Raw genomic sequence first — 57,671 nt, 5'->3', positions numbered from 1 at the left:
CCTTGTCGCCGATTTCGTGATAAGCAACAGCAAGATCAAGCTTGGTTGCCATTTCAGCATTATAAGCCTGCGACTCTTGGCGATCCAGATTGACTACCTCGGATTTACTAGCCTCCTGCTCAAGGTCCAGATCAATGCCGGACAAATCAAATTCAAAAGCAGCAGGTGCATCAGGAACAATCGCTTGCGACACTAAATGCTCAGCAACCTCAGATACGGGCATATGCAGTTCTGGCTGTGCCGAAGATTCAAAAGCAATGCCACTTAGATCATCTGAAACGCTCTCAGGTGGATTCAAATCTAAAGACAAATGATCGATATTGAATTGATTATCAGAATGCTCGACATGAACTGCAACAGGAGTATCGACAACTGCAGGCTCAGCAACGTGCGCATCTCCACCCATGTCAAAATCAATTGACGCAAAATCAACGATTTCTTCAGCAACTGGCTCTACATGTTTCGCGGCATGAGAACTTGCGGACGTGTCAGGTATTTTCGGCACTTCCAACTCAGCCAACGCCGGAGCAGTATCGGCTCCTGGTATTTCCAAATCAAAATCCAATGCACCCAAACCCGCATTTGTATCAACAGCGGTAAAACTCATGTCTTCCTGATGCAATTCAGGCGCTTTTTCATCACCTAAACCATGAGCAGTATCAATGATACTGATAGATTCCAACATATCATGAGTCAAAGAATTTGCTAGCAATGCATCAGGATCCAGATCCTCCAATGGCTGAGTTCCTGCCCCCATCACGCCAGTCGCATCCGCGGGCGCCTTACCACCAGCATACAACGGATTCGTTGGATCCAATGAAATACCCATAGAAGCAGCTTGAGCCCAATCATCGCCCTCACCGCTGGTCATACCATACAATTCACCTGCCAGACGCTCGAATGATTTAGCATCTTTACGAGTGAAATAAATTTCCAGCAACTTCACTCTGACTGCATGTCTGTCCGGTTGAGTACGTAAAGCCTCCTTCAGAATTTCTTCTGCTTGAGAATCACGTCCGTAGGCAATATACACATCCGCCTCAGCAACCGGATCAACCTCATTCGCATCCAACTGACTTGCCGATGGTGCGAAATTTGAGTTAAAGACACTATTGTTGGTGTCTACACTCTGACCACCAGTAGAGCCAAACATTGAGTTGGCTTTCATACTGGAACCAGTCAGGATGCTATCCTCAAACTGTTGTAATTTTTTCTTACGCTGGCTTGCGAAAATACCGTAACCACCAAGTAAAGCCAATAACACTCCAGCGCCAGGTAACAGGAACCCACTATCCATCAAGCTGTCAAAAAATCCTGGCTCAGGAGGTGGTGGAGGCGGCAATATTTTTTTCTTGACCGGTGTTTTTACAGGTGGCGCAGATGCGGCACCATCTGCACTGGCCACGCTAGCAATTACAGGCGCCGGACTGGACGCGATAGCAGGTGCTACAGCCTGAGCTGGAGTAGAAGCTGATGCTGGCACCGATGCCGCTGGCAACGGGGAAGACGCAGAAGCAGCTTTCGTTGATGCTGATGCTGATGCCAATTTTGCAGCAGCTTGTTTGTCACTTAGATCCTTGTTTTTAACTTCAAGAATTTTTTGTAAACTTTCAACGTTCTTCTCTAACTCTTTTACTCTGGCATTTGCATCTGCTATTGCTTTGTCTTTTGCAATTTTATCTTCATCGATTGCCTTGCCTGTCGCCGATTTCGCTGAAGCACTAGGAGCCGCCTTTGATAATTTCAGCTTATCCAGTGACTCATTCGTTGCTGTAGGAACTTCTTTGACTTTGGCGGTAATAACACCGCTGGCAGTTTGCTTAGTGGCGGCTACCTTCTCCGCTGGTGCAGTCGCGACTTGTCCTGCAAGTTTGTTTCTGTACGAGCTAAAATCGTTGGCATGTGCCATGACGACTGAATGCGCCTCTGAAGTATTGATTGAAGAACGACTAGTCTCACCATCAGGCACAGTTAAAATCTGCCCACTCTTCAAGCGATTCATGTTGTTGCCAGCAAATGCTTGCGGATTAGCTTTATATAAGCTGACCAGCATCTGGTCCAGAGAAACGCCTTCTGCCTTATAGCTACCGGCGATTTTGCTTAAGGTATCACCAGGCTTTACCTGATAGTCACCGGCTGGCTTGGATTGTGCTGCCGTTTCGTTTTTTGGTGTTGATGTCTTACGTTCTGAGGGTGCAGCCTGTTGAGCCGGTTGCAGAGCCGAATTCGTGGCAGGACGTGTCAGCACAGCATTGGGTGCCGTTGACTGTGTCGAACCAGCAACAGTCACAGGATTCGCCACCTGTGCTGACTGACTATTCCTTAACTCAGCGGGGTCGAGCAAGAACGTATATTCACGCAACAATTTACCATTACTTGAATTCAGTTCCAGCAACATATCGACAAAAGGCTCGTTCATCGCCTGATTTGAACTGATACGTATCACATACCCAGCCCCACGTTGCTCCACACTAAAGCGCAAAGACAATAAGGCAGGATTAAAATCAATACTTGCCTGACGGAAAGACTCTGACGATGCCAGTTTTGGCACGAGTGAACCAATCTCATCCTTATTGGGAGATGTCAGCTCAATCTCTGCACGCAGAGGCTGCCCCAAAGAGGACAGAACAGTTAATTTCCCCAGGCCTGTTGCATAGGCACTGGACAACATGAACAAAGATGAGGCTACCGCTGCACCCAGCATTTTGCCTCCCAGAGAAATGACTGGTGAGCGTTTATAGTTATGCATTTTATAGGACATATTTGGGTAATTTGGTCAATCCAGTTGGCGATAGCAATCACATCAAATAAGAGATGGATGCATCATATTGTCGCAAGATAACATTACAAACTTAGCCGTGCAAGCTTAACTCGATTTGTCAGTATGGTAAATACATTAAGAGGTCAAACTATTTGCGTTTAGTATAAATCGTTGTTGCAGTTTGACAATCCGGAGAGAAGAACGGTAAAAAACCCTCAAAAAATTAAAAAGGAGTGAATTCACTCCTTTTTATCCTACTGGCTTAAAGCATTCAGAATGACATATCGTATTTATTCTGCAACCAAGAGACGTAACATACGACGCAAGGGCTCTGCAGCACCCCACAATAATTGATCGCCCACCGTGAAAGCAGATAAGTATTCGCCGCCCATCTGCATTTTACGCAGACGTCCGACAGGAATAGTTAGGCTGCCAGTCACTGCAGCAGGAGTCAAGTCACGCATAGAGGCTTCACGCTCGTTGGGTACAACTTTAACCCATTGATTATTTTGCGCAATGATGTCGTTGATTTCATCTAAAGGCACGTCTTTTTTGAGCTTGATGGTCAATGCCTGAGAATGACAACGCATCGCACCGATACGAATGCACAAACCATCAACCGGGATTGCCTCAGAACCAAAAGCAGCGCCTTTACCTAAGATTTTGTTAGTTTCAGCACCAGCTTTCCACTCTTCTTTAGAGACGCCATTTCCCAGATCTTTATCAATCCAAGGAATCAGGTTACCTGCTAATGGAACACCAAACTGCTTCGTTTCGTCGCCAGTAAATGCATGTTGCTTAGCCAGTACTTTGCGATCAATTTCCAGAATTGCCGCTGCCGGGTTATCCAGCAAAGCCTTAACTTCGGCGTTGATACTGCCAAATTGCGTTAACAGCTCGCGCATGTGTTGCGCCCCACCACCCGAAGCAGCCTGATATGTCATGGAGGACATCCAGTCAACCAGGTTATGCTGGAACAGACCGCCCAAGCCCATCAACATGCAGGAGACCGTGCAATTACCGCCGATATAATTCTTCACACCACGACTTAATGCGGTCTTGATCACATCGAGATTAACCGGATCAAGAACGATCACTGCATTGTAGTCCATACGCAGAGTGGATGCCGCGTCAATCCAGTAGCCGTCCCAGCCCGATGCACGTAATTTAGGGAAAATTTCCGTCGTGTAGTCACCGCCCTGGCAGGTAATAATAATGTCGCACTTCTTCAGCGCATCAATATCATTTGCGTCTTTCAATGTTTTTTCATTTTTTGCCATCGCAGGGGCTGTGCCACCTGTATTGGATGTCGAAAAAAACACGGGTTCGATATGAGCAAAATCGCCCTCTTCCTGCATGCGCTGCATCAGGACTGAACCCACCATTCCACGCCAACCTACCAGACCAACTAGTTTCATCATCTTTCCCTAAAATTTGCAGGCAATCCCTGCTGATTTACATACCAACCACTTTCTAAGTCAACGCACTTACTACCGCATTACCCATTTCAACGGTACCAACTTTCGTTGTACCTGCCTCAAAAATATCCGGTGTACGCAAGCCTTGTGACAATACCTTCTTGACGGCATTCTCAATACGGTCAGCCTGCTCAGCTTTACCCAAAGAAAAACGCAGCATCATGGCCGCAGAGAGTATCGTTGCCAAAGGATTTGCCACGCCCTTGCCGGCGATATCCGGTGCAGAACCATGCGAAGGCTCGTACAGGCCCTTATTATTTGCATCCAGAGACGCGGATGGCAGCATGCCGATAGAACCGGTCAGCATTGCCGCCGCGTCCGACAAAATATCACCAAACATATTGCCAGTCACAATCACATCGAATTTTTTCGGCGCACGTACCAGTTGCATCGCGGCGTTATCAACATACATATGATCCAGAGCCACATCAGGATATTCTTTATGTACGTCGGTCACGATATCTTTCCAGAACTGAAAAGTCTCCAGTACGTTCGCTTTGTCCACACTGGTCAGACGTTTTGAGCGTTTTTGCGCTGCCTGAAAAGCGACATGAGCGATGCGACGGATTTCTCCCTCGGCGTACCGCATAGTATCGAAACCTTCGCGTTGACCTTTAAACGGACCATCCGGGCACTCTCTTACGCCACGCGGCTGCCCAAAATAAATGTCACCGGTCAATTCACGGATAATCAATATATCCAGACCAGAAACTACTTCAGGTTTTAAAGTCGAAGCGCCCGCAAGCTCAGGATATAAAATTGCTGGCCGGAGATTCGCGAACAGATTCAAGTTTTTACGCAAGCCGAGAATCGCCTGCTCCGGGCGCAACGCACGCTCCAGTGTGTCGTACTTCCAGTCACCGACCGAGCCAAACAGCACCGCATCCGCATCCAGCGCCAACTTCAGCGTTGCTTCTGGCAGAGGATGCCCGCTCGCTTCGTAGCCCGCGCCACCAACTGGCGCTGTTTCCATTTCAAATGACTCACCCAGCACATTCAAAACTTTTACCGCTTGTTCGATAATCTCAGGGCCAATGCCGTCGCCCGGCAAAATTGCTATTTTCATGTTTTGTCAAATTCAATTAAATCGTATTAGCCAACCAGGGTTGCATTGCGATATGACGCTCTTCAAATGCGCGGATCTTGTCGGCCTGACGCAAGGTCAAACCGATGTCATCAAGGCCATTGAGCAAACAATATTTGCGGAAGGTATCCACGTCAAACGGATAACTTACACTCCCGCTCGATGTCGTCACGACTTGTTTTTCCAGATCCACGATAAGGCGAAAACCAGGAAAAGCCTTGACCTCGTTAAATAACTGATCAATTTGCGTCTCGCTCAAAACAATCGGCAGCAAGCCATTTTTAAAACAGTTATTAAAGAAAATATCCGCAAAACTAGGCGCAATCACAGCACGAAAGCCATACTGATCCAACGCCCAAGGTGCATGTTCACGAGAAGAACCACAACCAAAATTTTTACGCGTCAGCAGAATCGAAGCACCTTGATAGCGCGCCTGATTCAACACAAAATCAGGATTTAACGGGCGCTTAGAATTATCCATTCCGGGCTCACCGTGATCCAGATAACGCCACTCATCAAAAAGGTTAGGTCCAAAACCACTACGCTGTATTGATTTTAAAAACTGCTTAGGAATGATGGCATCAGTGTCGACATTGGCTCTATCCATAGGCGCAACGAGACCATCAAGAACGGTAAATTTTTCCATGATTATTTTTTACCAGCGCCTTCAACCACTTCGCCTGCTTTTTTGACGTCTTTACCAATGCCTTGCACTGTATTGCAAGCAGCCAGAACAAACACGCAGACAGCCAAAGTAAATAATTTTTTCATGTTAATTCCTTCAAATAAAAATTAGCGCAAAGCGCGGACATCAACAAAATGACCGGCAATACCTGCCGCAGCAGCCATCGCAGGAGAAACCAGATGAGTACGGCCGCCCTGCCCCTGACGACCTTCAAAATTGCGATTGGATGTAGAGGCGCAACGCTCACCTGGCTCCAGGCGATCTGCATTCATCGCCAGGCACATTGAGCAACCCGGCTCACGCCATTCAAAACCTGCATCACGGAAAATTTTATCCAAACCTTCGCGCTCAGCCTGATCTTTGACCAGACCAGAGCCTGGCACCACCATGGCCAGCTTGACGTTCGACGCACGGAATTTGCCGCGCACCACAGCCGCAGCGGCACGCAAATCTTCTATACGGGAATTAGTGCACGAGCCGATAAACACTTTGTCGATGCGGATATCTTCAATTGCTGTGTTCGGCTTCAATGCCATGTAAACCAAGGCTTTTTCCATTGCATCACGTTTAACAGCATCTTTTTCCTGATCTGGATCTGGTACGCGAGCATCGATACTGACCACCATCTCTGGGGATGTACCCCAAGTAACTTGTGGCTTGATCTCGGCAGCATTCAGTGTCACAACCATGTCAAATTTTGCGCCGGCATCAGTGTGCAAGGTGTTCCAATAAGCGACAGCAGTATCCCAGTGCGGGCCGACCGGCGAAAACGGACGGCCTTTTACATACTCAATCGTGGTCTGATCAACCGCGATCATTCCTGCACGGGCACCTGCCTCGATAGCCATATTGCATACGGTCATACGACCTTCCATCGACAGACTTCGTATTGTTGAGCCAGCAAACTCAATCGCATAACCGGTACCACCGGCCGTGCCAATTTTGCCGATGACAGCCAGCACAATATCCTTTGCGGTAACGCCTGCTGGCATTGCACCGTCCACCTGTATCAGCATGGCTTTGGACTTTTTAGCAATCAGTGTTTGCGTGGCCAACACATGCTCGACTTCGGACGTACCAATGCCATGCGCCAGGCAGGCAAACGCGCCATGAGTCGAGGTATGTGAATCACCACAGACAACCGTCATACCGGGCAAAGTGGCACCCTGCTCCGGTCCGATGACGTGCACAATACCCTGACGCTTATCGTTCATACCGAAATAAGTCAGTCCGTATTGCTTTGCATTGGCATCCAGCGTCTCTACTTGCAAACGAGAGGTAGGATCGTCAATACCGTTAATACGATTCGTCGTTGGCACATTGTGATCTGCGACGACTAAATTCGCGGACAAACGCCAAGGCTGGCGCCCCGCCAGTTTGAGCCCCTCAAAAGCCTGCGGGCTGGTAACTTCATGCAGTAAATGACGGTCTATATACAAGATGGCCGTACCATCGTCGTCGGCATGAACTACGTGGGACTCCCACAGTTTGTCGTAAAGCGTTTTAAGCATGATCTGAAGCCTGCACGATGATTTAAAAAGCGGTAAATAATGAAAAACTAAATCGTATGCTGCGCAAACAAAATAAACAAACGGCAGGAATAGGCCAAGAATTGATCAGCAGGCACAACACATGCACAGAGGAATGCCGGACATCGATTCGCTTAGTCTGGCTTGAGCAACAACTAAACGAACACAAAGAATCGAGCGTGATGGATGAGCGAATTTACACAGCGCTGTCGGATGACTATGCAGCAAAACCGATCAATCGTGCACCACGCAAGTGATTTTGTGGCCTTTAAGACCGAGTCCGGGAGACTCTTATGCAAGATTTGAGTTTGATTATGCCACAATTGTGCATTGCAGAACCGTGTCACGCATCAATTTAAGGCATCCAGGTTTCAATATAAAAAACCTGAATAGCGACTTAAAGCAAAATTTTTGTTGGAAAAATCAAGGGAATCAGAAAAATTCCCCTATTTTATTTGGCGAAGCAAGCGCACCGAGATAAAACAATGCGTCCAGGATAAACCTGCGGAAAACTAAACATACTCCGGGCAAGTATATATTTCAGCACCAATAAAGAACAGCGCGATTGAAGGTGTTTTTAAACATACTCACCTTATTTCATATTTTTCTATTTAAAAGCGGTGACTTGCACATCACCGCATTGCGCCCTGTGCCTCAAGGCGTGATCCATCAGCACCAATGCCAGCATGGCCTCAGCGATCGGCGTGGCGCGAATACCAACACATGGATCGTGACGACCAAAAGTTTCCACCATCACAGGATTGCCGTCCTTGTCGATTGATCGGCGCGAGGTCCTAATAGAGGAAGTAGGCTTGATCGCGATGGACACAGTAATGTCCTGTCCTGTTGAAATCCCACCTAAGACGCCACCGGCATTATTACCAACAAAACCTTCCGGCGTTAACTCATCACCATGTTCGGAACCGCGCTGGGTGACGCATTGAAATCCAGCACCGATTTCCACACCTTTGACCGCATTAATCCCCATCATAGCGTAGGCAATCTCGGCATCCAACTTGTCATAGATAGGCTCCCCAAAGCCAACCGGCACGCCACTCGCAACCACATCAATACGCGCGCCGATGGAGTCGCCATCTTTGCGCAGCGCATCCATATAATCTTCAAGCTGCGCAATTAACGTCACATCATTGTTTGGTGCAAAAAATGGATTTTCAGGTACATGATCCCAGGACTGAAAGGGAATTGCGATATCGCCTAACTGACTCATGCCGCCCTTAAAGGTGGTGCCGTATTGCTGCTGCAACCATTTTTTGGCAATCGCAGCGGCACCAACAACAGGTGCAGTCAAACGTGCAGAGGAACGACCACCGCCGCGCGGATCACGGATGCCGTATTTGTTCCAATAGGTAAAATCAGCATGTCCCGGGCGAAAGGTTTCGGTGATATTGCCATAGTCCTTACTACGCTGATCCTGGTTACGGATCAGCAAAGCAATCGGCGTCCCCGTTGTTTTGCCTTGATATACACCCGACAAGATTTCTACGGTATCTGGCTCCTGTCTTTGCGTGACATGACGCGAGGTACCAGGTTTGCGCCGATCCAGTTCCGGCTGAATATCCAGCTCAGACAACTCCAGACCCGGAGGGCAACCATCAATGACACAACCAATCGCTGGTCCATGAGACTCGCCAAATGTGGTTACAGTAAATAAAGTTCCAAAAGTATTACCAGACATAGTGTTCTGCAAAATTTTATTCAGGATTGACGCAATTCTAACAGCGATCCCCATTAACCGGACAAAAACCCTGAAACAGACACATCCAAAACATCAAAAAACAGCCACAAAACATCTACCGCCCCTACAAATTCCGTTTTTATAGAGACAAACTACGATTTATTAAGTTTTCTTGTTTTATACTGGGTACACAGAGCATTTGTGACTTGGCTGTTTGTAAATTTAATGCGATAGTTCCATACAAACATAACCTTTAAGATTTGTAGTCAAAATATAAATCCATTCTTGGAGTCGCTTCTCAGATGAATGCAATGATCCACTCTTCCGAAGATGATCTGGTCTTTCTGGATGAACCAGAGGAAAGTGACGCTTCGACAGTGACCAAGCTTCACCCAACGTGGCGAATCATGATCATCGACGATGATCCGGATGTACATTCAGCGACAACGTTTGCCTTAGGCAGTCTGGAGATCCAGCATCGTCCGCTAAGTTTCCTACATGCGTATTCAGCTGCCGAAGCACGCGACATACTGCAACACGAAACAGATATAGCGATCATTCTGCTAGACGTCGTGATGGAGCAAGAAGATGCGGGACTCCAGCTCGTCAGCCACATACGCAAGACACTGGGACTCGCCGATGTACGTATTATCCTGCGCACAGGCCAGCCAGGCTACGCGCCAGAGATAGACGCTATTCGTGATTACGACATCAACGACTACAAAACCAAATCTGAACTAACCCGCACCAAACTCTACACTGCAGTCACATCCGCGATTCGCTCCTACGAACAAATTTGCGCGATCAGCGCCAGCCGTCGCGGACTTGAACTGATTATCAACGCTAGCACTGAGCTGATGGCATTACGTGGTTTACAGAATTTTGCATCAGGCGTGCTCACCCAAATCTCAGGTCTGCTTGGCAATCAGGCAGAAGGCTTTGTCTGTTCACAGCAAGGTGCAGACGGAGAAAAAGAACTTAAAATCATCGCCGCGACGCACTCGTTCCAACACCTGATCGATCATCCGGTCAGCGATGTCGTCGATGAGAAGGCGAATGCGATCGTACAAAGGTCAATGCAGGAGCGCTGTAATTTATACGAGCCTGAATCAACAACACTGTACTTCAGCAATGTTGCAGATCGCGACCTGACTGTTTACCTGAATATTGGACTGAACCTGAGCGAGATGGACAAACGTCTGCTCGAAGTCTTTTGCAATAATGTCTCTGTTGGTCTGGATAACGTCATGTTGACCTCACGGTTACACAGCTATGCGTTTTATGACCCGCTCACCAGCCTGGCAAACCGGCTCAAATTATTGCAGACGTTAAATGAAACTCTGCAATCGCCGCTCAAAAAACATAGTGCCCTATCATTGATTGACATCGATCATTTCGCCGAAACCAACGACGCTCTAGGCCATCAGTTCGGTGACATGCTGCTGTGTGCTGTCGCCCAGCGTCTGGTCAAGCATTTTGGCGAAGATTGTCAGCTTGCCCGCGTGGGAAGTGATACTTTTGCGCTACTGGGTGACGAAGAAATGGTGTGTCCACAAGCGATCCTGACCTTGTTTACGCCGCCATTTCAGGTCGATCGACAGGATGTGCAATTATCTGCAACGATCGGCTTAGTTGAACTATCTGACTACGATGGTGACGGGTCTGAAGCCCTCAAAGACACTAACATTGCGCTCAAGCGTGCAAAAACGCATCAACGTGGTAGCTTTGTCTACTTCACACGAGACATGGGTGTGGAAATACGTGAACGTGTGCGCCTGATGCACGCTTTGCGCGCAGCATTTGAAAATGAAAAATTGTTTCTGGTGTTCCAACCACAAATTGACATGTCAAATGGACAGGTAGTCGGAGCAGAAGCCCTGCTCCGCTGGAAAACCGAGGAAGGCAAATTTGTTCCGCCCGATTTATTTATTCCTATCGCCGAATATTCTGGCCTGATCGTTGACATCGGGGAGTGGGTACTGCGCACAGCATGCCGTGAATTGGTTCATTTGCGTAGCTTAGGGTATAAAGACTTTCAGATGGCGATTAACGTCTCGCAGGCACAATTCTCTCATCCGCTGTTTATGCAATCCCTTAACAGCGCCTTGCAAGATACTCAGGCACCGCCAGAATCGATTGAGTTGGAAATCACCGAATCGATGGCAATGAAGGACCCGGAACTGCTGATTAAAACTCTGCATCAGATTAAACAACTAGGTATTAAGATTTCGATTGATGATTTTGGTACAGGGTTCTCGTCACTGAGTCATTTACAAAAACTCGATATCGACAAACTAAAAATTGACCGTGCTTTTGTCAATGAAATCAGACAAGACTCAGGCGAAGGTAGCATTGCCAAAATGGTAGTTCAACTAGGCAAAAGTTTAGGCATCGCCATCATCGCAGAAGGAGTAGAGAGCGAGATGCAAGCGCAGACGCTGCTCTCATTCGGCTGCCATTTAGCGCAAGGCTATTTGTATGCCAAACCAATGACAAGAGAAGATTTGCACCCTTGGTTAGAAAATAAGCGGCAACTCAAGAGTAATTAATTTCCCGGATTTAAAAATGGCATATGTGATGGCTGAAGCCAGTACATGTGCCATTTTTATCATATTGCACACAAATGAATTGTGTCGCCATAAAATTGCTTATTTCACCACATCTCACCGCCATAAAAAAGTTTAAGGACGAAGAACCTATTTTATCTGCGCCTTCATCTGTGTATTCGCCTGTATTTTCATCTGCATACCAGAATGGAATTTTCTATTTCTATTCCCCCGATTTTGCAGACTGTCGCATGCTGATGGTAATCGTCACTCTATTTCTTTAGAGTGACAACATGCCGCAAAACAGTATGCAATGCCTGATCTCAACTTGATTGGCAAAGCAAAAAAAGTAAATCATTATCAGAAAGCCTCATCATGAATCCCAACGCGATCCAAACCATCAAAGAACTTATCAATGCATTCTTGCATTGGTTAAGTAAAGCGTTTGACAAGACTGCTGCCTGGGTGACAACCTTATCCTGGTGGAAATTTTTTCTATTCGCGTTAATCATGATGATTGCCGGCTCCATCTTCCAGGACAATATTCTGAACTCAGACGATGGCGTCATTGTCCCCAATAAAAAAGCTGCGAAAAAAGCAAGCAAAACAAAAAGTATCAACGATGGCGATACGAATATCGAGATCGACGGCACCGGGATTCACATCCGCAAAAATAAGACTGATGGTGGTGGCAAGCAAATCGAAATTGATGAAAATGGCATCCGTGTTCTGAAAGAGGGCAGCTCCTCCACACCACCTGCTCCGTCAGCAGTACCGGCACAACCTGAGCCACCCAATGCATCTAATCCGACCTCACCGCCAAGCCCTCCGGCAATGCCAGACATGCCCAAAGCAGGCCAGGATGACATCCATATCAAATTACCTCCAGACATTGCCCAGGAAATCAGTAATGACATTGAAGATGCTGTTGCCGACGCCGCTGATGAAGAAGTAAAAAGCTACCAGAAGAAATCATCTAAATGGTTTATGAACTTTGTCATGCTTTTGATCTTCGGCCTTCTCGGGATGAAGGCATTAATGGGCGGCAAAGTTCGCGCTGAAGAGAAAGCCAAAGAAGCTAATCTGTCCGCTGAAAGGGAGTCTTTATTGCGTCAGGTCAGTGAGGCACAGATGCAAATGATGCAGGCACAAGTCGAGCCGCATTTCCTCTTCAACACGCTGGCATCCGTCGAATATTTAATCGAGACAGATCCGCCAAGAGCTGCAGCAATGCAACGCAGCCTGATTTCCTACCTGCGTGCCGTATTGCCACAAATGCGTGAGAATGCTGCCAAAACGAATCTCGGGCGTGAAGCCGATATGGTGAAGTCTTATCTCGAGCTCTTAAAGATGCGGATGGAGGAACGCCTGGAAGTCGACTTTAATATGCCAGAAGGATTACGCAGCGCCTCATTCCCACCAATGATGTTGCAATCACTGGTTGAGAACGCGATCAAACATGGATTAGAAGTCAAAGCGGAAGGTGGCACCGTACACTTTCATGCCGAGGTCGCGCACAATAAATTACGCGTCTCTGTCAGTGACAATGGTCTCGGTTTCGGCGCAATGCCTAGCAACGGCACCGGTCTGGGCTTGCAAAATATTCGCGAACGCTTGAAGCTCATTTACAAAGAAAAGGCACAAATGATCATTACACCCAATCAACCGACAGGAGTTTGCGTTACTATAGAAATACCTTATGAGTTAGCCAACTAATTAACCAGAATTTTTACTATGCCTACAGCGATACTAGCCGATGATGAAAGACTGATGCGTGACCAGTTAAGGTCACGCCTGGAGCAGGTCTGGCCAGAATTGCACATTCTTGATGAAGCAAAAAATGGTGAAGAAGCCATACAACTAGTCGATAGCCTGACACCGGACTTCGTATTCCTAGACATTCGCATGCCAGTCAAAACCGGTCTAGAAGCAGCAAAAGAAATCGGGGGCAAGGCACATATCGTTTTCATTACAGCGTACGACCAGTACGCAATTGAAGCATTCGATCACGGCGCCGTCGATTATGTATTGAAGCCTGCAGACATAGACCGTCTGACCAAAACAGTCGAGAGATTAAAGGCACGGCTGAGTAGTAAAGATGAACCAAATGACATGAGCAATATGCTGGCCCAGCTTGCCAAGCAGATGGGTATCGGCACCAAGGTCAATTATTTACAATGGATACAGGCATCGATTGGGCAAGAACTACGTTTGATTCCGGTAGAGGAAATTTTATTTTTTCAGTCGGACGAAAAATATACCCGTGTACAGACAGCAAGCTATGAGGCATTAATCAGAAAACCGGTTCGCGATCTCGCCGAGGAGCTTGATCCAGCTTTATTCTGGCAAATCCACCGCGCTACATTAGTGAACGCAAAAGCAATATCAGGTGTTGTCCGTGATTTAAGAGGCCGCCACTTGGTACAGATAAAAGGACTGACAGAGAAACTCGAAGTTAGCCGCAGCTTTGTGCATTTGTTTAAGCAGATGTAATTAGAATTTCGAGATCACTGGTGATTTTGTTCCTGCAAATACAAAAGCCGCCACCATATTATATGGTAACGGCTTTAGTGAAGAAATATACTCCCCTACTGTATTCTTTAAAGAGCCTTATCAATAAAGCGGAACAGCTCTGTTTGCATTTATTTTGTGGGGAGTATTATAGAATATGTCGCCCTATCCACCATGCGATCGCCGCAACAAATGCACTGGCCGGAATAGTCAAAATCCAGGCCCACACAATATTACCGGCAACACCCCAGCGGACGGCAGACATTTTCTGAGCTGAACCAACACCGACAATGGCACCCGTGATGGTGTGTGTTGTTGATACCGGTATTCCGAAATGAGAGGCAACAAATAAAGTGATAGCGCCACCGGTCTCAGCACAAAAACCACCGACAGGTTTTAGTTTAGTGATTTTCTGACCCATGGTTTTCACGATCCGCCAGCCACCGAACAGAGTGCCAAGTCCGATGGAAGCGTAGCAGGAAATGACGACCCACATTGGCGGCAAGGCATCGCTATTTGACACATAGCCAGCAGACACTAGCAACATCCAGATAATGCCGATGGTTTTTTGTGCATCATTGCCCCCGTGACCAAGGCTGAACATTGAGGCGGAAACCAATTGCAAACGCCGGAACCATTTATCAACCTTCAATGGCGTCGATTTCACAAACAACCATGAGACAATCAGCATCATGACCGATCCCAATACAAACCCCAGCAAAGGTGATACGACGATAAAAATAATTGTGGTCCACAAACCTTTTGAGACTAAAGCACCCGTTCCAGCCTTTGCCACAGCGGCGCCAACAAGACCACCGATCAGCGCATGAGATGACGAAGATGGAATACCAAAATACCAGGTAACCAAGTTCCAAAAAATAGCACCAACCAACGCGCCAAAAATCACATAATGATCAACAACGGACGGATCGATCGTACCCTTGCCAATTGTTGCAGCAACTTTCAGCTGAAAAAACAAAACAGCAATGACATTAAAAAACGCTGCCATCGCGACCGCTTGCTGCGGTTTTAAAACTCCTGTCGATACCACTGTCGCAATCGCGTTAGCAGCATCATGGAAGCCATTCATAAAATCAAATAACAAAGCCAAGATCACCAATAAGGCGATGACGTACAGGCTCATGTGGACGGTTTGCATGGAGTTCACTTCTCTATTAAGTTCTCATGTCAATTCTCTAAATTCTGAATAGTAGAGAACGAGTACTTGTTAAATCTAAATCTATTAGCTTAACTGCCCAATCGATCGTATAGGGGCAGATAAAAACCAAGGCAGCCTAGGGTGACTCAATCAGCCTCACTGTTTGGACTCAAGCGTTTTCGACAATAATACCTTCAATGATATTGGCGACATCTTCGCAACGATCAGTGACGGTTTCGAGAATCTCGTAAATCGCTTTCAGCTTGATCAGATTACGCACATCCGGCTCATCACGGAACAGCTTGGACATCGCAGCGCGCATCACGTGATCTGCATCAGACTCCAGACGATCGATCTCTTCGCAGATCGATAGCATCTGACGTGAATTCGCCATATTAGGCAACAGCGCTACAGCATCTTTCACCTTTTCAGCGCAAGCCAGGCAGAGCTCGGCAAGACGCTTCGCCTCAGGCGTGATCTCGCGGATATCATACAAAGAGATAGTCTGACCAGCGTCCTCCAGCAAATCCAGAATGTCGTCCATACTAGTAATCAGCTTATGGATATCATCTCTATCCAGCGGCGTAATAAATGTCTTATGCAGCAGTTCAATTGTATTGTAGGTGACGGTATCTGCCTGTTTTTCAATCGCTTCGATCGCATGAACCCTGATCTCCAGATCATCGAAGTTAGTCATCAGAGCGACCATTTCTTTCGATCCTTTTACGCACAACTCAGCATGCTGATTAAAGAGTTCAAAAAACTTTCCCTCTGTGGGCATCAATCGTCCAAACATTTTTTTCTCACTAAAGTAGTAACGCTAAAATTGTGCCGAAGCTACAGGAACGTGTCCTACAACTCCAGACGCTGCTTCATATTGAATAAATTTACTAAAACCAACTGCGAAAATTTGATTATTCGTTATCGCCATACACAGATAATGATCCGGTGTAATTATCAAATTTGGTGTACTCACCCAGAAATGTCAGGCGTACGCTGCCAATAGGGCCATTACGCTGTTTGCCGATGATAATTTCTGCGGTACCCTTATCGGGCGAGTCAGGGTTATAGACCTGATCACGATAAATAAACAAGATAACGTCTGCATCCTGCTCAATCGCACCAGATTCGCGCAAATCCGACATAACGGGACGCTTATTAGGCCGTTGCTCAAGCGAGCGATTCAACTGGGATAATGCGATAACAGGACACTGCAATTCTTTCGCCAGACCTTTTAAGCTACGAGATATTTCAGAAATTTCTGTCGCCCGATTTTCACCGCCAGAGTTACCTGACATCAGTTGCAAGTAATCGATAATGATCAATCCCAATTTGCCACATTGACGTGACAAACGACGTGAGCGGGCACGCAACTCAATAGAACTAAGTGCCGGCGTTTCATCAATGTACAACTGTGCATCGTTCATTTTTTGAATCGCATGCGTTAAGCGCGGCCAATCCTCATCAACCAAGCGTCCGGTACGTAACCGGTGCTGATCCAGGCGACCAACGGAACCCAGCATACGCATTGCTAATTGCGCGCCGCCCATTTCCATCGAAAACACGGCGACTGGCAAACCACTTTCAATAGCAACGTTTTCACCAATGTTAATAGAAAATGCCGTTTTACCCATCGATGGACGACCTGCAACAATAATTAAATCACCAGGTTGCAATCCTGATGTCATACGATCCAAATCAGCAAAGCCAGTAGGAACACCAGTAATATCACTGGTGTGATCACGGTTATATAACTCATCAATCCGCTCAACAACTTGCGTCAACAAAGGCTGAATCGCCGTAAAGCCTTGAGCCCCGCGCGCGCCCTCTTCCGCAATCGCAAAAATCTTCGACTCAGCTTCGTCAAGCATTTGCTTAACTTCTTTGCCTTGCGGATTAAACGCATTCCCGGCAATTTCGTCAGAGACCGATATCAATTTACGCAAGACACCACGGTCGCGCACAATCTCTGCATAACGACGAATATTGGCTGCAGACGGCGTATTTTGTGCTAGCGCGTTCAGATAGGTCAGGCCACCTGCATCATCAGCCTTATTGATTCCAGTTAGGGCCTCATATACCGTAATGACGTCAGCGGGCTTTGTCGCATTAATCAGCTTAACAATCGCCTGAAAAATAATACGGTGGTCATATCGGTAGAAATCATCCTCACGGATAAAGTCAGCGATCCGGTCCCAGGCAGCATTATCAAGCAACAGCCCACCAAGCACAGACTGCTCTGCCTCGATGGAATGTGGGGGAACGCGAATGGAATCTAATTGCGGATCGGAAGGTGCTTTCATGGCGCGCATTATACCTTTTTATTCCGCTTCAAAAACAAAGAAAGCAAAGCAAATGCCTTACCCAAACCGCAAGTACTTGACGCATCAAAGATGGAACAAACATGCAAAACACCATCAGAAAAAATCACCAAACATATATCAAACTGTTATTAACGTAAAAAAGCCGGGCAAGCCCGGCTTTTTCTACGACTAAAATGAGCGTATTAAGCGTGCTCGCCCAATACAGCAACAGTCACGTCAACAACGACGTCTGTGTGCAATGCAACAGCAACAGAATGATCGCCAACAATTTTCAACGGACCTTGTGGCATACGAATCTGCGCTTTTTCAACCGCGAAACCTTGTTTTACCAGAGCTTCAGCGATGTCAAAGTTAGTCACAGAACCGAACAAACGGCCATCAACACCAGATTTCTGCGAAATCTGGACTGTCAAACCTGACAGTTTTTCACCAGCAGCTTGCGCTACAGCTAAGCGTTCAGCAGCAGCTTTTTCTAAGTCTGCACGTTTCGCTTCGAATTCAGCGATTGCAGCGGCTGTTGCACGACGAGCCATACGTTGTGGGATCAAGAAGTTACGTGCGTAACCATCTTTAACTTTAACTACATCGCCCAGATTGCCGAGATTAACGACTTTATCAATCAGAATAACTTGCATATTTTTCTCCTAGTACCTTGTCGTCAATTACGCTGTGTGCAGATCAGTGTACGGCAGCAACGCGAGGTAACGTGCGCGTTTGATCGCTGTGTCAACTTGACGTTGGTACAGTGCTTTAGTACCAGTCAAACGTGCTGGCATAATTTTGCCGTTTTCTTGCACGAAATCTTTTAATGTGTCGACGTCTTTGTAGTCAACTTGTGCCACATGAGCTGCTGTGAAGCGGCAGAATTTTTTGCGTTTGAACAAAGGATTTTGTTGCTGACGCTTTTGTTTCAATTTGCTTTTGTCAAATTTTTTACCGAATGCCATTTTTGGCTCCTAATCTAGTAAAGTCGCCTCGAAATCAGTGATGTGAAATACGAGACTTTTGCTGTTACGGTTCTTGCGCGACAAAAAACCTGTGAATTGCATAACCACTCCCAGCTCTATCTCTAAAAATCGTTTTGAAATATTACCTGCTGCAATGGCATTAATTTCAAACTCGACTACACGCTGAGTATTCGCTTGCTCTTGCTTTGAAGTATGCGTCAGTACCGCAGAAGCTATCGGAATTCCTGCTGGCGTATAGCGCAGCGCCGATTTCTCTAAAATACTGGCAACAACTTTAAGCTGATTCACTGATTTATGTTGCGTCCTCTAAAGCTCAATTATGCCGCTGGCGCTTCTACGCGTTGCGTTTTAGCAGCATCTTCTTTCTGTACAGCTTTCATCATTGGAGATGGTGCTGTTTCAGCTTTTTTCATTTTGACTGTGAGGTGGCGCAGAACTGCATCATTGAATTTGAATGCGGTTTCCAACTCGAGCAGAGTCTCAGCATCGCACTCAATGTTCATGCAAACATAATGTGCTTTAGCCAGTTTTTGAATCATGTAAGCCAATTGACGACGGCCCCAGTCTTCGACGCGGTGTACTTGGCCGCTGCGTGCTACTACAGAAGCTTTGTAACGCTCGATCATTGCAGGCACTTGCTCGCTTTGATCAGGATGTACGATAAATACGATTTCATAATGACGCATATATTCTCCTTGTGGACAATAAAATAGCCCGCCTCGGCGTCAAGACGAGTGCGGGAAGAGGAAAAGCCCACGATTATACTGCATTTTTTGAATTTACTCAATAGTTTCAAGCACTTATTGCGTACACAGAAAAAACTACTGATCCAATACACTTTTCCGATTCAGGCTCAGGTTCTAAATGAAAAAATTTTGGCTATTCAGAAATTTATGTTTATACTGTACAAAAATACAGGCTGCATATAAACCCAGCCAAACTTTACCCAATTGGAATTCTGACATGCTAAAACTTACTGCCCGCCAAGAACAGATTCTGAATTTGATTAAAGATGCCATTCAAAATACCGGCTTTCCGCCGACGAGAGCAGAAATTGCCAACGAACTAGGATTTCGCTCAACCAATGCAGCCGAGGAACACCTGCAAGCACTAGCCCGCAAGGGAGTTATAGAAATAGCTCCGGGAACATCGCGTGGCATACGCCTGCTTGACTCTGCTTTGAGCAATCTCAAAGGGAAATTTAGCGCTGGAACACAAATGGCATTGCCCCACCCTGCTTTGATGCAACTCAGTCTGCCTTTAGTTGGCAGAGTGGCTGCCGGCTCACCTATTTTGGCTCAAGAACATGTAGACACAAATTACCAGGTTGACCCCGCATTATTTTCTGCAATACCTGACTACTTACTAAAAGTCCGCGGCATGTCTATGCGTGACGCAGGTATTTTTGATGGCGATTTACTCGCGGTAAAAAAATCGAGTGAAGCAAAAAATGGACAGATCGTTATTGCTCGCATGGGCGACGATGTGACTGTCAAACGATACAAAAAAACTGGCAGTATCATTGAATTACTCGCTGAAAATCCCGACTATCCCAACATTAAAATTGCTGAACAAGATGAAGATTTTTCTCTGGAAGGCTTAGCCGTTGGCTTGCTCCGTGCCTGGACTTAACCAAACTTAGCAAGACTCTAAACATGCACAAGTAAGCAACTGATTTGTGCATGCTGATCAGAATAGTGACTTTATCCTTCAACTATATCCGATACCTGCAGCACCTCATAATCCGCAAGAAATTCAGCCATTGATTGATAGGTAACACCCCGCTCAGAATGAGCATGCCACACGTTACCCTCAAAATATATGCCAACGTGGTGGATACCTCTCCCGCCTTTTCTTGTGCAAAAAATCAGGTCGTGATTGACCACTTCAGCGAGTTTTTTTGAACGACCAAGGCGACGTTGATCGTAAGAATTTTTAGGAATACTCTTAGCTAAAACATCATAATAATAGCGTTGAGAAAAACCAGAACAGTCAATACCAGCACGAGTTATACCGCCCCATATATAAGGCGTTGCAAACCAATATTGAAAAAATACATCAGAACTTAGATCTATAGATTCAACAGGAATGTAGGCATGAATATCTGCATCAATATTAACTGCAGCAGCATGAACCCAGCCTATCACTCCATCCCACTTCATGACTAAAGCAAAATCAAGGTGTGTACCAAGAATGCGAACAACCTCCTCAACATCACACTGGGTTTGACGGAACCGGTCTTTTTCATCGGAGTTCATCGATGAGTAAGTCGGCTCAGGATGCCTCAATACATCCATTAAATATAGAGCCCTTCCATACACACCACTGAACCATTGGTCTTTTTCAATATGAACCATTATTTGATTTCTCGATTAAATCCAAAATAATTTCATGGCATCGTGATTTAAATTACGATGCAAATAAAAATAGCCGCTGATTTAAACAGCGGCTATTTTGAGGTAAACCCTAGGAGATTAAACAATCAATGTTTTACGACGCCAGTGTCACTAACAGTTTCTGTTTTGGCTGCGGCAGCAACCAAAACTTCTTCATCAGTTAACGCAACCGGCATGCGCTCAAGTGCAATTTCCAAAACCTTGTCAATCCAGCGCACAGGAATAATTTCCAATTTATTTTTTACGTTATCAGGAATATCGGCTAAATCTTTGGCATTTTCCTCTGGTATCAATACAGTCTTAATACCACCGCGATGAGCTGCCAATAATTTCTCTTTCAATCCTCCAATAGGCAGAACTTCGCCACGCAAAGTAATTTCGCCAGTCATCGCAACATCAGCGCGGACAGGGATGCCTGTAAAAACAGATACCAGTGCAGTCGTCATCGCAATGCCGGCAGAAGGACCATCCTTAGGAGTCGCTCCCTCTGGCACATGAATGTGAATATCACTTTTTTCAAAAACATCATTCTTGATACCTAGGCGCTTAGCCCGGCTACGAACTACTGTACGAGCAGCTTCAATTGACTCCTTCATGACATCGCCTAAAGTGCCTGTACGTATTACTCCGCCTTTTCCGGGCATTGCAACGGCCTCAATCGTCAACAGATCTCCGCCGACCTCTGTCCATGCAAGACCAACGACTTGTCCAACTTGATTTTCTTTCACTGCGACGCCAAAATCATAGCGACGAACACCAAGGAACTTATCAAGATTCTTAGAGGTGATCGTTGCTTTTTTCTCGCTCTTTTTCAATAAAAGCATCTTCACTACTTTACGGCAAATCTTGGAAACTTCACGTTCCAGGGAGCGCACGCCCGCTTCTCTGGTGTAGTAACGAATGATGTCGCGAATCGCACTTTCGGATATATTAATCTCGCCGTCTTTTAAGCCATTATTCTTAATCTGTTTTGGCAACAAGTAGCGTTGAGCAATGCTAGTCTTTTCATCTTCGGTATAACCTGACAGACGTATAACCTCCATCCGATCTAACAAAGCGGGCGGAATATTGTACGAATTAGAAGTCGCCACAAACATTACGTCGGACAAATCGAAGTCAACCTCAATGTAATGATCTGAAAAAGTATGATTTTGCTCAGGATCTAAAACCTCCAGCAATGCAGACGACGGATCACCGCGGAAATCAGCCCCCATTTTATCAACCTCATCCAGCAGGAATAAAGGGTTGCGTACGCCAACCTTAGACAAACTCTGCAAAATTTTACCTGGCATAGAACCGATGTAAGTACGACGATGGCCGCGGATTTCAGCTTCATCGCGCACTCCACCTAAAGCCATACGCACAAACTTACGATTTGTTGCACGGGCAATCGACTGTCCTAGCGAAGTCTTACCAACACCTGGAGGACCGACCAGGCACAAGATCGGAGCTTTTAACTTATCGACGCGCTGCTGAACGGCAAGATATTCCAAGATCCGTTCTTTGACCTTATCTAAGCCGTAGTGATCATCTTCCAACACTTTTTCTGCATTGGTCAGATCATTATTAACTTTGGATTTTTTCTTCCACGGTAAATTAACGATGGTATCGATGTAATTTCTTACAACGGTCGCCTCTGCCGACATAGGAGACATCATCTTGAGTTTTTTCAACTCAGCCATGGCCTTATCGCGCGCCTCTTTGGGCATTTTAGCGGCAACAATTTTCTTTTCCAGCTCGTCGATGTCTGCGCCCTCGTCGCCCTCGCCCAACTCTTTCTGAATCGCTTTAACCTGCTCATTCAAATAATATTCGCGCTGAGACTTTTCCATCTGACGCTTTACTCGTCCACGGATACGCTTCTCTACCTGCAGAATATCGAGTTCACCTTCCAATTGTCCAAGCAAATGCTCGAGCCGCTTGGATACACTGAAGATTTCCAAAATAACCTGCTTCTGTTCAAGTTTTAATGGCAGATGAGCGGCAATCGTATCGGCAAGGCGACCAGCGTCGTCAATACCAGATAAAGAAGCCAAGATTTCAGGAGGAATTTTTTTATTCAATTTGACGTATTGGTCAAATTGTTGGACGATTGCGCGGCGCATCGCTTCAACTTCGGAGTCATCACCCTCTTCTGGAGGTACGGGCGTGAGATCCGCCGTAAAATGCGATTCAGTTTCGGTAATCTTGTGGATGCGTGCACGCTGCGCGCCCTCGACCAATACCTTGACGGTGCCGTCAGGTAATTTCAACATTTGCAAAATGTTAGCGATACAACCGATCTCGTAAATATCGTCAGCGGATGGTTCGTCCTTGGCAGCAGCTTTTTGGGCTGCGAGCATGATGCTCTTTCCCTGCTCCATTGCCGCCTCTAAAGCCTTGATAGACTTTGGCCGGCCAACAAATAAGGGGATAACCATATGTGGGAAAACCACCACATCGCGCAAAGGCAATAACGGCAATTCTGTTTGTTCAGTGATTATGGAAGTTGTCATGGCGCACCTTATTCAAAATTTCTAGTAGATAGATTGGCGCACTAGGCTAAAACTCAAGCCCGTCATCCGAAAAACAATAAAAAAAGCCACTCAGAGGAACCTCCGGGTAGCTTTTCGATTGAAGCTCAATTTTATTGTGTAATTAATTGTACTGCGTATTCCTGATATTCGCGGATCAATTATGACATTCACCCACACTTTTTAGGAATTAAGACTTCACGCCCGAAACTTTCGGTTGCTCGTCATAAATCAGCAAAGGCTTAGCGCCATTATTGATCGTATTTTCATCAATCACGACTTTTGATACATTTTGCTCACTTGGTAAATCATACATAATGTCAAGCAGAGCATGCTCAAGAATCGAACGTAATCCGCGCGCACCAGTTTTCCGAGCAATCGCTTTCTTCGCAATCGCTTGCAATGCTGCAGGACGAATCTCTAGTTCAGACCCTTCCATTTCCAACAATTTTGAATACTGTTTGATCAACGCATTTTTTGGCTCTACCAAAATCTGAATTAAGGCGGCCTCATCCAATTCATTCAGTGTGGCAATAACCGGCAAACGACCAACCAATTCAGGGATAAGACCAAACCGGATCAAATCTTGTGGTTCGGCATCCTGCATAACCTGACTGGCACTTTTTTCGGACTGACTCTTTACGCTGGCACCGAAACCGATACCGCTGCGCTCAGAGCGGTCAGAAATGATCTTGGCAAGGCCATCAAAAGCGCCGCCACAGATGAACATGATGTTAGTTGTATCAATCTGAATAAAGTCCTGATTGGGGTGCTTACGACCACCTTGTGGTGGCACGGAAGCCATAGTTCCCTCAACCAATTTCAACAGAGCTTGCTGAACCCCCTCACCAGATACATCACGTGTAATCGATGGATTATCTGATTTACGCGAAATCTTATCAATTTCATCAATGTAGACAATCCCTTTTTGGGCACGCTCAACTTCATAATTGCAATTTTGCAATAATTTTTGAATAATGTTTTCAACGTCCTCACCAACATAACCTGCCTCGGTTAATGTCGTTGCGTCGGCAATGACGAACGGAACATTCAGCATACGGGCCAGTGTTTGCGCCAGTAAAGTCTTACCCGAACCGGTTGGACCTACTAGCAAAATATTACTTTTAGCCAGTTCAACATCATCTTTTTTACCGAGATGCTTAAGACGTTTGTAATGGTTATAAACAGCAACAGCCAAGATACGCTTAGCCGTTACCTGACCAATCACATATTGATCTAGTAAGGCCGTTATTTCTGACGGAGTTGGCAAATCAGTTTTGGCACTGGAAATGGATTCCAGATTACTAACTTCGTCACGAATAATGTCATTACATAAGTCGATACATTCGTCGCAGATGAAAACAGAAGGCCCGGCAATCAGTTTTTTAACCTCATGCTGACTCTTGCCACAAAAAGAACAATAGAGCAGTTTTTCGCCAGTGGAGGATTTTTTATCGGGCATAGTACTTAGGTTCTTAACGAAAATTTAGCGGATTTGTATTTGATATTACCTGCAAATTCGACATAAGTCATCGAACATGTTTAGGTTATAAATGATTTAAAAAATCTTGCCACAATTATTTTGTAGCGTTCAATAAAAAACGCCCGGACTTGTAAGTGCGGGCGCTTTCTCTATTTTCAATATTCTTTTAGTACATCAAGCGCGATGTGTAAGAACTTTATCAATCAAACCATATTCTACGGCCGCATCTGCTGACATAAAATTATCACGGTCAGTATCTTTACCGATCTGCTCAATAGTTTGACCTGTCTTATCGGCCAAAATACCGTTCAGGCGTTCACGCAAATACAAGATCTCGCGAGCCTGAATTTCGATATCTGATGCCTGTCCTTGCGCACCGCCCAAGGGCTGGTGAATCATAATCCGTGAGTTCGGCAAAGAGAAACGTTTACCTTTCGCACCTGCAGCCAGTAAGAAGGCCCCCATTGATGCCGCTAAGCCTGTACACAAGGTTGAGACATCTGGCTTAATAAACTGCATCGTATCGTAGATCGCCATACCAGCAGACACTGAACCACCGGGAGAGTTAATGTAAAGTGAAATATCCTTATCTGGATTTTCACTTTCCAAGAACAACAATTGCGCTACGATCAGATTAGCTGCCTGATCGTTCACAGGACCAACCAGAAAAATCACACGTTCTTTCAGCAAACGGGAATAGATATCGTAAGCACGCTCTCCACGACCACTTTGCTCTATGACCATCGGCACCATGCCTAGCATGTTGGTATCTAATGCTGAATTCTGAATGATGCCTGTCATGTGATTTCCTTTAATTATTGCGCGTTGTTACCCATTAATTCGTCGAATGGCAGCACTTTATCTGTAACCTTCGACTTACCTAATACGTAGTTAACGACGTTTTCTTCTAATACAAGGGCTTCGACTTCCGCCAAACGATTACGATCACTGTAGTAGTACTTTACGACTTGCTGCGGATCTTCGTAACTCTGTGCAAAATCTTCTACTTGCGCTTTGATCTGCTCTGCAGTTGCCTGCAAATTGTTGGCCTTGACTAACTCAGCCAAGATCAAACCCAGGCGAACACGACGCTCAGCTTGCGCTGTAAACAGCTCTGGCGGAAACGGAACATCTTTGACGTTCATACCGCGTTGCGCCATATCCTGGCGTGTCATTTCAGCTAAGCGCTGACCATCTTGCTCTACGAGAGCTTTAGGCACATCAAACTCAACCGCTTTCACTAAAGCATCCATCACACTATCTTTAGTTTTTGCTTTTACACGACCGTTAACTTCACGCTCTAAATTTTCTTTGATGTCCGCACGCATTTTAGCCAGGTCGCCGTCTTCCACGCCTAAACTCTTAGCAAATTCTGCATCAACCTCTGGCAAATGTGCCCACTCCAATTTTTTCAGAGTAATAGTGAACTCAGCAGTTTTTCCTGCTACATCCTTACCGTGATAGTCCTCAGGGAAAGCCAGCGGGAAAGTTTTGCTTTCGCCGGATTTCAAACCCAAAGTAGCAGCCTCAAATTCTGGCAACATACGACCTTCGCCTAAGACAAAAGCGAAATCATCCGCTTTGCCGCCAGCAAATTCAACGCCGTCAATCTTGCCGACGAAGTCTAAGGTTGCACGATCACCATCTTGAGCAACTGGCTCACCGCCGTCGCCATGAGCACCTTGCTCACCTTTGGTATGAAAATGAACGCGCTGCTTGCGCAGAATATCGATTGTTTTATCGATCTCAGCATCAGACACTTCCGTTTTAACTTGCTCTACTTCTGCAGCAGACAAATCTCCAACAACAAATTCCGGATAAATTTCGAAGGTTGCATCAAATGTCAAGCTGCCTTCAACAGCACCTTCAGCATTTTTTGGCTCAATCTTTGGATAGCCAGCAACACGTAATTTGTTTTCGTTTGCAGCAACGCTGAAAGCCTGACCTACTTTATCGTTCAGCACTTCGGTTTCCACTTGGTAGCCATACTGGGCAGCGACCATTTTCATAGGCACTTTGCCAGGACGGAAACCCGGTGCTTTTGCTGTACGCGCACGTACCTTCAAACGCTTTTCCACTTCCGACTGCACTTCTGAAATCGGGAAGGAAATAGTGATACGGCGTTCCAATTTATCTAAAGTTTCGACTGCAGTTGCCATGAAAATCGTCCAAATATAAAAAAATTCTGTGGTGCGAGGAGGGGGACTCGAACCCCCACACCATTGCTGGCGTCAGGACCTAAACCTGGTGCGTCTACCAATTTCGCCATCCTCGCGGGATGAGAATACTAACCAAATTAAAAACTGGCACAAAAGCAAAGGGCGACCCGAAATTCAAGTGTCGCCCAGAACTATCGTATGTGGCATTTCAACTCCAGCCGCGTATTCTACTGGATTTTAATCCCATGTGTCTCTTTTTTTCGTATTGATTTGCAATTAATCCTGTGCGGACTTGCTTTAAAAACGGCAAACAAGCCCGCAACATTCATCTGCCTAATTGACTATGCCGTTTTTTTTACTCTGAACCAAGCCGCATATAAAGCCGGCAAAAATAATAACGTCAATGCAGTGGCGATAATCAAACCGCCCATGATCGCTACCGCCATTGGCCCCCAAAATACCGACCTTGAAAGAGGAATCATCGCCAATACAGCCGCCGCTGCGGTCAAGATAATTGGACGGAAGCGCCTTACTGCCGACTCAACGATCGCATCCCAAGCAGGTGCCCCCGCTTGAATATCCTGCTCAATCTGGTCAATCAAAATCACAGAATTGCGGATGATCATGCCGAACAATGCAATCACGCCGAGCTGAGCAACAAAACCAAAAGGTCTTTGCAACAAGAGCAATGCCATTGCTGCACCGGCAACGCCAAGTGGACCAGTAAGGAATACCAGCAGCGAGCGAGAGAAACTATGTAATTGCAACATCAGCAAAGTAAAGATGATAAAAATAACCAGAGGAACGTTGGCAGCGATTGACTCCTGTGCCTTACCGCTATCTGCTGCTGCACCAGCCAGTTCAATCTTATATCCAGGCAAAAGTTCAGAACGAATCTTATCCAGCTTGGGTGAAATCTGACTGGAAACCGTTGGACCTTGAATGCCGTCCACCACATCCGACTGAACAGTGACAGCCCATTCACGCCCTTCCCTCCACACCACACCCGGCTCCCAGACCAGCTTAATACGCGCCAATTGCGACAACGGTACAGACTTGCCGCTTGCCGTCGGGATATTCGCGTCACCTAGTGCATTAATCGTAGAGCGTTCATCAACAGGCTGACGAACAACGATATCGATCAACTTATTATCATCACGGAATTGTCCAACCGTCGTTCCTGTCAATATCGTATTTGCTGCGCGCATGACAGTTTGCGAGGTAACACCTAAAGCACGCAATTTGTCCTGATCCAGGTCGATGCGCACTACCTTCACAGACTCGTTCCAGTTGTCATTGACCCCTATCGCATTTGGATTAGCGCGCATTACGTCTTTTACGCGATCGGCAATTTCACGCACTTTCGCCACTTCCAGACCTGTGACACGGAACTGCACAGGATAAGGAACAGGTGGTCCGTTCGGTAGAATTTTCACCCGTCCGCGCACTTCAGGGAAATCGACTTTAAAAGCATTCACAATTTTCAAACGCAAGGCTTCCCTTGACTTCAGATTGACAGGCAGTACAACGATTTGCGCCACGTTAGTCTGAGGAAAAATCTGATCCAGTGGCAAATAAAAACGTGGACTACCGGTTCCGACATAGCTGGTAACGCTCTCAACACCCTCTTGTTTTTGAATGAAATTTTCAAATTTTTTCGCTTGAGCTTCGGTCGCAGCAAACGCGCTCCCCTCAGGCAGCCATAACTCCACCATCAATTCAGGACGGCTTGAATCAGGGAAGAATTGCTGCTCAATGAATTTAAATCCAAATATCCCCAGTCCAAACACAGCCAAGGTAATCACAATAGTTGTTTTGCGCCACTCAACACACCAGCTCACTAACTTGCGAAAACGCGAATAAAACGGCGTATCAAACAACTCATGGTGGCCATCAGCATTCGCTGCCGGTTTGACTTTCAGCAGCAGATAACCTAAATAAGGCGTAAATAAAACGGCGGCCAGCCAGGAAATAATCAGCGCCAGCGCATTCACCGAAAACATAGAAAAGGTGTACTCACCCGCAGCAGATTTTGCCAGACCGATAGGTAAAAAACCTGCCGCAGTAATCAAAGTCCCTGTCAACATCGGCATCGCTGTTGAGGTGTAGGCAAATGTCGCCGCGTCAAACCGCGAGAAGCCCTCCTCCATTTTACGTACCATCATTTCTACCGCGATAATCGCATCATCAACTAGCAAGCCCAAAGCGATGATCAGGGCCCCCAGCGAAATTTTATGCAGATCGATATCAAAAATACGCATAAACAGGAAAGTCACCGCCAGCACCAGAGGAATCGTCAAACCTACAACCAGACCTGGCCAGATGTCCAGGCGAAACGGCTTGGTGTGAAGGCCCAACGACAAGAAACTCACTGCCAATACGATCACGACAGCTTCAATCAAGGTATTAACGAACTCGCCAACAGACGACGTCACCATTTTAGGCTGATCGGAGACTCGCTCAACCTGTATGCCGACCGGCATTTTGCTCTTGATATCGTTCGTTACCTTTTGCAAATTTTTACCCAGCTCAATGATATTGCCGCCTTTTTCCATTGAGATACCGAGACCGATGACTTCTTTACCATTGAAGCGCATCTTGTCTTGCGGCGGGTTTTTATACTCACGTTTGATCGTTGCAAAATCACCCAAGCGGAATGTCGTTCCATTTGCGCGTAGTTGAAGGTTCTCCAGATCTTTAACGGTCATTAACGCGCCGGAAATCCTGACCTGTAAATTATCACTCGACGTGGTTAATACACCCGTTGCCTCGACCGTGTTCTGCGAATTAATCTGACTGACAATCGCATCAAATGAAACGCCTAATTGCGAGAATTTTTTCTGAGAAAACTCAATATTTATTTTCTCATCCTGAACACCAAATAACTCGACCTTAGATACGGTCGGAATACGTAAAAACTGCTGACGGACAAAGTCAGCATATTCTTTGACCTGTTCATAGGTAAACCCATCACCAGACAAAGCAAAAATAGAACCGTAGGTATCGCCGAATTCATCATTAAAAAACGGTCCGATTACACCTGACGGCAAGGTGCTTTTTATATCCCCAATTTTCTTGCGCACTTGATACCAGGACTGCGCCGTTTCTTTTGGTGGCGTCGATTCGCGCAACTGCAAGATGATTAAAGTCTCCCCCGGCTTAGAGTAACTACGGATCTTGTCGATATACGGCGTTTCCTGAAGCTTTTTCTCCAGCTTATCGGTAACTTGCTCTGCCATTTGCAAGGAAGTTGCACCGGGCCAATTTGCTCTTACCACCATCGCACGAAAAGTAAAGGGCGGATCTTCGTCCTGCCCCAAACGACCATAACTCATGATGCCGCCCAATAATAAGACGACAATCAAATAGCGCGTCAGCGGGATATGCTCTAAGGCCCACCTTGACAGATTAAAACCGCCTGAGGATTCACTCATTTAGCAACTCCTGCTGCAACATCATTAGCGGACGCTGCACTGACTTTTCCAGACGCTTTATCGCCGGCTTTTTCAGCGCTGCCAGATTCCATACCAAGAATACTTACCCGCTGACCTACTTTAAGCAAATTTACACCGGCTGTTACTATGCTTTGGCCTGAGGTTACGCCTTTCGCAATCAGAATATCTTGTCCGGCAGATCCAGCAACGACAACAGGGCTTAGTTTGACAACACCACCGTCCACAATCCATACGGAAGTGGTATTTTTATCATTAAACAACGCTGTCATTGGCAACCTGATCATTGCGTTCGGATTTTTCGCAGCAAATGTGACATACGCAGTCATGCCTAACTTGACGTCTTTCGCGTTTGCAGGCAAAGCCAGCTTAGCTGTAAAAGTGCGGGTCACAGGATCGGCGATTGGAGAGAGCTCGCGTAATTTAGCGCTCAGTACCTCACCCTGGTTCGCCCACAGACGCACACGAATGTCAGAAATTTGCCGGATCGAATTCACTTTATCCTCAGGAATACCGATCACAACATCGGTCTCCCCCGTCTGCGCCACACGCACCACGGATGTTCCCGTCGCGACGACCTGCCCTACTTCGGCATCGATCCCCGTCACCACACCATCGACATCAGATATCAAAGTGGTATACCCAGATTGATTTGTCTGGTTACGGTAAGAAGCGACTGCTTGTTCGTAGCTGGCCTGTGCTGCTTTAAACGTCGTCACTTTGCCATCCAAAACTGCCGCAGCGACAAAATTCTTTTCCCTTAAATCTTCATAACGTTTTAACTCTGCTTTCGCCAGGTCACGGTTACTTTCCGCTGCACTTAGACCCGCCTTTGCCTGGGACTGCGCCAATGCCAGATCTTGCGGATCTAACTGCATCAAAACCTGACCTCGCTTCACTACGCTGCCGACATCCACCTTGCGGGCAACGATTTTTCCGCCAACACGAAATCCCAAGCGAGATTCAATACGAGGACGCACTTCCCCCGAAAACTCTGCTGATTGATCTGCACCATCTGTACTCGCTTTAATAACTCTTACCGGACGGATATCTTCCGTCTTTTCAGCTGGTTTTGAACATCCCGCCAGCAACAACAAAGCGATAACAGGTAAAAGATTTAAGGGCTTTCCGGTAAAAAAGCATCTGCCGGCGGACCTGGCTGACTCATTAAAAACGGTATTTTGCGATGTTGGCACGGGAGTTTTCCTTTACTATGCTGGCTACAAAAGCCAAGGTTATTCGTTGACGCGTAGTACGAATTGCCAGTTACTGTGATTCGATGTATGGAGCGCGCTGTCAATTCAGGCATATCGCTGTGATTGATGACTCGCGAATCAGCCGATAAAGTTCTGTTACTGACTTAACGGTTAGTAATTATAGTGGCGAGTCATTTTTTTGCCAATGACTTTTGAGTCATTAATTTTAAGCCTGTATGGCACTCACTAATTCAAGCGTGAATATGACTGTAGAGCATTACGAAAACTTTCCTGTTGCATCATTTCTGCTCCCTGCACGCTTACGTCCGGCGGTGGAGGCTATTTACGCCTTCGCCAGAACTGCCGATGATATTGCGGACGAAGGAGATGCAACGCCTGAGCAACGCTTAGCAGGATTGTCTCAGTATGAAACTGAGCTGGATAGAATAGTGACAAACCAGCAGCCCGGGCATTCTTTGTTTACACGTTTACAAAAAGTCATTCTGGAATATGCTCTCCCTGTGCCAGCATTCCGGGACTTGCTGTCAGCCTTTAAGCAAGACGTCACGACTACCCGATATAGCAATTACAGAGCCTTACTCGATTATTGCAGCAGATCTGCCAATCCTGTTGGACTACTGATGCTGCACCTCTACGACGCTGCATCAGCAGAGAATAAGCGTGATTCAGATGCGATATGCTCCGCTTTGCAATTAATCAATTTTTGGCAAGACGTCGCAATCGACTGGGACAAGCAACGCGTTTATATCCCTCAGGAAGATTTGATCCGATTCGATATAAGCGAAGAGCAGATCGCCAACCAACACCATAACGCCCAATGGACGGCTCTGATGCAATTCGAGACAAGCAGAGCAAGAGCTTTGCTCATCAGTGGTATGCCTTTGTGCAAGCGGTTACCCGGACGGATAGGATGGGAATTGCGTCTGGTAACTCAGGGCGGGCTAAGAATACTAGAGCAGATAGACGCCGTTCAAGGCAATGTGTTTCACCATCGTCCTCAATTAGAGAAAGCAGATTGGTTCGTCATGCTATGGCGGGCATTTAGGATGTAGCGGCGCTGAGCGGGATAAGTGTTACAAACAAGCGTCCCAAGCAAGCGTCCTGAACAAGTATGTCATTACAGCTTGTTTCAAAATTAATCTTTCAAAGAACATGACTGAATCTGACTATCCCGCTATGATTCGTGATGACGAATTTAACAATGCTCAAACGCAGACAAAACCATCATGAAACGTATTTATCCGCTAGTAGTCATGACTTTGACTATAGTGCTGAGTAGCGGCTGCACCGTATTAGCCGTCGCAGATGCCGCCGTATCAACGACAGTGAAAGTTGGCAGCGCCGTCGTCGGCACGGCTGTTGATGTCACTGCCGCTGGCGTAAGAGCGGTGACCAGTAGCAATAAAGAAAAATAGCATTCGTGTCATATTTTGTCAGACCTCACCTCAGAACACACATCAATCCCATTCTCTTTGCCATAGCAAACCGCCATGCCAACTGAACACCAAATTGCCGAGCATCGCAAAGCGCAACAGGCTGCGAAAGAGGCAATGGTGCATCTTGCCGTCGTGATTGATGCAAACGATACAGAGCAAAGTATCTCCCGCAAAGCACATGAGTTCCTGTGCGAAGCCGGCTATCAGGATACTTGGTACTACCAATGCCCTGCCCTAGTGTTACTTGGATCAAGAAGTTGCGTGTCAATCTCGGGGCGCGACTATCAGGCGAATACGGAAACAGTAGGTACATCCAACCTGATTACAATTGACCTGAGCCCGGCAAGAAGCGAGTATTGGGGCGACTATGCACGCTCTCTGGTGGTCGAGGATGGGAAGGTCATTATGCAACCGAAACAGCTGGAGTTTAAAAATGGACTACATTTTTTACAACAACTACATCGGCAAATGCTGCGTCTGGTCAAACCCAACACCACGTTCGAGCAATTGTTTGAGTGGGCGAATGTCCGTATTCGTGAAAGCGGTTTTGTGAACCTGGATTATCGCGGCAATGTGGGACATAGCATTGCGACCAGCCGCGATCAACGCCAGTTTATTGAAGCGCGCAACAATGCTACGCTGGGGGATGTGCCATTTTTTAGCTTTGAACCATTTGTTCGCCTCAAAGGTGGTCGCTGGGGCTTTAAACATGAAGATATTTTCTTCTTCAATCAAGACGGACAATTACAGAGTCTCTAGCACTTAGCAGGATTTACGCTCCGAGTTGAACATCAGCACACTCTAGAAATTAATAAGTGCGCAAAATTAAAAAGCCGGCATCTTGATAGATGCCGGCTTTTTTATCCATTCAAACCAGATGAACCAGATTGAACGGATGCTTGCTGGATATTTGCTTAGTTATTCACGCAATTAATCGCAATATTGCTTGCCCCTGTAGGATTGCTTAATAACGCAGTACCAGAACCACTCACCACAGTACAAGTCTGACCAGTCGGCTGAGTAGTAACGGTTACTGCATAAGTTTGTCCGTCAACAATCGAATTGGTAAAAGTGTAGGTGCCCGTAGCCGACAGATACAGGAAATCAGTCGCATTATCAGCAATCGTCACAGTTTTGCCCGAACCCAAACCTGTCAATACGACTGAAACCGGTACGCTAGGAATACACTTCACGAGTACGTTGTTAGCTCCCGCTAAATTGCTATTATCGACAGTACCAGTTCCGTTCTGCACTGAACATGTCTGAGCAGCTGGCTGGACACCTACTGTCACTGCATATGTCTGACCACTTGCAATATAGTAGCTAAACGTCGCAGCCGTATTCGTCGTCATAGTTATCGCATCCAGATTAACGTTAGCATTGTTGTACAAAATAAGCGTACCAGTGCTTAAGCCTGACAATGTGGCCGTTACAGGAACCTTAGGAACGCATTTTACTGCGATATTTGTTACAGCTGCATCACTCGACATGTGACCGGAACCATTGGTCACCGTGCAATTCACCTGTGCAGGCTGGCTTCCTACTGTGATGTTGTAGTCAGCATTACTGGCAACTTTAAATGAAAAAGTACCGTCCAAAGTTAAGGACTGTTTGTATGCGGCCGTATCCACCAATACCAAAGTTCCGCCTGATGTAGTCCCGCTACCGAGGCCCGTCACAGTGCCGCCGACCGTGGTGTACACAAAACCGCCACAAGCAGCCACTGCGAGAATCAAGCCTGTAGCAAGGGCGAAAAGGCTCATTTTTTTCATTTTATTCATTCGATGTTCCAAATTGGTCTAGGTCAAACGGGGGAAACTGATTGCGGTTTAAATCGACTGATCACTTTAACTGACTAGTCAACGCAAAATTTCAGCAAGTTCGTAATGGTATATGAGCTTGAGTCAAAAAGTGCATGCCTGATACAAAAAGCTTTATTCCGCTTACAAACTATTACAGGTGATGGCAAACAGGTGATGCGCGCTTTACCAAAAAGCTGGCTTGCCATACCCATTTTATTTACAACAGAGTGAACGGGTACACAATTTTAACAGGCAACATTTGTGGTCTCCGTCACAGTCGGTTAGCATAGCGGCTTTCGTGCAGCAATAAGGTTTCCTGGCCTGTTTTGGCTTGCCATTCTTTATTTGACCGCAATCTAGCCGCTTATTTACGCATCCCTTATCTCGTATCCCCCATCCCATATGTCACCAGACGAATATTGCCAACAAAAAGCAGCGCAAAGCGGCTCTAGTTTTTATTACAGCTTTTTATTTTTACCTCAAGAAAGACGACTGGCAATTACAGCACTTTATGCGTTTTGTCGTGAAGTCGACGATGTTGTTGATGAAAGCACCGACGATACCGTTGCACGCAGCAAGTTAAACTGGTGGAGAGGCGAAATTAAAGCCATGCTGGCGAATAGTCCGACCCACCCCGTGACGAGAGCGCTGCTACCTCACATGACTCGTTTTGCTCTGGATGGTGCCCATTTACAGGCCATCATCGACGGTATGGAGATGGATTTAAACCAGACCCGTTACCTCGATTTTATTGCCCTGCAAAAATACTGCTGGCATGTGGCAGGCGTAGTTGGCATTTTATCTGCGAGTATTTTTGGGATCACCAACCCGCAAACCAAAGAATTTGCTGAGAAATTGGGACTGGCGTTCCAGATGACGAACATCATCCGTGATGTCGGAGAAGATGCCCGCAAAGGACGTATCTATCTGCCGGTCAATGAGCTGCAACAATATAAAGTGACAGCGGCCGATATTCTGAATGCACGCCACAGCCCGGAATTTGCGGCTTTAATGCAGTTTCAGTACGAACGCGCACAGCGCCTGTACGACGAGGCGTTCGCCTTGTTGCCCGCAGAGGACAGAAAAGCTCAGCGCACGGGACTCATCATGGCAGCCATTTATCGTGCCCTGCTGGTAGAGATTCAACGTGATGGCTTCCACGTACTCAATCAGCGGATTTCTTTAACGCCGATCCGCAAACTCTGGCTAGCCTGGAAAACTTATATCCGTGGCTAAAAACAAGTCCGTTGCCGGCAAACGCATTGCCGTCATTGGTGCAGGCTGGGCGGGCTGCGCAGCAGCAGTAGAGCTAAGCCGCGGTCAGGCGCAAGTCACCCTGCTAGAAGCCTCACGCACACTGGGTGGACGGGCTCGCAAAGTCGCGATTCAAGAACATACTCTTGATAACGGCCAGCACATCCTGCTCGGCGCCTACGATGCTACGCTGACAATGATGCGCCAGGTCGGCATTCCCTTGGATCAAGCGTTTCTGCGGCTCCCTTTGCAGATGGTCTATCCATCGCTCGACGAGGGCATGGAATTTATAGCGCCGCAATTACCGGCCCCACTGCATCTGCTGGTCGCCTTGCTGCGGGCCAAAGGCTTAAGCAGGCAGGACAAGATGGCGCTTGCCCGCTTTTCTACAACGGCGCGCTGGATGGGCTGGCAATTACATCAGGATTGCAGTGTCATTGAGCTGCTGGAGCGTTTTGATCAAACGCCAGTGCTATGCCAGTTGATGTGGGTGCCCCTATGTATCGCGGCACTCAACACACCGCCAGAACGCGCATCAGCACAAGTATTCTTACATGTATTAAGAGATAGCCTCGGCGCCGGTCGTGCAGCATCGGACATGCTGATTCCCAAATGGGATTTGTCCGCGCTGTTCCCCGAAAAGGCGCAAAAATTCATCGAAAACGCAGGTGGTATTGTCAGGTCAGGCGTGAATATCAAACGCCTGATAGCAAACGCAGCAAACAGAAATACTACTAACAACACAGTAAAGTGGCGTCTGGGATGCGATAGCGATGAGGTCTTAAGTAACCAGGAATTTGACGCCGTGATTATTGCCACTGGCGCCGAACAGGCTGGCCGTTTGCTCAACACAGTCGCGACTGAACAAAAAATCACGCCACTGCCAGCACTGGGGTACGAGCCGATCACAACGTGCTATCTGCAATACTCACCTGAGCTGCGCTTGTCTCGCCCGTTCTTTGCCTTAAGAGACCGGCCAGAACTGCAACATTGGGGACAGTTTGTCTTTGACCGGGGTCAACTGCACAAGGAACAAGCCGGCTTGCTGGCAGTCGTCGTCAGTGCATCGGATCAGGCGACCGACCTGGGTAATGAGGCTCTGGGTAACGCAATCGCCTTGCAACTAGCGACCATGTTTAAGATGCCCGAACTGGCAAAACCGAGGTGGCAGCAAATTATTTCAGAAAAGCGCGCCACCTTCTCCTGCACGCCCTCCTTGCAACGACCGGACAACCAGATAGGATTAGAAAATTGCTTCATCGCCGGGGATTACACCAAGGGCGATTATCCGGCAACACTGGAAGCCGCCGTACGCAGCGGTATTGCCGCAGCCAGGCTTTGTTGATGCGCTACGAATAGTCGTGTTGAAATCGCATGACCTTCTACACAAATCGGTACGAGCAGACAAGCTCAGCACATGCATCAAAACCCTAATCTCAAAAACCAATCCGCAATATAGATGCGGCTTTCCGGCATATTTCAGGCTGAAGACCGCATGAACATTAGTGGATTCAAATCAGAAGTTTCTAAAAACCTCTAAATTAAAAAGTGACGTCGATAGGACTGACGCAAAAATCAAGACCTCTCACCACAGAAATACGGAGGCACAGAGAAGAGGCAGGAGTAAGCGGTGCTATGAAGTATCGATTCAAGGTTTTTTAGAAATTCGCAATCATGAGCATCTGTTCAGCGATGAGTGCAGAGATTGTAAAAACTCCCGGTCAAAGACAGCTTACTTGTCATCTTTGATATAACTGTCTACATCCCTGATTTTATTCAAAGCCTCATCAATCCTGTCCACGGGAATCAGCGTCAATCCCTCAATCGCTTGTTTCGGTGCGTTGGACTTTGGAATCATCGCAATCGAAAAACCGAGTTTGGCAGCCTCGCGCAGACGCTCTTGACCGCGTGGTGCCGGGCGAATTTCTCCCGCCAATCCCACCTCGCCAAAAACCACCAGACCTCTTGGCAAAGGTTTATTCCGCATTGATGAGTTAATCGCCAGCAAGACGGCGAGATCCGCCGCTGGCTCGGTGATTTTGACGCCACCCACGGCATTAATGAATACATCCTGATCAAAAGCCGCCACACCTGCATGACGGTGCAACACTGCCAGTAACATCGCCAGACGGTTCTGCTCCAGCCCGACAGAGAGCCGCTTGGCATTCGGTGCGTGCGAACTATCGACCAAGGCCTGTATCTCGACCAGCAAGGGTCTGGTGCCTTCTTGTGTCACCATCACGCACGATCCGGCGACCTGAGTATCGTGCTGCGACAAAAACAGGGCCGAAGGATTGGAGACGCCTTTCAAGCCGCGCTCCGTCATGGCAAATACGCCAAGCTCATTGACCGCACCGAATCGATTTTTGATGGCACGCACCAGACGGAAACTCGAATGCGTATCCCCCTCAAAATACAGCACCGTATCAACAATATGCTCAAGCACACGGGGGCCCGCCAGAGCGCCCTCCTTGGTCACATGTCCTACTAATATCATCGTGATGTCCATGGTTTTGGCGACACGCGTCAATTGAGCCGCGCATTCCCGCACTTGTGCGACCGATCCGGGCGCAGAACTCAGTGCATCGGAATACATGGTTTGAATCGAGTCAATCACGACGACCTGTGGCTTGTGATCGGCAAGGGTATTCAGGATTTTTTCCAGCTGAATTTCTGCCTGTAACTGCAGGTCTTTCGCATCAACGGCCAGTCGCTTTGCGCGCAAGGCAATCTGAGAACCGGACTCCTCACCGCTGACATACAAGACTTTTTTGATCTTCGATAAATTCGACAAGGCTTGTAACAGCAAGGTTGATTTGCCGATACCCGGGTCGCCACCGATCAGAACCACGCCGCCAGCCACCAGGCCGCCGCCCAATACCCGGTCAAATTCGTCAATGCCGGTGCCAAAACGCGGCACTTCCTCTGCCTCGATATCAGCGAGGTTCAGAACTGGTGCCGTCTGGGTAATCCCTTGATGTTTGGCAGAAAACCGGTTGCCGCCGACCTCGACGATTGTCTCTACTAAGGTATTCCACTGCTGGCATGACGGGCATTGCCCCGCCCATTTATTGACGATGCCGCCGCATTCAGTGCAGGTGTAATTGGTTTTAGGTTTGGCCATCGTTGAATAAAGAAAACGGGTTTTCTAGAAAATTAGATAAATGAGGACTTATACAAAACTACTGTTATTTTACCCAGTATTCAGCAATTGACTTGGTCTAAATCACGAATATTCTTTAATTTTCATGGTATAAAGCAAGCCGGTGACATTTTGTAACAGGCAAAATAAAGAATGAAACGCGGTTTCTACACAATCATGGCGGCGCAGTTTTTTTCGTCGCTTGCAGACAATGCTTTACTGATTGCTGCGATGTCTTTGCTGATCTCCATGCAGTCACCCGCCTGGATGACGCCTCTCTTAAAACTGTTCTTCGTTTTATCCTACGTATTACTGGCAGCCTTTGTTGGTGCATTTGCAGACTCTTTGCCCAAAGGCAAGGTCATGTTCATCACAAACCTGATCAAGGTTGGTGGCTGCGCCCTGATGTTTTTTCATGTGCATCCCTTGGTTGCCTACGGTGTCGTAGGATTTGGTGCTGCAGCCTATTCACCAGCAAAATATGGCATTCTGACCGAGTTGCTTCCGGCCGAAAAACTGGTGGCAGCAAATGGCTGGATCGAGGGCTTGACAGTGACGTCGATCATCCTTGGTACAGTCTTAGGTGGCCTGCTGGTCAATCCGCATATTTCGGCGGCTCTCCTGAATTTTGACTTTCCCGTTCTAGACTTCGGTATCAATACACCGAATGAGGCCGCCCTGTGCGTCATCATTAGTTTGTATGCGCTGGCAGCTCTGTTCAATCTCCGTATACCTGACACTGGTGCCAAATATGCTCGTCAGCAACATAATCCGGTCAAGCTTGTTGCAGACTTTGCCGGCTGCTTCAGTGTTTTATGGAAAGATAAGCTAGGTCAAATCTCGCTCGCTGTGACCACTCTATTTTGGGGGGCGGGTGCAACCTTACAATTTATCGTGTTGAAATGGGCAGAGAAATCATTGCATATGCAATTGGACAAAGCCGCCGCCTTACAAGGTGTTACCGCAGTCGGAATCGCGCTAGGTGCAGTTGCTGCCGCCCGTTTCGTCCCGTTAAAAAAATCGCTGTCAGTGATGCCCATGGGCGTCGCGATGGGCTTGGTTGTCATTACGATGACGATGGTGACTAACGTCTGGGTTGCCTATCCGCTGCTGATATTGATTGGTGCCCTAGCTGGATTTTTTGTAGTTCCTATGAATGCCTTGCTACAGCACCGCGGCCATGTATTGATGAGTGCAGGACACTCGATCGCCGTACAAAACTTTAACGAAAATCTCTCTGTTCTGACCATGCTGGCCTTGTATGCCCTGATGGTGTCTTTTAATTTGAATATTCACATCGTCATCATTTTGTTTGGCCTGTTTGTATCAGGGACGACATATATGGTGATGCGCAAACATGCGGCGAATCAGCTGGAATTTGATTCGCTGGCATTGATCGGCGAACACAAGCACTAGTAGTCAGCCAAGCTAAATCTGGTACGCATGCATTGCGCCTTTTTCCACATGGCGGCGTAGCTTGTCATTGCCAATAGCGAACGATGCGGCGTACTCCAGTCTTGCCAGAGCTAAAAATTCATCGTTTTCTACTCCATCAATTCAACTTGACTGTGGGCTATCAGGACCTGTTTTGCAAACGCCTTTGTACGGCGTTTGTCAGCCATGTATCTGGCACTACCAGGCCACGATAACTTTCTTGCCAGACCTCTCTGTTTTTTGACATTACAGCCAGCAAAACGGGAGCTTGAAAGTGTATTAGGCGCTGGCTGATATGCTCATGCAGTTCTGCCTTATCCATCACATCGGCGTCGCTGGCCTGAGCCGGCGCCAACCAATCCAGCCTGTCCAATATCAGTCCGGCAGATAATTCTAATTGCATGACTTCGGCAACATTCCACCAATAGCCACGACAATGATTCACTGCTATCTCCGCAGGATACGCCACTGAAGACCATGCATAGTCAGGTCGATAAAATAGCCAGCCCTTGATCAGGGCTTCCGCCTTCAGCACAGGTAAAGGCAACACGGATGCAGCGGCGGGATTCTGGGATAACTGCAACTGCTGAGTAAACACTTTATTTAACTTGGCAGACAAGGTATCAACCAGATTTGGCCCCAGATAGTCATCCAAATGCACGCCGCGGTCGATCTCGCCCACCTCCGCGACATGGATATAAAATTTTGTCGCCAGCTCCCAGTGCAACAAACCATTGATATCGTGCAATAGAAAATCGAACTCACCCAGCGTATGTTTACCGTTTTGTACCTGAACATTTTTCGCGTACAAAATATTCAGATGTTGTAAATAAAACGCCAGGAGATTTTCGGCATAGCGTCCCAAGCGGCGCTGATGGTGACTTTCCAGAGCCTGGTGCAAGGCTTCCGGGTAACGATCCAGCTCTGTGAGCCACGCAATCAAGCTGGGATGATCGCCCGCCTCAATCTCAGCGATCTTATCTCGCCACCGCAGCACCTCTGCCAGCAATGGCGGTGAAGTAATAAGCCAGGCTAAAGCACGTACATGCTTATCATGGAGATGTTGCCATTGACGATGAAACTGGTTTTGATACGTTCTCATACCTCACATCGAGCGCAATGCGAGACAAAGATCTTCCCAGGTTTTGCTTTTTTCGGTTGGTTTGCGCAATAAATATGCGGGATGATAAGTGACAACCAGAGGCAGACTCTGATAACGATGCAACTTACCGCGCAATTGCCCCACAGGCGTCTCCGGGTCCAGATCAAGCAAGGAAACCGCTGCTGTCTTGCCTAAAGCAATGATGACTTCAGGCTGTATCAAGGCGATCTGCCGCTTTAAATAGGGCAGACATGCAGCAACCTCTTCAGGAGATGGCGCCCTATCCTTGCCTTGGGCATCCGTCGGGCGGCATTTCACGATATTGGCGATGTAAGTATTCTCACCACGTTGCATGCCCAATGCGCGCAAAATATTATCCAGCAGATGTCCGGCAGGCCCGACAAAAGGTTTTCCCTGCAAATTCTCCTGATACCCTGGGCCCTCACCGACGAACAACCATTTTGCGCGTTGATCGCCGACACCAAACACCGTATTCGCCCGGCCCTCACAAAGCTGACAGGCACGACATGCTGCCACCGTATTTTCCAAACTTGTCCAGTCCATCTCTGCAACGGCAGTAGATGTAGCTGGCAATATCGATATTGCTTGATCCATATTAGTAGCAGCGGGAGCAAGAGTAGAAGTGCCGCCTAGTACCGAGTCGGTCGTAAGCGTACGCAGCAGGCCGTCACCGACTGGGATAATTGCTGGAACCGGTGTTACAACACGCGGAACTGGAACGATTTCAGCAACATGGGAAATGGTAGCAATTGATGCACTGCTATCGTGCAACTTCCAGACTGGGCCTATCCCCAACTCATCAAGGAAGGCATCATGTTGTTCAGCATTATTCATGGGAGCTCACAATTCTAGGCGCATCACAATCGCATCTTCTCTTGTTTGGTCTTCCGCCGGGTAGTATCCCTTGCGCCGACCAATTTCGTTAAATCCAAATCGCTGATACACGTCAACCGCGCGCCGATTGCTTACACGGACTTCAAGCAAAATTGACTGACATTTTTTTTCCCGGCAAAACGCCAGCATCTGCTCAAGCAAACTTTGGGCATAACCCTGTCTTTGATACACGGCAGCAACGGCCAAATTAAGCAAATGCATTTCATCCATCACGGGCATTAGGACGACATAGCCGATCAAGGTCTGATCAGCGTCGCGCAAGCCCAGAAAATGGTACGCGCTATACAAAGAATCTAAAAAATTACCGCGTGTCCAAGGATGGCTATAGACTTTTTCTTCAATCGCCAGAATAACGTCAACATCCTCGAAACCTAGCCGGGAAAAATACATACCTTCTTGCATCAAACGGCTTCTTTCAATTGCTGACGCTCAGCCGTAGTCAAGGCAATTTTATTCCGCAAGTACAGAGGCTGCGCATGTGATGCGTCCATTGCCAGACCGGCTTTAAAATCATGCATCCCCAATGCAGCGATTTGTCTGGCATGAGGCATGCTTGGGATCTGTTTTATGGACGCATCAAACTGCGTCAATACTACGCCATTACCTAATGCATAAATAATGTCATCAGAAGGCTCAATCGCTTTAATCTCATCAGCTTTCGATAAGACTGGCGCTACAAGTTCCAGCCAACGACCTTCGGCATAACGATATTGCGCCCAATATACCTCACCCATCCGGGCATCCAGAACACAGACTACATTTGTGGTGTCAGCCATCTGCTTAGCGGCTTCCGCCATTGCAAGCAAACTTACAACAGGCAAAATGGGTAGCTCAGCGCCAAACGCCAGTCCCTGCACGATGCCGCAAGCAGTCCGCACTCCCGTAAAAGCGCCAGGTCCACAGCCAAAAGCAATCGCATCGCAGTCCTGCAAGCGAATGCCAGCATCCAATAATAATGACTGAATGGCGGGCAAGATGCCCTGAGAATGTGTTTGCACACCAGATAGCTCACGGCTAAGCAAGGCTTCGCCTGTCAGCAAGGCGACCGAAGCCAGTTCAGTAGAAGTTTCAATTGCAAGTAATATTGTCATGCACGTATTTTACAGGGCGCAGCCACAAACCCAAACCCAGATCTTTGAACATCGCCTGTTGACATTGCTAACAGCGACATCGGGAGTGACACTTCACCCAAAATTTTGAGATGAAAAGCTTTAGGTTAAAATAGAGCATATGAAATTAGTGACCAATACCGAAGATCTGAAGAGCATCAAAAGTCAGTTAGAGAACAAAGCATGGCTAGTCGCCTGCCTGTGTGCTGCATGGTGCGACACCTGCACAAGTTATCGCCAGCATTTTGAGGCGCTGGCGAAGAAGCATCCCGATCTGTGTTTTGCCTGGATAGACATTGAAGATCAGGCGCATCTGGTTGATGAGGTCGAGATTGAAAATTTCCCTACACTCTTAATTCAGCACAAAGACTCAGTACAGTTTTTTGGCACCATGCTACCGGATACCAAACAACTTGACCGCCTGCTTACCTCGGTAATTGATGCCCATCGTGATTCGAATATCTCCACAAGCAAAGCCGCCGCAGGCATGAATCAAGGCACGCCAGAAGGATGGAGCCTGCGCCATCTGTTACTGAATCAGACCATCTGATCACAGCGCCATACCACCTGATTGCGCGAGGTCACCAGACGCGACGTTGCGCCCTTGAATACATGATGCGCATTAAAAATAAACGCAGGAAAGAAAAAAGGGACTAGATTTGCATCTAGTCCCTTGAATCTGGTGCGGCTGGCAGGAATCGAACCCACGACCCCTTGGTTCGTAGCCAAGTACTCTATCCAGCTGAGCTACAGCCGCGAAAAAACGAAATTATAGCATAGCAATCCTGAATTAGGAACACCTTGGCTAATAATGAATGGCGGTTTTATGCTAAATTCCGGACAAATCCTCTTAGGAGGAGACCAAATGAATGACTCAGACGAGGTTAGGCAAAAAATCACGGGACCAGTTAGCCACAGAGAAATTTAACGCCACTGAGACAAACCTTTAGGTAATTTTTATTGGAGTTGGTTTTAAGCCCATTAAAGAACTGACGAACTGGCAAGAAAAGAAAAAAGGGACTAGATTTTCATCTAGTCCCTTGAATCTGGTGCGGCTGGCAGGAATCGAACCCACGACCCCTTGGTTCGTAGCCAAGTACTCTATCCAGCTGAGCTACAGCCGCGAAAGACAAAGATTATAGCATAGCAATTTTCAGTTGATAAGCTCTTTGCTCTTTTTTATTCCTCAAATCTCAACTTGCGAACCGACCTCAATCACTCGGTTAGTTGGAACCTGATAGTAATCCGCTGCATCACGGGCATTACGCGACATCGCAACGAACAACCATTCACGCCACAATGCCATACCGCTGCCAGGGCGAGAAACAATCGTCTGACGCGCAATGAAATAAGAGGTTTCCATCGGTTCGAATTTCAAACCGTAGGTTTCACACAACTCCAACGCCTTCGGAATATCCGGCTCATTTTTAAAACCGTAGTTCACGTCAATCTGAAAACAGTTATGCCCTAAATCTGCCACCCGGATGCGATCAGCGAAAGGTACCCAAGGGATTTCCTTGTTATGCAACGTCAAGAATACGACCCGCTCATGCAAAATTTTGTTATGAGACAGGTTATGCAGCAGCGCATGCGGTACACCGTCCGCTTCACCACGTAAAAATATCGCGGTTCCATCAACCCTGATCGGAGGCGAGACGAACAAAGAAGATAAAAAATCTTCCAGAGGAATTGCATGTTTCTTTAAATTTTCAAACACCAGCTCACGTCCACGCTTCCATGTGACCATGATCGTGAACATGATAATGCCCAACACGACCGGAAACCAGCCACCGTGGAAGAACTTCAACACGTTCGCGGAGAAGAATGCAACGTCAATTGTTAGGAAAAAACCCGTCGCGACAAAACACAGGAAAGGATTATATTTCCAGCCATAGCGAATCACGAAGAATGTCAGCAAAGACGTGACTAACATCGTACCCGTCACGGCAATGCCATAAGCGGATGCCAGATTTGATGAGGAACCAAAGCCGACAACGGCAGCAACCACGACCAACAATTGCAACCAGTTAACCGCAGGAATATAAATCTGGCCGATTTCTTTAGAAGACGTATGAATGATTTTCATGCGTGGCAAAAATCCAAGCGAGATAGCCTGCTTCGTCATGGAGAATGTGCCGGAAATTGTCGCCTGAGACGCAATCACCGTCGCAATCGCCGACAAAGCTACCAGCGGATAAATACTCCATGCACCCAACTGAGAATAAAAAGGATTGGTCACGGCAGCAGGATTATCAATCAGCAATGCGCCCTGCCCCAGGTAATTCAGGCCTAATGCTGGGAAGACAATCAGGAACCACGCCATTCGGATAGGCTTAGGACCGAAATGTCCCATATCCGCATACAAAGCCTCTGCACCGGTAAATGCCAGCACGACCGCGCCAAGAGCAAGAAAGGCAAGGGAACGATTTTCAGTTAAAAAATGAACGGCATGCCATGGATTCAAGGCACCCAAAATCATCGGCATTTTGATGATGTTATAGATACCCATCGCCGCTAATGCAAAAAACCAGATCACCATAATCGGACCGAACCATCGGCCAATACCCGCCGAGCCTTTGTGTTGCACCGAATACAGCGCGATCAACACCACCAGCGTAATCGGGACTACATAGGGAGAGAACGCAGGCGTTGCAACCTCAAGTCCCTCAATCGCCGACAGGACAGAAATCGCCGGGGTGATGACACCGTCTCCATAAAATAAAGCGGCACCAAACAGGCCAAGTACGAATAGGAGGAAATGCCATTTCGAGGACTTGCCGACGGATTCCAGCGCCATTGCAGTCAGCGCCATGATGCCGCCTTCACCCCGGTTATCTGCCCGTAAGATCAGCGTCACGTATTTAACTGCAACGATAATGAACAAGCCCCACAAAATCAGTGAGACGATGCCAAAAATGTTTGCTTCAGTGAGTGGAAGTCCGTGCTCTTTTGAAAATACCTCTTTCATCGTGTAAAGAGGACTGGTGCCGATATCGCCATAGACGATGCCGATAGCAGCTAACGTTAGAGCCGTTAAGCTGCTTTTAGTATGTTGATTAGCCAATTGTGTACCTTGTTATTATTGGTGCATTGCACAATAGGTGATACGGCAGAGAATTTCAAGAAGGAAATTCATGAAATGACGAGTCATATGTATTTGTGCAACAACTATCGACACTCTGCAAAGTTTTGATTGTTGTGTCAATAAGAACAAGCTCACGAATTCACTATTACATGTCTATATCGGACTCCTTTGTCTAAGAACCAACATTTTTTGATATCAGCCCGCCACTCACATGGATAGCGGGCCAGGAACTACACTTTTTTTACAACAGATCGCCGGGCAATTCTAAAATTTTCAGCGGCGTTTTATTGATCGTTTGATATCGTTTAAAAATTTTTGCTTACAGAAGCTACTAACGCTGTTTTACCCAAAAACTTACCATTCACGGGCGAAGCATAAGCGAGTTTATCTGCATTTGTACCTATTACAGCAACTGCCCAGTTGATAGACCACAGTTCTTTGGTGACACCGACTTTCCAGTCGGTATAGGTTGCGGCAGAATTATTTTTCACATTCTGGCGACCGGCATGCAGATTCAGTACCAGTCCTGTATCGAGATCCAGATTGACGCCGAGATCTAGGTATCCGCTATTTTTACTCTCGGCAAAACCAAATAAATTGGTCACGGCATGTGAGTATTTTGCATACGCGGGACCATAGCTTAGCTGTCCATAGATTTCCGCTGTGTTAGCGTTCACTGCCAAGCCGTTGGATGGATAAACATAGGTCAATACGCCGACGTCGTAGCAAATATCCTTAACGATCTCGCCACGTTTACCGGCATATAGATCGATCTCAAGATCGCCGCGACCTCCTGCATCTTTTGTCCATTTGATGGTTGATGCCCACGTTCCTGCATAGAATCCACTAGGATTGTTCGTATAATCAGCACCGCCCTGTAAGGCAGGCTGCAAGCGGGTCTGCGAGATTCCGCGATAGCGATAATCGGATGTTACTGCGACATTAAAACTCAACTCGTTGTCTGGCTTCACTTCTTCTGCGCATACCGCTGTTCCACAAAGTAAGCTGGAGAGCACACTCATCAAGATTATTTTTTTCATTGGATTTCCACATTCATATAAAAACTACTGATTTAAAAAAACTGCTGATACGGTGTTCTGGCTAATCGATCGAGGACTTCCCGAAAAACCATGCAACAACACACAGCAACCTACAACGACGCTCAATAACAGTACGGCATGCCATTTCACAAAAAAACAGGCGTACAAAAGCCTGACTCTCAGCCTGGCAAAGCTGAAAGTGATTAATGACTACTTAAGTAGATGAAGGACTTTGCGGATTATTGGATCAGCGCTGTTCGCTGGTTGAACGAGTGTTCCGCACTCACTAAATACTCACGACCAATCACAGCGAAGCTCACCGAAAAGCTGACGTGAGCACGCTTCACATCGGTAGCAACAATCGATAACCTACTGCAGTCTCGGTTAGCAGATAGCGAGGCTGCGTCGGATCATCTTCGAGTTTCTGTCGTAAATGTCCCATATAGATTCGTAAATAATGGCCGTCTTCGGCATGGGATGGTCCCCAGACTTCTCTCAATAATTGCAAGTTAGTGACGACACGTCCCGCATTGTTGACTAGCACGCTGAGCAGACGAAATTCCGTTTTCGTCAGATGCACCATATCGCCACCTTTGGTGACCAGGCGTGCCTGCTGATCAACGCGGATATCGCCGAACTGGACTATCCCGTCGGTGGCGGTACCTGGTTGGCGCTGGCGGCGCAAGGTAGCGCGCACCCGCGCCAATAATTCGCCGACGCCAAAAGGCTTGCTTAAAAAATCGTCGGCACCCGCATCCAGCGCCTTGATTTTATCGGTCTCGTTAACCCGTGCCGACAAAACGATAATGGGAACGCTAGACCAATGACGCAGATCTTTGATGAATTCGACACCATCACCGTCCGGCAAACCGAGATCGAGAATAATCAAATCTGGCTGGCGCGTACCGGCGTCAATCAAGCCACGTTGAAACCCTCCGGCCTCTTCAACTTGCCAGCCCTCCTCTTCCAGCGCACTACGCACAAAACGACGAATTTGCGGCTCGTCCTCAACCAATAGAGCAGTAGGTTTTGATTCAGTTTTCATCACTTGGTTTTAATCAATCAGCATTCGTTAAATAGCGGCAGGTATTGCTTATGGCTGGCTGTTTACATCGGAACAGGCACGGCGCGCTCAAACGTCACTCGCATCAAAATCTGGTAACGACGGCGGTGAGCCTAGTGGCAAGGTAAAGCAGATACAGGCCCCACCAAGTTGCGAACTCGCTGGTGCGATACGACCGCCATGCGCCTCAACAATCGCACGGCAAATCGCCAGTCCTAAACCAACACCCGGCGTCGCAGACTCGCGCTCCCCGCGAGTAAATTTTTCAAAAATAAGCTCTTCACGTCCCGCAGGCAATCCAGGACCGTTATCATCGACCATGATCTTGATCATCGAATGGCTGTCATCGATCTCGGCACGGATAACAATCACAGCATGAGCGGTCGAGTATTTCGCTGCATTCTCCAGCAAATTACATAGCACCCGCTCAATCAGCACTGCATCAAAATGCAGTAAAGGCAGATCTGCCGGCAAGGCCGTCTGTACTCGCGCTTGTACCAGAGCCGCCGTGCTGGCGCGTAGGGCACTGCCCACGACTTCTTCCAGCGGCTGCCATTGCAGATTCAACTTCACTTCGCCACTTTGGATACGCGCCATATCCAGCAGATTCGCCACCAGAGCGCTCATGCGCAAAGATTCGGTATGCAGATTCTGCGCCATCCGTTGCTGCAGATCGGTCAGCGCCGGTTTGGACATGGTCAGAGATTCGGAGATGCCAACCAGCGAGGTCAATGGCGTTCTTAAATCATGCGATAAAGCGGCCAGTAATGAATTGCGCAGGCGTTCTGATTCCATATGGATCAATGCCTCTTGCGCGACCTCGATGTAATGCACGCGTTCCAGCGCAATCGCAGCAAGTGCGGCAAACGTATCGAGCTGCTGGCGCTGTTCTGGTATTAAGATCCAGCGACGGTTATCCGGTTGTATCGCCAACAAGCCACGGGTGCGCATCGGCGCCACCAAAGGCAAATAAAAGAAATTACTTGCCGGTAGCGTGTCGGTGCCGATGCCGGCTGCCTCGACTTTGTCAAACGCCCATTGCGCAATTCCCAGATCCAGCCCCTCAGCAATTGCGGCGGGCGCTTGTAATTTGCCATTAGCGTCGGGTAATAGCAAAATCGCTCTGGCGCGAAAAGCTCGTTGAATAATGGCTTGCGTACTCTCGGAAATCTGCTCATCTTGCAATACGCCGGACAAATCCCGTGCAAACTCATACAGAGCTCGCGCCCGCGACTCGCGGTGCGAGGCAACTCTGGCCTGATAACGCAAACCCGCGGTCAGGTGTCCGGTCAGCAAACCTACTGCCAGCATCACAGCAAACGTCACCAGATATTGAAAATCACTGACCGCAAAAGTAAACCGCGGTGGTACAAAGAAAAAATCAAACACTGCCACACCCACCACCGTCGCCAGTACCGAGGGGCCACGTCCCAGGCGAAATGCGACCAGCACCACCACCAGCATAAACAGCATCGCAATATTCACAAGATGCAAAAAATTCAGCAAGGGCGTACAAGCGATTGCGGCTGCGACGATCGCCAGCAGGGCATACATATAGCGCAGATGTCTGGCAAGCCAGCGAACTGGATTGACCGACATTGTTGCGTCAGTCCATGCAGTCGTCGATGGAGCGTTATCAAAAAATTCTGCTCTATGACGAGTTACTGCGTCATCTGACTGATTGCGCTGATTCCGGGAATCCTGCCGGTCACAAACAGGATCAACAGGATCTGTCGCCGCCCGTCCGATCTCGATCAGATCCAGATCCGGTGCCAGTGCGGCCATTTTTTTATGTAATGAGACCGACGCCCAAGAGTAGCGATGACGTCCCAGGACGATCTTGGAAAAATTATGGCTATGCGCATAGTCCACGACTTCATTCGCGACATCCTGACCGCTAAGCACCGCCGTTTTGGCGCCGAGGTCTTGCGCCAGTTTCAGGCTTTTTAAAATTCGTTCGCGCTGACTGGCAGATAGCCGCTGCAATTGCGGCGTCTCGACATAAACGGCATGCCATTCCGCACTAAGCTGACTCGCCAGACGTGCTGCACTGCGTATCAGATGATCCGCACCGGGTCCGCTGCCGACACAGGCCAGCAGCGCGGCATCGGTCTTCCACACCTTGCCTATCGATTTCTCAATCCGGTACGCCTGCACGTCTTCTTCGACACGGTCCGCAGTGCGGCGTAATGCCAATTCACGCAGCGCAATCAGATTCCCTTTACGGAAAAAATTCTTTGCTGCCCGTTCAGCTTGCTGTCCGTGATAAACCCGCCCTGTTTGCAGGCGTGCCAATAACTCATCGGCAGGTACATCGACCAGTACTACCTCGTCGGCGTCATCAAACACCGTGTCCGGCACCGTCTCTGACACGCGGATACCAGTGATGCCGCCAACGACGTCATTAAGACTATCCAGATGCTGCACGTTGACGGTGGTGTAGACATCAATCCCTGCGTCGAGCAATTCCTCGACATCTTGCCAGCGCTTGGGATGGCGAGAACCCGGCGTATTTGAATGCGCCAGTTCATCGATCAAAATCAGGGGTGGATTACGCGCTAAAGCACTATCGATATCAAATTCGCTCAGCGTCTTGTCGCGGTAGGCAACCGCCTTCGGGGGCAACAGTGGCAACCCATCGAGTAAGGCCAAGGTTTCACGACGTCCATGGGTTTCCACCACACCGATCAATACCTCCTGCCCTTCGGCTTGCAGTTTATGTGCAGCACTCAGCATGGCGTAGGTCTTACCTACACCAGCAGAAGCGCCGAAATAAATCCGCAATTTGCCACGTGAGGCACGACGTTCCTGCGCCTGCACATGCGCAAGCAAGACATCGGGATCAGGACGTTGATCGTTCAGATTGGGCATTTTTCTAAAAAACTAGTTGTAGGTGAACGATTTAGCTATGGGGTAAAAACAAAACCTGCTCATTGCTCACCAGATCAGACAAATTCAGTAATTAAGGGGAGTATGCATAAAAACACTGCCTTATCCGCACTATTTATATAGGTGATATAAAAATACATATAGGAGTATCTCTATATCACCTAAATTCCGGCTTCCAGGACACAACCTCAGCAAGATGATCTTTTCTGGCGTGATGAAAGTGACCTGAGATTGCTATCGGCTACTTCACCTCATCTAAAGCCAGGTTCAAGGCTAATACGTTGACCCGTGGTTCGCCAAATACACCCATCACCGGACGTTGTGAGAATTGTTCGATCAACGCCATGACTTGTTCGTTTGTCATTTTACGCTCGCGGGCAATTCTAGTCGCTTGATATTGTGCCGCGGCGATACTGATTTCTGGATCAAGACCACTGGCTGATGCGGTCACTAAATCGACTGGAATCTTTTGTTTATTCTCTGGATCAGCCGCTTGCAAAGTTGCAATGCGTCCTTTAACCGCATCCATCTGTGCTGGATTAAATGGGCCCAGATTAGAACCGCTCGATGCGGTTGGATTGTTCGGCATCGGCGATGTCGCAGAAGGACGGCTCCAGAAATATTTGTTCGAGCTGAATGCTTGACCGATCAGGCTAGAGCCGATCAGCTTACCGTCACGCTCAACCAGACTGCCTTCAGCTTGTTTGTTAAACGCCACTTTGCCGATGCCGGTAATTGCATAGGGATACGCGACACCAACGATCAGACTGAAGCCAACAAACAACACCACGGCAGGACGAATTTGGGAAAATAGAGAATTCATTTTCAATCCTTCATTACACTAAATTAAACAGAGCAAGAATCATATCGATCAACTTGATGCCTGCGAACGGCAACACAATACCGCCCAGACCGTAGATCAACAGATTACGACGTAACAGGCGCGCTGCACCAATCGCACGGTACTTCACACCTTTGAGCGCCAGAGGGATCAGGAACACAATGATCAGCGCATTAAAAATCACGGCAGACATGATCGCCGAAGCCGGGCTAGACAGATGCATTATGTCCAGGTCTTTCAACTGCGGATAGGTCGCGACAAAAGCGGCAGGAATGATCGCAAAATATTTCGCTACGTCGTTCGCAATCGAGAAGGTGGTTAAAGAACCGCGTGTCATCAGCATTTGTTTACCGATTTCTACGATCTCTAACAACTTGGTCGGATTAGAATCCAGATCCACCATGTTGCCCGCTTCTTTCGCTGCTTGGGTACCGGAGTTCATCGCAACTGCAACGTCTGCTTGTGCCAACGCTGGCGCATCATTGGTACCGTCACCCGTCATTGCAACCAGACGGCCTTCGGACTGATAGCTGCGGATCAATTTCAACTTATCTTCTGGCGTTGCTTCTGCCAAAAAGTCATCCACACCTGCTTCGGCAGCGATCGCAGCTGCAGTCAGCTTATTGTCACCGGTGATCATGATAGTTTTGATACCCATGCGGCGCAGCTCAGCAAAACGCTCCTTGATGCCACCTTTGACGATATCTTTTAACTCAATCGCACCCATGACTTTGCCATCGTCCACTACCACCAGTGGTGTACTACCGCGACGAGAAATATCGTCCACTGTTTTGCTAACTTCAGCTGGGAAAGGACCGCCTAAGCTCTCAACAAACTTCTTCACTGAATCAGCCGCACCTTTACGGATGACACGAGTACCGATATCGACACCACTCATACGAGTTTGCGCAGTGAATTCGATAAATTGCGCATTCAGGCTCGCCATTTCACGTTCGCGCAAATTACATTTTTGCTTCGCTAACACCACGATACTGCGACCTTCTGGTGTTTCGTCCGCTAATGATGCGAGTTGTGCTGCATCACCCAATTGAGCAAGAATTACGCCTGGCGCAGGGAAAAACTCAGATGCTTGACGATTACCTAAAGTGATCGTACCTGTCTTATCCAACATCAAGACATCGACGTCACCAGCTGCTTCAACTGCACGGCCTGATGTCGCGATAACGTTGGCTTGCATCATGCGGCTCATGCCAGCAACACCGATAGCAGATAACAAACCACCGATCGTGGTCGGGATCAGACACACTAACAAAGCGATCAGGACGGTAATAGAGATAGGGCTAGATGCAATACCTGCCAATTTCGCCGCTTCTACGCTATATAAAGAGTATGGCAACAGAGTGACCGTCACGAGCAAGAAAATAATCGTCAGTGCTACCAACAAAATCGTCAATGCGATTTCATTTGGTGTTTTTTGGCGTTTTGCGCCTTCTACCATGGCGATCATACGATCAATAAACGCTTCGCCAGGATTCGACGTAACACGCATCACCAACCAGTCCGACAACACGCGAGTACCACCGGTGACAGCAGAGAAATCGCCACCAGATTCACGGATCACCGGTGCAGATTCACCTGTAATCGCGCTTTCGTCCACGGTCGCTACGCCTTCGATGACTTCACCGTCGATAGGAATCACATCACCGGTTTCTACCAGCAAGACATCGCCTTTACGCAAGTCGCTGGCATTGGCTGGCAACCAGCTTGTGCCGTGTTTTGGCACTGCCAGTTTCTTGGCAATCACAGTTTGCTTTAAAGCGCGTAAGGAGGCTGCTTGTGCCTTGCTGCGTCCCTCTGCCAATGCTTCAGCAAAGTTTGCGAACAAAACCGTAAACCACAACCAAACTGATACCGCCAAAATGAAGCCGGCACTGGCCTCACCCTTACCAAATAAGGCTTGCAGCCATAACAGCGTAGTCAAGATACTGCCGACATACACCACAAACATCACTGGGCTGCGCAATTGCGTCGCTGGGTTCAGCTTTTTAAAGGCGTCGACAACTGCTGGCCACATCAGTGTGCTATCCATCATGCTGAGTGATTTTGCGCTACGCAGTTTGTCTGCGGAGGCATCGCCTTCCTCAGCAATGGTTTTATTTGTATTTTGAGAATTAACGCTAGACATGAGTTTTTTCCTTAGTGAACTTAATGAGCCGCGAACAGTTGCAGATGTTCGACGACCGGTCCAAGCGCTAATGCTGGAACATAATTCAAGACGCTAATCAACACCACCGTACCAACCAGCAACGAGATAAACATCCAGCCATGGGTCGGCATGGTCCCTGCGTTCACTTCCAAACGTTTTTTAGATGCCAGAGAACCAGCGATCGCCAAGATAGGCACGATCATCGCAAAGCGACCAAACCACATCGCAATCGCCAACATGATGTTGTAGAACGGCGTGTTGGCAGACAAACCAGCAAACGCACTGCCGTTATTATTTGCGGCGGAGGTAAAGGCATACAACATCTCGGAAAAACCATGCGCACCAGGATTAGCAATACCTGCTTTGCCTGCATCGGCCATCACGGCAATTGCCGTACCGACCAGAACCAATGCTGGCGTCACCAAGATCACAATCGCTGTCATTTTCATTTCATAAGACTGGATTTTTTTGCCCAGATATTCTGGTGTGCGTCCAATCATCAAACCAGCGATAAACACTGCCAGGATTGCGAAAATCAACATACCGTACAAACCAGAACCAACACCGCCAAAGACCACTTCACCAAACTGCATCAGGACGATAGGTACTAGACCACCGAGTGGCATTAAAGAATCATGCATCGCATTTACAGCACCGCAAGATGCAGCGGTCGTAATCGCAGCGAACAAGGCAGAGGCACTGATACCAAAGCGGGTTTCTTTACCTTCCATATTGCCACCGGATTGCAGCACACTCGTCACCTGATCAACATTCAAGGCTTGCATTAGCGGATGGATTTGCTGCTCTGCCATCAAGACACCGATCGTCATCACGACAAACAAAATTGTCATGGCGCCCAGTACCGCCCAACCTTGACGAATATCACCAACCATGCGACCAAACGCAAAGCACAATGCCGCTGGAATCAAGAAAATACTCAACATCTGTGCAAAGTTCGTCAGATAGTTTGGATTCTCATAAGGATGGGCTGAGTTGGCATTGAAGAAGCCGCCACCATTCGTGCCGATCATTTTGATTGATTCTTGCGACGCTACTGGACCCATCGCAATCGTTTGGGTTTTAGTCGTCAAGGTTTCCATTAATGGCGCGCCTTGTGCATCTTGGGTGTCTTTTACAGGCTGACCATCAGCACCAAGTTTAGGCTGGCTGTAAGTGACTGGATCAAGCAAAGTCGCCTCTTTGTAACCGTCAAAGTTTTGGATCACGCCCTGCCCCATCAGGAACACAGCAAAGATCACAGACAATGGCAATAACAAGTACAAAGTCGTGCGAGTGATATCGATCCAGAAGTTACCGATCGCTTTAACTGAATGATGTGAAAAACCACGAATCAACGCAAATACAACCGCAATACCGGTCGCTGCGGAGAAGAAGTTTTGTCCAACCAAAACCAGCATCTGAGTCAGATAGCTCATGGTGGATTCGCCTGAATAACCTTGCCAGTTGGTGTTACTGACAAAGCTCACCGCTGTATTAAATGCGAAATCAGGACTGATATTGGCAAAACCTTGTGGATTCAACGGCAACCATTGCTGCACACGTTGGAGCAAGTACACCGCCAGCGCGCCCAGTGTATTGAATACCAGCAGAGCAAACGCATAGGTTTTCCAACCCATGCCCTGCTCTGGATTCACACCAGCAACACGATACAAGACTTTTTCTAAGCCAGATAACCAGCCAAAACCTGGGACACGACCACTACCTGAGAGCTTGGCAATGAAGATCCCTAACGGATACGACAACACCAACAATATTGCTAAAAATGTCAGCAATAAGACAATCGCCTGAGTCGTCATCACAGCTCCTCTGCTTTCAATAATGCGATCACCAGATACACCAGCAAGGCAGCAGCTACGACTGCGCCAAAAATAGTGAACATATTCATTTCGTTTCTCCCAACACATGACAAACATGCGCAAACGCCAATACCAGCAAGAAGAATCCGATAATTCCTCCAACAAAAAACAGATCCATGAAATCCGCCATCACAACCCTCAGAAAGTTTGTTTTAACGAGAGAGAGGATAGCCAGAAGGGTCTAAAGATTTTGTAAAGACTGATGGACGCGGTGTAAACAAGATGTAAAAAAAGAGTGGGAACGAGTATCCCCAATACGATGAAAATGAGATGCAAATGGCAGCCAGAGAAGTGGCGGCACTGATGGTCTAAGCTTATGCGACCTCAGACTATGGGAAGTGGTGAATGTAGCGCAGTGAATTTAATGCAGAAAACGTGAATCAGTAAATATAAAGTATTAGTAATAAATCAGACTTAGTATTCAGGATGGTAATCCCCCCTGCAAACAAGCGTTGAAATGAGTAGAATTTTCTAAATATGATTTTTGAAAGTTCTGCATGAAGCCTTCCCGTTACACCGACAGTCAGATCATCGCCATCCTCAAGCAGGCCGAG

The 57,671-nt window shown here is 47.5% G+C and carries 48 protein-coding genes and 3 tRNA genes (1 of these 51 running past the window's edge); 13 read left to right on the top strand and 38 right to left on the bottom strand.

What is annotated here, in order from left to right; all coding sequences use genetic code 11:
• The 6 genes from ACO0LE_RS08415 to leuC all read right to left on the bottom strand — a co-directional run.
• Window positions 1–2,749, bottom strand: partial view of a FimV/HubP family polar landmark protein gene (locus tag ACO0LE_RS08415; RefSeq protein ID WP_422959952.1) — the 5' portion only. It extends 92 nt beyond the left edge of the window; 2,749 of the gene's 2,841 nt are visible here — the first part of the coding sequence; it begins with the start codon at window positions 2,747–2,749; its stop codon lies beyond the left edge, outside the window.
• Window positions 2,750–3,051: 302 nt separating this feature from the next.
• Window positions 3,052–4,179, bottom strand: a complete 1,128-nt coding sequence (asd, locus tag ACO0LE_RS08410) for an aspartate-semialdehyde dehydrogenase (RefSeq protein ID WP_422959951.1) — start codon at window positions 4,177–4,179, stop codon at window positions 3,052–3,054.
• 55 nt (window positions 4,180–4,234) lie between these two features.
• Window positions 4,235–5,305, bottom strand: coding sequence for a 3-isopropylmalate dehydrogenase (gene leuB / locus ACO0LE_RS08405; RefSeq protein ID WP_422959950.1), 1,071 nt, complete (start codon window positions 5,303–5,305; stop codon window positions 4,235–4,237).
• 16 nt (window positions 5,306–5,321) lie between these two features.
• A complete protein-coding gene (gene leuD, locus ACO0LE_RS08400; protein ID WP_422959949.1) occupies window positions 5,322–5,969 on the bottom strand; it encodes a 3-isopropylmalate dehydratase small subunit in 648 nt (215 codons plus the stop codon).
• Window positions 5,970–5,971: 2 nt separating this feature from the next.
• Window positions 5,972–6,094 (bottom strand): entericidin A/B family lipoprotein, encoded by a 123-nt coding sequence (locus ACO0LE_RS08395; protein ID WP_422959948.1) that lies wholly within the window; start codon window positions 6,092–6,094, stop codon window positions 5,972–5,974.
• 21 nt (window positions 6,095–6,115) lie between these two features.
• Window positions 6,116–7,519, bottom strand: coding sequence for a 3-isopropylmalate dehydratase large subunit (gene leuC / locus ACO0LE_RS08390; RefSeq protein ID WP_422959947.1), 1,404 nt, complete (start codon window positions 7,517–7,519; stop codon window positions 6,116–6,118).
• Between the two features lie 56 nt (window positions 7,520–7,575).
• On the opposite strand from leuC, the gene ACO0LE_RS08385 reads away from it, so the two are divergent.
• Window positions 7,576–7,794, top strand: coding sequence for a hypothetical protein (locus ACO0LE_RS08385; RefSeq protein WP_422959946.1), 219 nt, complete (start codon window positions 7,576–7,578; stop codon window positions 7,792–7,794).
• A gap of 350 nt (window positions 7,795–8,144) precedes the next feature.
• Here ACO0LE_RS08385 and aroC read toward each other — a convergent pair whose 3' ends face one another.
• Complete coding sequence (aroC, locus tag ACO0LE_RS08380; protein ID WP_422959945.1) at window positions 8,145–9,233, bottom strand: chorismate synthase; 1,089 nt, start codon at window positions 9,231–9,233, stop codon at window positions 8,145–8,147.
• Window positions 9,234–9,544: 311 nt separating this feature from the next.
• On the opposite strand from aroC, the gene ACO0LE_RS08375 reads away from it, so the two are divergent.
• The 3 genes from ACO0LE_RS08375 (at window position 9,545) to ACO0LE_RS08365 (ending at window position 14,272) form a co-directional block, all read left to right on the top strand.
• Window positions 9,545–11,782 carry a bifunctional diguanylate cyclase/phosphodiesterase gene (locus ACO0LE_RS08375; RefSeq protein ID WP_422959944.1) on the top strand — a complete coding sequence of 746 codons (2,238 nt, stop codon included), beginning with the start codon at window positions 9,545–9,547 and terminating at the stop codon, window positions 11,780–11,782.
• A 372-nt stretch (window positions 11,783–12,154) separates the two neighbouring features.
• Window positions 12,155–13,495, top strand: a complete 1,341-nt coding sequence (locus ACO0LE_RS08370) for a sensor histidine kinase (protein ID WP_422959943.1) — start codon at window positions 12,155–12,157, stop codon at window positions 13,493–13,495.
• Between the two features lie 18 nt (window positions 13,496–13,513).
• Window positions 13,514–14,272 (top strand): LytR/AlgR family response regulator transcription factor, encoded by a 759-nt coding sequence (locus tag ACO0LE_RS08365; protein WP_422959942.1) that lies wholly within the window; start codon window positions 13,514–13,516, stop codon window positions 14,270–14,272.
• A gap of 166 nt (window positions 14,273–14,438) precedes the next feature.
• Here the strand turns inward: ACO0LE_RS08365 and ACO0LE_RS08360 are convergent, their stop codons facing one another.
• The 3 genes from ACO0LE_RS08360 to ACO0LE_RS08350 form a co-directional block, all read right to left on the bottom strand.
• Window positions 14,439–15,449: an inorganic phosphate transporter gene (locus ACO0LE_RS08360; RefSeq protein ID WP_422959941.1), complete on the bottom strand. Its 1,011-nt coding sequence runs from the start codon at window positions 15,447–15,449 to the stop codon at window positions 14,439–14,441.
• Between the two features lie 169 nt (window positions 15,450–15,618).
• A complete protein-coding gene (locus ACO0LE_RS08355) occupies window positions 15,619–16,245 on the bottom strand; it encodes a DUF47 domain-containing protein (RefSeq protein ID WP_422959940.1) in 627 nt (208 codons plus the stop codon).
• Window positions 16,246–16,363: 118 nt separating this feature from the next.
• On the bottom strand, window positions 16,364–17,752 hold the full coding sequence (locus ACO0LE_RS08350) for a replicative DNA helicase (RefSeq protein ID WP_422956485.1): 1,389 nt from the start codon (window positions 17,750–17,752) through the stop codon (window positions 16,364–16,366).
• Here ACO0LE_RS08350 and ACO0LE_RS08345 point away from each other — a divergent pair.
• Window positions 17,751–17,945, top strand: a complete 195-nt coding sequence (locus tag ACO0LE_RS08345; protein ID WP_422959939.1) for a hypothetical protein — start codon at window positions 17,751–17,753, stop codon at window positions 17,943–17,945. The genes ACO0LE_RS08350 and ACO0LE_RS08345 overlap by 2 nt on opposite strands.
• A 10-nt stretch (window positions 17,946–17,955) precedes the next feature.
• On the opposite strand, the gene rplI is transcribed toward ACO0LE_RS08345, so the two are convergent.
• The 4 genes from rplI to rpsF are packed head-to-tail and all read right to left on the bottom strand — an operon-like array spanning window position 17,956 to window position 19,427.
• Window positions 17,956–18,408: a 50S ribosomal protein L9 gene (rplI, locus tag ACO0LE_RS08340; RefSeq protein ID WP_422956484.1), complete on the bottom strand. Its 453-nt coding sequence runs from the start codon at window positions 18,406–18,408 to the stop codon at window positions 17,956–17,958.
• A 27-nt stretch (window positions 18,409–18,435) separates the two neighbouring features.
• Window positions 18,436–18,720 carry a 30S ribosomal protein S18 gene (rpsR, locus tag ACO0LE_RS08335; RefSeq protein ID WP_126773305.1) on the bottom strand — a complete coding sequence of 95 codons (285 nt, stop codon included), beginning with the start codon at window positions 18,718–18,720 and terminating at the stop codon, window positions 18,436–18,438.
• Between the two features lie 9 nt (window positions 18,721–18,729).
• Window positions 18,730–19,029 (bottom strand): primosomal replication protein N, encoded by a 300-nt coding sequence (priB, locus tag ACO0LE_RS08330; RefSeq protein ID WP_422959938.1) that lies wholly within the window; start codon window positions 19,027–19,029, stop codon window positions 18,730–18,732.
• A 29-nt stretch (window positions 19,030–19,058) separates the two neighbouring features.
• The gene (rpsF, locus tag ACO0LE_RS08325; protein WP_422956482.1) at window positions 19,059–19,427 is read right to left on the bottom strand and encodes a 30S ribosomal protein S6; all 369 of its coding nucleotides are present in this window, start codon (window positions 19,425–19,427) and stop codon (window positions 19,059–19,061) included.
• Between the two features lie 277 nt (window positions 19,428–19,704).
• On the opposite strand from rpsF, the gene lexA reads away from it, so the two are divergent.
• Entirely contained in the window at window positions 19,705–20,373 is a 669-nt protein-coding gene (lexA, locus tag ACO0LE_RS08320; RefSeq protein WP_422959937.1) for a transcriptional repressor LexA, read from the top strand.
• A gap of 71 nt (window positions 20,374–20,444) precedes the next feature.
• On the opposite strand, the gene ACO0LE_RS08315 is transcribed toward lexA, so the two are convergent.
• The 8 genes from ACO0LE_RS08315 to ACO0LE_RS08280 form a co-directional block, all read right to left on the bottom strand.
• Entirely contained in the window at window positions 20,445–21,098 is a 654-nt protein-coding gene (locus ACO0LE_RS08315) for a C40 family peptidase (protein ID WP_422959936.1), read from the bottom strand.
• A gap of 125 nt (window positions 21,099–21,223) precedes the next feature.
• Complete coding sequence (gene lon / locus ACO0LE_RS08310) at window positions 21,224–23,632, bottom strand: endopeptidase La (protein WP_422959935.1); 2,409 nt, start codon at window positions 23,630–23,632, stop codon at window positions 21,224–21,226.
• Between the two features lie 208 nt (window positions 23,633–23,840).
• Complete coding sequence (gene clpX / locus ACO0LE_RS08305) at window positions 23,841–25,112, bottom strand: ATP-dependent Clp protease ATP-binding subunit ClpX (RefSeq protein WP_422956479.1); 1,272 nt, start codon at window positions 25,110–25,112, stop codon at window positions 23,841–23,843.
• 195 nt (window positions 25,113–25,307) lie between these two features.
• The gene (clpP, locus tag ACO0LE_RS08300) at window positions 25,308–25,934 is read right to left on the bottom strand and encodes an ATP-dependent Clp endopeptidase proteolytic subunit ClpP (RefSeq protein ID WP_422959934.1); all 627 of its coding nucleotides are present in this window, start codon (window positions 25,932–25,934) and stop codon (window positions 25,308–25,310) included.
• Window positions 25,935–25,948: 14 nt separating this feature from the next.
• Window positions 25,949–27,292 carry a trigger factor gene (gene tig, locus ACO0LE_RS08295; RefSeq protein ID WP_422959933.1) on the bottom strand — a complete coding sequence of 448 codons (1,344 nt, stop codon included), beginning with the start codon at window positions 27,290–27,292 and terminating at the stop codon, window positions 25,949–25,951.
• Between the two features lie 29 nt (window positions 27,293–27,321).
• Window positions 27,322–27,408: transfer RNA gene (locus ACO0LE_RS08290), tRNA-Leu, on the bottom strand.
• A gap of 225 nt (window positions 27,409–27,633) precedes the next feature.
• Window positions 27,634–30,726, bottom strand: coding sequence for an efflux RND transporter permease subunit (locus tag ACO0LE_RS08285; protein WP_422959932.1), 3,093 nt, complete (start codon window positions 30,724–30,726; stop codon window positions 27,634–27,636).
• Window positions 30,723–31,940 carry an efflux RND transporter periplasmic adaptor subunit gene (locus ACO0LE_RS08280; protein ID WP_422959931.1) on the bottom strand — a complete coding sequence of 406 codons (1,218 nt, stop codon included), beginning with the start codon at window positions 31,938–31,940 and terminating at the stop codon, window positions 30,723–30,725. Before ACO0LE_RS08280 ends, ACO0LE_RS08285 begins: the two co-directional genes overlap by 4 nt.
• Window positions 31,941–32,203: 263 nt before the next feature.
• Between ACO0LE_RS08280 and hpnC the strand changes: the two genes are divergently transcribed.
• The 3 genes from hpnC (at window position 32,204) to ACO0LE_RS08265 (ending at window position 34,156) form a co-directional block, all read left to right on the top strand.
• Window positions 32,204–33,013 (top strand): squalene synthase HpnC, encoded by an 810-nt coding sequence (gene hpnC / locus ACO0LE_RS08275; RefSeq protein WP_422960064.1) that lies wholly within the window; start codon window positions 32,204–32,206, stop codon window positions 33,011–33,013.
• Between the two features lie 201 nt (window positions 33,014–33,214).
• Window positions 33,215–33,376, top strand: a complete 162-nt coding sequence (locus ACO0LE_RS08270; RefSeq protein ID WP_422959930.1) for a hypothetical protein — start codon at window positions 33,215–33,217, stop codon at window positions 33,374–33,376.
• A 75-nt stretch (window positions 33,377–33,451) separates the two neighbouring features.
• The gene (locus tag ACO0LE_RS08265; protein WP_422959929.1) at window positions 33,452–34,156 is read left to right on the top strand and encodes a M24 family metallopeptidase; all 705 of its coding nucleotides are present in this window, start codon (window positions 33,452–33,454) and stop codon (window positions 34,154–34,156) included.
• A 155-nt stretch (window positions 34,157–34,311) separates the two neighbouring features.
• Here the strand turns inward: ACO0LE_RS08265 and ACO0LE_RS08260 are convergent, their stop codons facing one another.
• A complete protein-coding gene (locus ACO0LE_RS08260; RefSeq protein WP_422959928.1) occupies window positions 34,312–35,160 on the bottom strand; it encodes a hypothetical protein in 849 nt (282 codons plus the stop codon).
• A gap of 441 nt (window positions 35,161–35,601) precedes the next feature.
• Between ACO0LE_RS08260 and hpnD the strand changes: the two genes are divergently transcribed.
• Window positions 35,602–36,435 (top strand): presqualene diphosphate synthase HpnD, encoded by an 834-nt coding sequence (gene hpnD / locus ACO0LE_RS08255; RefSeq protein ID WP_422959927.1) that lies wholly within the window; start codon window positions 35,602–35,604, stop codon window positions 36,433–36,435.
• Window positions 36,428–37,798 (top strand): hydroxysqualene dehydroxylase HpnE, encoded by a 1,371-nt coding sequence (gene hpnE / locus ACO0LE_RS08250; protein ID WP_422959926.1) that lies wholly within the window; start codon window positions 36,428–36,430, stop codon window positions 37,796–37,798. Before hpnD ends, hpnE begins: the two co-directional genes overlap by 8 nt.
• 387 nt (window positions 37,799–38,185) lie before the next feature.
• Here the strand turns inward: hpnE and radA are convergent, their stop codons facing one another.
• Window positions 38,186–39,577, bottom strand: a complete 1,392-nt coding sequence (gene radA / locus ACO0LE_RS08245; RefSeq protein ID WP_422959925.1) for a DNA repair protein RadA — start codon at window positions 39,575–39,577, stop codon at window positions 38,186–38,188.
• A gap of 171 nt (window positions 39,578–39,748) precedes the next feature.
• On the opposite strand from radA, the gene lplT reads away from it, so the two are divergent.
• Complete coding sequence (gene lplT / locus ACO0LE_RS08240; protein WP_422959924.1) at window positions 39,749–41,011, top strand: lysophospholipid transporter LplT; 1,263 nt, start codon at window positions 39,749–39,751, stop codon at window positions 41,009–41,011.
• 160 nt (window positions 41,012–41,171) lie between these two features.
• Here lplT and ACO0LE_RS08235 read toward each other — a convergent pair whose 3' ends face one another.
• The 4 genes from ACO0LE_RS08235 to tsaB are packed head-to-tail and all read right to left on the bottom strand — an operon-like array spanning window position 41,172 to window position 44,137.
• Window positions 41,172–42,131, bottom strand: coding sequence for a DUF1853 family protein (locus ACO0LE_RS08235; RefSeq protein ID WP_422959923.1), 960 nt, complete (start codon window positions 42,129–42,131; stop codon window positions 41,172–41,174).
• A 3-nt stretch (window positions 42,132–42,134) separates the two neighbouring features.
• On the bottom strand, window positions 42,135–42,986 hold the full coding sequence (locus ACO0LE_RS08230) for a uracil-DNA glycosylase (RefSeq protein WP_422959922.1): 852 nt from the start codon (window positions 42,984–42,986) through the stop codon (window positions 42,135–42,137).
• A 6-nt stretch (window positions 42,987–42,992) separates the two neighbouring features.
• Window positions 42,993–43,448: a ribosomal protein S18-alanine N-acetyltransferase gene (gene rimI / locus ACO0LE_RS08225; protein WP_422959921.1), complete on the bottom strand. Its 456-nt coding sequence runs from the start codon at window positions 43,446–43,448 to the stop codon at window positions 42,993–42,995.
• On the bottom strand, window positions 43,448–44,137 hold the full coding sequence (gene tsaB / locus ACO0LE_RS08220; protein ID WP_422959920.1) for a tRNA (adenosine(37)-N6)-threonylcarbamoyltransferase complex dimerization subunit type 1 TsaB: 690 nt from the start codon (window positions 44,135–44,137) through the stop codon (window positions 43,448–43,450). Before tsaB ends, rimI begins: the two co-directional genes overlap by 1 nt.
• A gap of 139 nt (window positions 44,138–44,276) precedes the next feature.
• Between tsaB and ACO0LE_RS08215 the strand changes: the two genes are divergently transcribed.
• Entirely contained in the window at window positions 44,277–44,705 is a 429-nt protein-coding gene (locus tag ACO0LE_RS08215; protein ID WP_422959919.1) for a thioredoxin family protein, read from the top strand.
• A 130-nt stretch (window positions 44,706–44,835) separates the two neighbouring features.
• Here the strand turns inward: ACO0LE_RS08215 and ACO0LE_RS08210 are convergent.
• From ACO0LE_RS08210 to kdpF, 10 genes are all read right to left on the bottom strand, one after another.
• A tRNA-Arg gene (locus ACO0LE_RS08210) sits at window positions 44,836–44,912 on the bottom strand.
• Window positions 44,913–45,202: 290 nt separating this feature from the next.
• Window positions 45,203–45,279: transfer RNA gene (locus tag ACO0LE_RS08205), tRNA-Arg, on the bottom strand.
• A gap of 62 nt (window positions 45,280–45,341) precedes the next feature.
• On the bottom strand, window positions 45,342–47,219 hold the full coding sequence (locus tag ACO0LE_RS08200) for a potassium transporter Kup (RefSeq protein WP_422959918.1): 1,878 nt from the start codon (window positions 47,217–47,219) through the stop codon (window positions 45,342–45,344).
• Window positions 47,220–47,545: 326 nt separating this feature from the next.
• Window positions 47,546–48,280 (bottom strand): TorF family putative porin, encoded by a 735-nt coding sequence (locus ACO0LE_RS08195; RefSeq protein WP_422959917.1) that lies wholly within the window; start codon window positions 48,278–48,280, stop codon window positions 47,546–47,548.
• 343 nt (window positions 48,281–48,623) lie between these two features.
• Complete coding sequence (gene kdpE, locus ACO0LE_RS08190; protein ID WP_422959916.1) at window positions 48,624–49,325, bottom strand: two-component system response regulator KdpE; 702 nt, start codon at window positions 49,323–49,325, stop codon at window positions 48,624–48,626.
• A gap of 87 nt (window positions 49,326–49,412) precedes the next feature.
• Window positions 49,413–52,214, bottom strand: a complete 2,802-nt coding sequence (locus ACO0LE_RS08185; protein ID WP_422959915.1) for a DUF4118 domain-containing protein — start codon at window positions 52,212–52,214, stop codon at window positions 49,413–49,415.
• A gap of 259 nt (window positions 52,215–52,473) precedes the next feature.
• Window positions 52,474–53,055, bottom strand: coding sequence for a potassium-transporting ATPase subunit KdpC (gene kdpC, locus ACO0LE_RS08180; protein ID WP_422959914.1), 582 nt, complete (start codon window positions 53,053–53,055; stop codon window positions 52,474–52,476).
• Window positions 53,056–53,068: 13 nt separating this feature from the next.
• On the bottom strand, window positions 53,069–55,219 hold the full coding sequence (gene kdpB, locus ACO0LE_RS08175; protein WP_422959913.1) for a potassium-transporting ATPase subunit KdpB: 2,151 nt from the start codon (window positions 55,217–55,219) through the stop codon (window positions 53,069–53,071).
• A gap of 20 nt (window positions 55,220–55,239) precedes the next feature.
• Complete coding sequence (gene kdpA / locus ACO0LE_RS08170) at window positions 55,240–57,057, bottom strand: potassium-transporting ATPase subunit KdpA (protein ID WP_422959912.1); 1,818 nt, start codon at window positions 57,055–57,057, stop codon at window positions 55,240–55,242.
• Complete coding sequence (kdpF, locus tag ACO0LE_RS08165) at window positions 57,057–57,146, bottom strand: K(+)-transporting ATPase subunit F (protein ID WP_422959911.1); 90 nt, start codon at window positions 57,144–57,146, stop codon at window positions 57,057–57,059. The genes kdpA and kdpF overlap by 1 nt, the downstream gene beginning before the upstream one ends.
• Window positions 57,147–57,671 lie beyond the last annotated feature (525 nt).

Origin of the sequence: Undibacterium sp. Xuan67W (genome assembly GCF_049340165.1) — a bacterium.
Taxonomy (GTDB): domain Bacteria; phylum Pseudomonadota; class Gammaproteobacteria; order Burkholderiales; family Burkholderiaceae_D; genus Undibacterium.
The sequence above is the reverse complement of the archived record's forward strand: the minus strand, read 5'-3'. Positions and strand labels throughout refer to the sequence as shown.

What these genes read in the sequence shown, in the direction of transcription:
- asd (WP_422959951.1), bottom strand. Translation starts at nt 4,179, where the DNA reads ATGAAACTAGTTGGTCTGGTAGGTTGGCGTGGAATGGTGGGTTCAGTC.
- leuB (WP_422959950.1), bottom strand. Translation starts at nt 5,305, where the DNA reads ATGAAAATAGCAATTTTGCCGGGCGACGGCATTGGCCCTGAGATTATC.
- leuD (WP_422959949.1), bottom strand. Translation starts at nt 5,969, where the DNA reads ATGGAAAAATTTACCGTTCTTGATGGTCTCGTTGCGCCTATGGATAGA.
- ACO0LE_RS08395 (WP_422959948.1), bottom strand. Translation starts at nt 6,094, where the DNA reads ATGAAAAAATTATTTACTTTGGCTGTCTGCGTGTTTGTTCTGGCTGCT.
- leuC (WP_422959947.1), bottom strand. Translation starts at nt 7,519, where the DNA reads ATGCTTAAAACGCTTTACGACAAACTGTGGGAGTCCCACGTAGTTCAT.
- ACO0LE_RS08385 (WP_422959946.1), top strand. Translation starts at nt 7,576, where the DNA reads ATGCTGCGCAAACAAAATAAACAAACGGCAGGAATAGGCCAAGAATTG.
- aroC (WP_422959945.1), bottom strand. Translation starts at nt 9,233, where the DNA reads ATGTCTGGTAATACTTTTGGAACTTTATTTACTGTAACCACATTTGGC.
- ACO0LE_RS08375 (WP_422959944.1), top strand. Translation starts at nt 9,545, where the DNA reads ATGATCCACTCTTCCGAAGATGATCTGGTCTTTCTGGATGAACCAGAG.
- ACO0LE_RS08370 (WP_422959943.1), top strand. Translation starts at nt 12,155, where the DNA reads ATGAATCCCAACGCGATCCAAACCATCAAAGAACTTATCAATGCATTC.
- ACO0LE_RS08365 (WP_422959942.1), top strand. Translation starts at nt 13,514, where the DNA reads ATGCCTACAGCGATACTAGCCGATGATGAAAGACTGATGCGTGACCAG.
- ACO0LE_RS08360 (WP_422959941.1), bottom strand. Translation starts at nt 15,449, where the DNA reads ATGCAAACCGTCCACATGAGCCTGTACGTCATCGCCTTATTGGTGATC.
- ACO0LE_RS08355 (WP_422959940.1), bottom strand. Translation starts at nt 16,245, where the DNA reads ATGTTTGGACGATTGATGCCCACAGAGGGAAAGTTTTTTGAACTCTTT.
- ACO0LE_RS08345 (WP_422959939.1), top strand. Translation starts at nt 17,751, where the DNA reads ATGGCGCGCATTATACCTTTTTATTCCGCTTCAAAAACAAAGAAAGCA.
- ACO0LE_RS08350 (WP_422956485.1), bottom strand. Translation starts at nt 17,752, where the DNA reads ATGAAAGCACCTTCCGATCCGCAATTAGATTCCATTCGCGTTCCCCCA.
- rplI (WP_422956484.1), bottom strand. Translation starts at nt 18,408, where the DNA reads ATGCAAGTTATTCTGATTGATAAAGTCGTTAATCTCGGCAATCTGGGC.
- rpsR (WP_126773305.1), bottom strand. Translation starts at nt 18,720, where the DNA reads ATGGCATTCGGTAAAAAATTTGACAAAAGCAAATTGAAACAAAAGCGT.
- rpsF (WP_422956482.1), bottom strand. Translation starts at nt 19,427, where the DNA reads ATGCGTCATTATGAAATCGTATTTATCGTACATCCTGATCAAAGCGAG.
- lexA (WP_422959937.1), top strand. Translation starts at nt 19,705, where the DNA reads ATGCTAAAACTTACTGCCCGCCAAGAACAGATTCTGAATTTGATTAAA.
- ACO0LE_RS08315 (WP_422959936.1), bottom strand. Translation starts at nt 21,098, where the DNA reads ATGGTTCATATTGAAAAAGACCAATGGTTCAGTGGTGTGTATGGAAGG.
- lon (WP_422959935.1), bottom strand. Translation starts at nt 23,632, where the DNA reads ATGACAACTTCCATAATCACTGAACAAACAGAATTGCCGTTATTGCCT.
- clpX (WP_422956479.1), bottom strand. Translation starts at nt 25,112, where the DNA reads ATGCCCGATAAAAAATCCTCCACTGGCGAAAAACTGCTCTATTGTTCT.
- clpP (WP_422959934.1), bottom strand. Translation starts at nt 25,934, where the DNA reads ATGACAGGCATCATTCAGAATTCAGCATTAGATACCAACATGCTAGGC.
- tig (WP_422959933.1), bottom strand. Translation starts at nt 27,292, where the DNA reads ATGGCAACTGCAGTCGAAACTTTAGATAAATTGGAACGCCGTATCACT.
- ACO0LE_RS08285 (WP_422959932.1), bottom strand. Translation starts at nt 30,726, where the DNA reads ATGAGTGAATCCTCAGGCGGTTTTAATCTGTCAAGGTGGGCCTTAGAG.
- hpnC (WP_422960064.1), top strand. Translation starts at nt 32,204, where the DNA reads ATGACTGTAGAGCATTACGAAAACTTTCCTGTTGCATCATTTCTGCTC.
- ACO0LE_RS08270 (WP_422959930.1), top strand. Translation starts at nt 33,215, where the DNA reads ATGACTTTGACTATAGTGCTGAGTAGCGGCTGCACCGTATTAGCCGTC.
- ACO0LE_RS08265 (WP_422959929.1), top strand. Translation starts at nt 33,452, where the DNA reads ATGCCAACTGAACACCAAATTGCCGAGCATCGCAAAGCGCAACAGGCT.
- ACO0LE_RS08260 (WP_422959928.1), bottom strand. Translation starts at nt 35,160, where the DNA reads ATGAGCCTTTTCGCCCTTGCTACAGGCTTGATTCTCGCAGTGGCTGCT.
- hpnD (WP_422959927.1), top strand. Translation starts at nt 35,602, where the DNA reads ATGTCACCAGACGAATATTGCCAACAAAAAGCAGCGCAAAGCGGCTCT.
- radA (WP_422959925.1), bottom strand. Translation starts at nt 39,577, where the DNA reads ATGGCCAAACCTAAAACCAATTACACCTGCACTGAATGCGGCGGCATC.
- lplT (WP_422959924.1), top strand. Translation starts at nt 39,749, where the DNA reads ATGAAACGCGGTTTCTACACAATCATGGCGGCGCAGTTTTTTTCGTCG.
- ACO0LE_RS08235 (WP_422959923.1), bottom strand. Translation starts at nt 42,131, where the DNA reads ATGAGAACGTATCAAAACCAGTTTCATCGTCAATGGCAACATCTCCAT.
- ACO0LE_RS08230 (WP_422959922.1), bottom strand. Translation starts at nt 42,986, where the DNA reads ATGAATAATGCTGAACAACATGATGCCTTCCTTGATGAGTTGGGGATA.
- rimI (WP_422959921.1), bottom strand. Translation starts at nt 43,448, where the DNA reads ATGCAAGAAGGTATGTATTTTTCCCGGCTAGGTTTCGAGGATGTTGAC.
- tsaB (WP_422959920.1), bottom strand. Translation starts at nt 44,137, where the DNA reads ATGACAATATTACTTGCAATTGAAACTTCTACTGAACTGGCTTCGGTC.
- ACO0LE_RS08215 (WP_422959919.1), top strand. Translation starts at nt 44,277, where the DNA reads ATGAAATTAGTGACCAATACCGAAGATCTGAAGAGCATCAAAAGTCAG.
- ACO0LE_RS08195 (WP_422959917.1), bottom strand. Translation starts at nt 48,280, where the DNA reads ATGAAAAAAATAATCTTGATGAGTGTGCTCTCCAGCTTACTTTGTGGA.
- kdpE (WP_422959916.1), bottom strand. Translation starts at nt 49,325, where the DNA reads ATGAAAACTGAATCAAAACCTACTGCTCTATTGGTTGAGGACGAGCCG.
- ACO0LE_RS08185 (WP_422959915.1), bottom strand. Translation starts at nt 52,214, where the DNA reads ATGCCCAATCTGAACGATCAACGTCCTGATCCCGATGTCTTGCTTGCG.
- kdpC (WP_422959914.1), bottom strand. Translation starts at nt 53,055, where the DNA reads ATGAATTCTCTATTTTCCCAAATTCGTCCTGCCGTGGTGTTGTTTGTT.
- kdpB (WP_422959913.1), bottom strand. Translation starts at nt 55,219, where the DNA reads ATGTCTAGCGTTAATTCTCAAAATACAAATAAAACCATTGCTGAGGAA.
- kdpA (WP_422959912.1), bottom strand. Translation starts at nt 57,057, where the DNA reads ATGACGACTCAGGCGATTGTCTTATTGCTGACATTTTTAGCAATATTG.
- kdpF (WP_422959911.1), bottom strand. Translation starts at nt 57,146, where the DNA reads ATGAATATGTTCACTATTTTTGGCGCAGTCGTAGCTGCTGCCTTGCTG.